49 protein-coding genes and 1 riboswitch (1 of these 50 running past the window's edge) are annotated in these 57,671 nt (G+C 45.7%); of the genes, 15 read left to right on the top strand and 34 right to left on the bottom strand.

The genetic code is table 11. The features are described 5' to 3' along the window. From K6T91_04000 to K6T91_03940, 13 genes are all read right to left on the bottom strand, one after another. Nucleotides 1–448, bottom strand: the beginning of a protein-coding gene (locus K6T91_04000; protein MCL6471954.1) for a pilus assembly PilX N-terminal domain-containing protein. It extends 998 nt beyond the left edge of the window; 448 of the gene's 1,446 nt are visible here — the first part of the coding sequence; it begins with the start codon at nt 446–448; its stop codon lies beyond the left edge, outside the window. A gap of 8 nt (nt 449–456) precedes the next feature. Then, complete coding sequence (locus K6T91_03995; GenBank protein MCL6471953.1) at nt 457–1,029, bottom strand: prepilin-type N-terminal cleavage/methylation domain-containing protein; 573 nt, start codon at nt 1,027–1,029, stop codon at nt 457–459. Nucleotides 1,030–1,031: 2 nt separating this feature from the next. After that, entirely contained in the window at nt 1,032–2,459 is a 1,428-nt protein-coding gene (locus tag K6T91_03990) for a fibronectin type III domain-containing protein (protein ID MCL6471952.1), read from the bottom strand. A gap of 96 nt (nt 2,460–2,555) precedes the next feature. Beyond that, on the bottom strand, nt 2,556–3,359 hold the full coding sequence (locus tag K6T91_03985) for a prepilin peptidase (protein MCL6471951.1): 804 nt from the start codon (nt 3,357–3,359) through the stop codon (nt 2,556–2,558). A 128-nt stretch (nt 3,360–3,487) separates the two neighbouring features. Further along, entirely contained in the window at nt 3,488–3,856 is a 369-nt protein-coding gene (locus K6T91_03980) for a prepilin-type N-terminal cleavage/methylation domain-containing protein (protein ID MCL6471950.1), read from the bottom strand. 111 nt (nt 3,857–3,967) lie between these two features. Next, a riboswitch (cyclic di-GMP riboswitch) is annotated at nt 3,968–4,042 on the bottom strand. A gap of 116 nt (nt 4,043–4,158) precedes the next feature. Further along, nucleotides 4,159–5,370, bottom strand: coding sequence for a type II secretion system F family protein (locus K6T91_03975; protein ID MCL6471949.1), 1,212 nt, complete (start codon nt 5,368–5,370; stop codon nt 4,159–4,161). 63 nt (nt 5,371–5,433) lie between these two features. Continuing rightward, a complete protein-coding gene (locus tag K6T91_03970; GenBank protein ID MCL6471948.1) occupies nt 5,434–6,474 on the bottom strand; it encodes a type IV pilus twitching motility protein PilT in 1,041 nt (346 codons plus the stop codon). 158 nt (nt 6,475–6,632) lie between these two features. Beyond that, on the bottom strand, nt 6,633–8,279 hold the full coding sequence (locus K6T91_03965) for a GspE/PulE family protein (GenBank protein ID MCL6471947.1): 1,647 nt from the start codon (nt 8,277–8,279) through the stop codon (nt 6,633–6,635). A 47-nt stretch (nt 8,280–8,326) separates the two neighbouring features. Further along, entirely contained in the window at nt 8,327–11,239 is a 2,913-nt protein-coding gene (tadA, locus tag K6T91_03960; GenBank protein MCL6471946.1) for a Flp pilus assembly complex ATPase component TadA, read from the bottom strand. Beyond that, nucleotides 11,232–12,113: a shikimate dehydrogenase gene (locus tag K6T91_03955; protein MCL6471945.1), complete on the bottom strand. Its 882-nt coding sequence runs from the start codon at nt 12,111–12,113 to the stop codon at nt 11,232–11,234. The genes tadA and K6T91_03955 overlap by 8 nt, the downstream gene beginning before the upstream one ends. A gap of 46 nt (nt 12,114–12,159) precedes the next feature. Further along, nucleotides 12,160–12,660: a YqeG family HAD IIIA-type phosphatase gene (locus tag K6T91_03950; protein MCL6471944.1), complete on the bottom strand. Its 501-nt coding sequence runs from the start codon at nt 12,658–12,660 to the stop codon at nt 12,160–12,162. A gap of 205 nt (nt 12,661–12,865) precedes the next feature. Continuing rightward, entirely contained in the window at nt 12,866–14,092 is a 1,227-nt protein-coding gene (locus tag K6T91_03945; protein MCL6471943.1) for a U32 family peptidase, read from the bottom strand. Between the two features lie 159 nt (nt 14,093–14,251). Next, a complete protein-coding gene (locus K6T91_03940) occupies nt 14,252–14,479 on the bottom strand; it encodes a NifU family protein (GenBank protein ID MCL6471942.1) in 228 nt (75 codons plus the stop codon). Nucleotides 14,480–14,770: 291 nt separating this feature from the next. On the opposite strand from K6T91_03940, the gene K6T91_03935 reads away from it, so the two are divergent. After that, nucleotides 14,771–17,227 (top strand): PBP1A family penicillin-binding protein, encoded by a 2,457-nt coding sequence (locus K6T91_03935; GenBank protein MCL6471941.1) that lies wholly within the window; start codon nt 14,771–14,773, stop codon nt 17,225–17,227. A gap of 35 nt (nt 17,228–17,262) precedes the next feature. On the opposite strand, the gene K6T91_03930 is transcribed toward K6T91_03935, so the two are convergent. From K6T91_03930 to K6T91_03905, 6 genes are all read right to left on the bottom strand, one after another. Then, on the bottom strand, nt 17,263–18,111 hold the full coding sequence (locus K6T91_03930; GenBank protein ID MCL6471940.1) for an aminotransferase class IV: 849 nt from the start codon (nt 18,109–18,111) through the stop codon (nt 17,263–17,265). Beyond that, nucleotides 18,112–19,542, bottom strand: a complete 1,431-nt coding sequence (pabB, locus tag K6T91_03925) for an aminodeoxychorismate synthase component I (protein MCL6471939.1) — start codon at nt 19,540–19,542, stop codon at nt 18,112–18,114. 445 nt (nt 19,543–19,987) lie between these two features. Next, complete coding sequence (gene hisG, locus K6T91_03920) at nt 19,988–20,860, bottom strand: ATP phosphoribosyltransferase (GenBank protein MCL6471938.1); 873 nt, start codon at nt 20,858–20,860, stop codon at nt 19,988–19,990. A 213-nt stretch (nt 20,861–21,073) separates the two neighbouring features. Then, nucleotides 21,074–23,914 carry an excinuclease ABC subunit UvrA gene (gene uvrA / locus K6T91_03915; GenBank protein MCL6471937.1) on the bottom strand — a complete coding sequence of 947 codons (2,841 nt, stop codon included), beginning with the start codon at nt 23,912–23,914 and terminating at the stop codon, nt 21,074–21,076. A gap of 153 nt (nt 23,915–24,067) precedes the next feature. Beyond that, the gene (locus tag K6T91_03910; protein ID MCL6471936.1) at nt 24,068–24,721 is read right to left on the bottom strand and encodes a hypothetical protein; all 654 of its coding nucleotides are present in this window, start codon (nt 24,719–24,721) and stop codon (nt 24,068–24,070) included. Between the two features lie 435 nt (nt 24,722–25,156). Beyond that, nucleotides 25,157–25,408 (bottom strand): hypothetical protein, encoded by a 252-nt coding sequence (locus K6T91_03905; protein ID MCL6471935.1) that lies wholly within the window; start codon nt 25,406–25,408, stop codon nt 25,157–25,159. Nucleotides 25,409–25,527: 119 nt separating this feature from the next. On the opposite strand from K6T91_03905, the gene K6T91_03900 reads away from it, so the two are divergent. Then, nucleotides 25,528–26,856 carry a replication-associated recombination protein A gene (locus K6T91_03900; GenBank protein ID MCL6471934.1) on the top strand — a complete coding sequence of 443 codons (1,329 nt, stop codon included), beginning with the start codon at nt 25,528–25,530 and terminating at the stop codon, nt 26,854–26,856. A 153-nt stretch (nt 26,857–27,009) separates the two neighbouring features. Here K6T91_03900 and K6T91_03895 read toward each other — a convergent pair whose 3' ends face one another. Then, nucleotides 27,010–27,330, bottom strand: a complete 321-nt coding sequence (locus K6T91_03895; protein MCL6471933.1) for a heavy metal-binding domain-containing protein — start codon at nt 27,328–27,330, stop codon at nt 27,010–27,012. Between the two features lie 266 nt (nt 27,331–27,596). On the opposite strand from K6T91_03895, the gene K6T91_03890 reads away from it, so the two are divergent. After that, the gene (locus tag K6T91_03890; GenBank protein ID MCL6471932.1) at nt 27,597–28,838 is read left to right on the top strand and encodes a class I SAM-dependent RNA methyltransferase; all 1,242 of its coding nucleotides are present in this window, start codon (nt 27,597–27,599) and stop codon (nt 28,836–28,838) included. 166 nt (nt 28,839–29,004) lie between these two features. Here K6T91_03890 and K6T91_03885 read toward each other — a convergent pair whose 3' ends face one another. Both K6T91_03885 and K6T91_03880 read right to left on the bottom strand, forming a co-directional pair. Then, nucleotides 29,005–29,907, bottom strand: a complete 903-nt coding sequence (locus K6T91_03885; protein ID MCL6471931.1) for a mechanosensitive ion channel family protein — start codon at nt 29,905–29,907, stop codon at nt 29,005–29,007. 281 nt (nt 29,908–30,188) lie between these two features. Then, entirely contained in the window at nt 30,189–31,010 is an 822-nt protein-coding gene (locus tag K6T91_03880) for a CAP domain-containing protein (protein ID MCL6471930.1), read from the bottom strand. 453 nt (nt 31,011–31,463) lie between these two features. On the opposite strand from K6T91_03880, the gene K6T91_03875 reads away from it, so the two are divergent. Together K6T91_03875 and K6T91_03870 are read left to right on the top strand one after the other, a co-directional pair. Then, nucleotides 31,464–32,510 (top strand): hypothetical protein, encoded by a 1,047-nt coding sequence (locus K6T91_03875; protein MCL6471929.1) that lies wholly within the window; start codon nt 31,464–31,466, stop codon nt 32,508–32,510. Between the two features lie 266 nt (nt 32,511–32,776). After that, nucleotides 32,777–34,738: a fibronectin type III domain-containing protein gene (locus K6T91_03870; protein ID MCL6471928.1), complete on the top strand. Its 1,962-nt coding sequence runs from the start codon at nt 32,777–32,779 to the stop codon at nt 34,736–34,738. A gap of 60 nt (nt 34,739–34,798) precedes the next feature. On the opposite strand, the gene K6T91_03865 is transcribed toward K6T91_03870, so the two are convergent. Together K6T91_03865 and K6T91_03860 are read right to left on the bottom strand one after the other, a co-directional pair. Next, complete coding sequence (locus K6T91_03865; GenBank protein ID MCL6471927.1) at nt 34,799–36,229, bottom strand: RtcB family protein; 1,431 nt, start codon at nt 36,227–36,229, stop codon at nt 34,799–34,801. After that, complete coding sequence (locus tag K6T91_03860; protein ID MCL6471926.1) at nt 36,222–36,632, bottom strand: archease; 411 nt, start codon at nt 36,630–36,632, stop codon at nt 36,222–36,224. The genes K6T91_03865 and K6T91_03860 overlap by 8 nt, the downstream gene beginning before the upstream one ends. Before the next feature lie 169 nt (nt 36,633–36,801). Here K6T91_03860 and hoxE point away from each other — a divergent pair, with 169 nt between their 5' ends. The 8 genes from hoxE (at nt 36,802) to K6T91_03820 (ending at nt 45,381) form a co-directional block, all read left to right on the top strand. Beyond that, on the top strand, nt 36,802–37,413 hold the full coding sequence (gene hoxE / locus K6T91_03855; protein MCL6471925.1) for a bidirectional hydrogenase complex protein HoxE: 612 nt from the start codon (nt 36,802–36,804) through the stop codon (nt 37,411–37,413). Beyond that, nucleotides 37,391–39,070: an NADH-quinone oxidoreductase subunit NuoF gene (gene nuoF / locus K6T91_03850; GenBank protein MCL6471924.1), complete on the top strand. Its 1,680-nt coding sequence runs from the start codon at nt 37,391–37,393 to the stop codon at nt 39,068–39,070. Before hoxE ends, nuoF begins: the two co-directional genes overlap by 23 nt. After that, complete coding sequence (hoxU, locus tag K6T91_03845) at nt 39,067–39,801, top strand: bidirectional hydrogenase complex protein HoxU (protein ID MCL6471923.1); 735 nt, start codon at nt 39,067–39,069, stop codon at nt 39,799–39,801. Before nuoF ends, hoxU begins: the two co-directional genes overlap by 4 nt. Further along, nucleotides 39,783–40,307, top strand: coding sequence for an NADP oxidoreductase (locus tag K6T91_03840; GenBank protein MCL6471922.1), 525 nt, complete (start codon nt 39,783–39,785; stop codon nt 40,305–40,307). Before hoxU ends, K6T91_03840 begins: the two co-directional genes overlap by 19 nt. A gap of 23 nt (nt 40,308–40,330) precedes the next feature. Beyond that, nucleotides 40,331–41,764, top strand: coding sequence for a Ni/Fe hydrogenase subunit alpha (locus K6T91_03835; protein ID MCL6471921.1), 1,434 nt, complete (start codon nt 40,331–40,333; stop codon nt 41,762–41,764). Further along, on the top strand, nt 41,665–42,243 hold the full coding sequence (locus K6T91_03830; protein MCL6471920.1) for a hydrogenase maturation protease: 579 nt from the start codon (nt 41,665–41,667) through the stop codon (nt 42,241–42,243). Before K6T91_03835 ends, K6T91_03830 begins: the two co-directional genes overlap by 100 nt. A gap of 249 nt (nt 42,244–42,492) precedes the next feature. Further along, on the top strand, nt 42,493–44,859 hold the full coding sequence (locus K6T91_03825) for a hypothetical protein (protein MCL6471919.1): 2,367 nt from the start codon (nt 42,493–42,495) through the stop codon (nt 44,857–44,859). A gap of 288 nt (nt 44,860–45,147) precedes the next feature. Then, nucleotides 45,148–45,381, top strand: a complete 234-nt coding sequence (locus K6T91_03820; GenBank protein MCL6471918.1) for a hypothetical protein — start codon at nt 45,148–45,150, stop codon at nt 45,379–45,381. 67 nt (nt 45,382–45,448) lie between these two features. Here K6T91_03820 and K6T91_03815 read toward each other — a convergent pair whose 3' ends face one another. Continuing rightward, the gene (locus K6T91_03815) at nt 45,449–46,129 is read right to left on the bottom strand and encodes a hypothetical protein (protein MCL6471917.1); all 681 of its coding nucleotides are present in this window, start codon (nt 46,127–46,129) and stop codon (nt 45,449–45,451) included. Between the two features lie 379 nt (nt 46,130–46,508). Between K6T91_03815 and K6T91_03810 the strand changes: the two genes are divergently transcribed. Beyond that, a complete protein-coding gene (locus K6T91_03810; protein ID MCL6471916.1) occupies nt 46,509–47,585 on the top strand; it encodes a radical SAM protein in 1,077 nt (358 codons plus the stop codon). On the opposite strand, the gene K6T91_03805 is transcribed toward K6T91_03810, so the two are convergent. Both K6T91_03805 and K6T91_03800 read right to left on the bottom strand, forming a co-directional pair. Continuing rightward, nucleotides 47,586–49,580, bottom strand: a complete 1,995-nt coding sequence (locus K6T91_03805; GenBank protein MCL6471915.1) for a SpoIIE family protein phosphatase — start codon at nt 49,578–49,580, stop codon at nt 47,586–47,588. A gap of 123 nt (nt 49,581–49,703) precedes the next feature. Further along, nucleotides 49,704–50,519, bottom strand: a complete 816-nt coding sequence (locus tag K6T91_03800; protein MCL6471914.1) for a hypothetical protein — start codon at nt 50,517–50,519, stop codon at nt 49,704–49,706. A gap of 76 nt (nt 50,520–50,595) precedes the next feature. Here K6T91_03800 and K6T91_03795 point away from each other — a divergent pair, with 76 nt between their 5' ends. Further along, on the top strand, nt 50,596–51,237 hold the full coding sequence (locus K6T91_03795) for a lysophospholipase (protein ID MCL6471913.1): 642 nt from the start codon (nt 50,596–50,598) through the stop codon (nt 51,235–51,237). Nucleotides 51,238–51,294: 57 nt separating this feature from the next. Here the strand turns inward: K6T91_03795 and K6T91_03790 are convergent, their stop codons facing one another. The 7 genes from K6T91_03790 to K6T91_03760 all read right to left on the bottom strand — a co-directional run bounded on the left by K6T91_03790 (nt 51,295) and on the right by K6T91_03760 (nt 57,667). After that, nucleotides 51,295–51,468 (bottom strand): hypothetical protein, encoded by a 174-nt coding sequence (locus tag K6T91_03790; GenBank protein MCL6471912.1) that lies wholly within the window; start codon nt 51,466–51,468, stop codon nt 51,295–51,297. Between the two features lie 132 nt (nt 51,469–51,600). Beyond that, nucleotides 51,601–52,869: an HD domain-containing protein gene (locus K6T91_03785; GenBank protein ID MCL6471911.1), complete on the bottom strand. Its 1,269-nt coding sequence runs from the start codon at nt 52,867–52,869 to the stop codon at nt 51,601–51,603. A 170-nt stretch (nt 52,870–53,039) separates the two neighbouring features. Further along, a complete protein-coding gene (gene mgtA, locus K6T91_03780; protein ID MCL6471910.1) occupies nt 53,040–55,577 on the bottom strand; it encodes a magnesium-translocating P-type ATPase in 2,538 nt (845 codons plus the stop codon). Between the two features lie 419 nt (nt 55,578–55,996). Next, complete coding sequence (locus K6T91_03775; protein MCL6471909.1) at nt 55,997–56,191, bottom strand: DUF6485 family protein; 195 nt, start codon at nt 56,189–56,191, stop codon at nt 55,997–55,999. 252 nt (nt 56,192–56,443) lie between these two features. Next, complete coding sequence (locus K6T91_03770) at nt 56,444–56,764, bottom strand: nucleotidyltransferase domain-containing protein (GenBank protein MCL6471908.1); 321 nt, start codon at nt 56,762–56,764, stop codon at nt 56,444–56,446. Then, a complete protein-coding gene (locus K6T91_03765) occupies nt 56,734–57,144 on the bottom strand; it encodes a HEPN domain-containing protein (protein MCL6471907.1) in 411 nt (136 codons plus the stop codon). The genes K6T91_03770 and K6T91_03765 overlap by 31 nt, the downstream gene beginning before the upstream one ends. Before the next feature lie 55 nt (nt 57,145–57,199). Beyond that, nucleotides 57,200–57,667, bottom strand: coding sequence for a restriction endonuclease (locus K6T91_03760; GenBank protein ID MCL6471906.1), 468 nt, complete (start codon nt 57,665–57,667; stop codon nt 57,200–57,202). Between the last annotated feature and the right edge of the window lie 4 nt (nt 57,668–57,671).

Below are 57,671 nucleotides of genomic sequence, written 5' to 3'. Positions count from 1 at the left end.
ATGCGGTACCGAGGATACCGTTGCCCCCTGATGCCAGGGACTTATTGCTGCCTGTAGCTATGTTCATATTCCACATCGAGAAATTAAATACTGTAACTTTAATTTTCCTGTGGGCATTCCCATAAGTTCCAGTCGATTCAACTGTCCAATACCAATTCTGACCCATGTCTTGAACTGCGTTAACCTCTGCAGTACCACCATTGACAGTTATGGTAAATGTTTTAGGATTCATTGAGTTGCCAAATTGTTCAAGTTGCCAGAGAGCCTTTTGAACACCCGCCTCTGCTATATGCAGCGCTTCTGTAGAATCCCGATCATGCGATGACGAAACGAGCTCGTTCTCAGAGATGGCCACAGCTGCAAACGCCAGCGTCGTCAGGATTAGCATGACCCCGAGCACTACAACCATCGCTATTCCTTTTTCATCCTTAAACAGAGAATCCCTCATTTATACCCCTATTGACTGTTACGAAGCGTTGCCTTTGTATAAAGCGTAAAAGCACCGGGTGGCCTGTTTGTATCAGTATCAATAATTAAGTTAATGCCCATTTTGCAGGTCTTGGTCTTTCTCGACGCCGTGTCGGTCGTCATGGCCATGCCGTATTGGTCGTAGTAGATAAAAAGCGGTTGGCTTAAAGCCACATTTCTGACCCCGAACGCCAACTCTTTTGGACTCCCGCCATCCTCCTGTCTATATAGACGATAGATCCCAGCTGCATCCTGTTCTACGTAGTACTTTACCTCTTCCCATATATTGTCATCATCCAGGTCAGCCCTAATATCGACCTCATAGTCATTCGCTGTTATGAAACTCTCGGTCATCCGCAAGTCTTTAGTCATCAGCATCTGGGCCAGCCTGCCGCTTCTTTGCGCATCTGCCTGCCCACCAGAGGAACTGTAGATGGTCTCAGCTCCGTCATATATCACATAAGCACCGCCAATTATTACGGCAAGCATCGCCATATAGATGACCAGTTCAACAAGCGACAATCCGTTTTCATCTCTTTTTGCCTCCAGTAAATAAAACATACTCATCCCCGTTTAGTAGTCACCGTCGTTACTATGCTCTGGTTCACCAGATTGCCCTGATAGTATGCCTTGATCTGGTACTGATAAGTTGCGTGACCCGACGGCAGGCTATCGGTATACTCATAAGCTGAACCTGATAAACTTGCACGTACAGTACCATTTCGCACCACGTCGATCCGATCTACTAAAATACCTGCCGGCACTCTATTCCACTCAAGCTCGACGCTCTTTTTGTTGCCCTCAATCTCACTTGTTAGGTTAAACTGTGTTATCCCGGTAACTATATTGCTATCAGGTGAAGTCCGACCTCCAGGACTTACCGCCACAACATAATATTGATAGGTCGACCATTCCGCCAACCCCACATCCGTAAAAGTGGTTACAGTAAAGGTTGATTCGGTTAACAGGTCAAAACTACCGGTTAGACCTGGCCCTTTACGATAAATCTTGTAGCGTGTGATTTTATCTAAACCATCGTACGAAGGATCCCAATTTAAAATAAACTTATCTCTATCTTGCGGCACTAGAACAAGATTTGTTGGTGCCAGCGGAGGATATCGGTCTATAACCCAGTAAATGCTTTTGGCATCCCTGTTTCCGTGTGCATCCCAAACTTCAACCGTTACCTCGTGCGTACCTTCCCCCCAGAGATAATCCCCTGTATCGGTATCGATAGTTTGCGGATTCCAATAACATATTGGTAAATTCTCAAACTGGTTTGTCGGGTTTATATCATAAAAGCCACCGTTTGGCGTCTTTAGCCCTACAAAGAAACGCATAGTAACAAGATCGCCGTTCGGGTCAGTGCCAACGGCTTTTAGGGGTATAATGCCACTATCAAACCAAGCTTTATATGGTGAGTTATCCGTGCCAAATACTGTACCATCAGGCGGCATTTTATTAGCATCCAAAACCCCATAATTTCCAAAAATAAAGTTGACAGTTGGCGGGTCTGTCTTCTTTTGCTTACTCTTTACATACGTGACTACACTTAGAGTCTGCGGCGTATTGTTTATAGTCCAGTGGATGGTCACATTGACCTGCTTATAGTCTTTGGATCCGTCAGAATCAGTATCATCCGCTCCGGTGCCATCAGCTAGGTCGTCTACCCACAGAACATCGTAGTTTATGGTATAGGTAATGCCGCCAACCGTACGCGACTCCTCTGCCGGAATAGAACCATTGGCATCACGGCCTATTATGCCCACGAGTTCATAATCTCTAGATCTGATTTCCTCTATAAGCTCATTAGCCAATTGGGTAGCCGAGGTAGAGAGCTTGCTGCTTGTCACCGCCCTAACACTTACGGTCAAAAGCCCAAGTAGCGCAATCAACACTAACGACATTATCGTCATCGCTATTAGTGCTTCTATAATGCCAAAAGCCCTCTCATCCCGCAGCTTTCCTAACATGCGGCTGATAACAGGCATACTATTCCCCTTTTCTATACTATTTGTATCGGTAAATACTGGGAGTTTCTTGATAGACTATTGGGCCATTAAGGTACGGGCATTAGACCATTCTGGCTATTGCAGCCCTGCCAGCGAAAGATATCCATGCCAGAGCTGAGGTCCGAAAAATATGGTTAGAATCGCGCCTGCGGCGAGGAATGGTCCAAACGGGATCATATCCTGCATACTTCTCTTTCCTAGCACAATGAGAGCGATTCCAATTAATGCGCCAAGAAAAAAACCTATGAAAAGCGCAACAAAGACGTATCCACCAAGGTAAAGACCCATAAAAGCTGCAAGTTTGATATCGCCGCCGCCCATCGCCTGTTTTTTAAATATGAGGGGTGCAAGCGCGGCAATCAGGTACAGGGAGCCTCCGCCAGCAAAAAATCCTGCTATAGCCCATAATGGCCTAATTCCAGCGATTACTGGCAAAGATGCTATTTTGAGCGGGCAAAGAATCAAGAATGCAAAGCTTACAAGCATAGATGGTAAAAGGATTTTGTCCGGGATAAGACGGATATTAAAATCGATAACCGAGAGCACAATCAGCACGGTCACAAAAAATATCCCAAGTACCATCCGGTTGGATACGCCATATTGCCAGTATATGCTAACCCACAAAATACCTGTTAAAAGCTCAACAACTGGATATCTAAGGCTTATTTTTTGACCACAGCTCCTGCACTTTCCTCGAAGGATAATATAGCTTAGTAGCGGTATGTTATCCCACGGCTTTATTTGCGACCCGCAGGTTGGACAATGAGAAGGCGGGTAAGCTATGGATTCACCTTTTGGTATCCGGTAGGCACATACGTTTAAAAAGCTACCAACAACTAAACCAAATATAAAAATTACAATCGAAAGAATGGTTTCCATATTAATAAGTATCGGTTAAACAATTAACAATTTAAGCGCTTTAAAGCTCAAAAAGGGCGGCTTAGCTGCCGCCCTTTTTTAATAGCCTAGAGGCTATTTTTAACAGCCGTTAGGCTAATTTTACCCTTTTACGGTGCCAGCACGTGCGGCCTTGTTGGATCATTCTCCCAGGTTGGGCAATGAGCTGTTCCTGATGAATCAATAGTATAAGGGTCTGCTTTGGTGCCATCGGTCTTTGGTTTTGGGCATTGAGGTACTGCCTTTAGATAGGTTGGAGACAGAGCGGCAACTGTTGTAGGCACACCACCATTATCAGCCCTATAAGTTGATGCAGCACCCTCGATGGTCCTTAAGTTTGCTTGGCAGGTCCTTTGATAGGCAGAATCCCTCGATGTATTAAACACCGGAATAGCAATGGCAACTAAGATGCCGATAATAAGGATTACGACCATTAACTCGATTAAGGTAAAGCCTTTGTCATTTCTAAGATGTCTCACTCTTCTTCACCTCCCATTAGAAGCAATCTATGTAGTCGGAACAAAAAGAAAAGGCGCGTCTTTTTTGCATATAGCCACTTGCCTGCGCCTGATAAAGTGGAGCTCGTCTAAAACGGCAACCCGGCCGACTCGAAGAGTCCCGTGGCTTTGCGTCCCCATCTCACGATGGGTTTGCCTCTTTCGTTTTTTGTACTATTTGTATCGGTAATTACTGGAAATACTTTAGGGTTAATTTGTTATGTTTTTCCATTACAATGGCTCTTGCGGATACGCCTTAATAAAACCAGTTATGGTGCCTAGTGCTACTTAATAAGGTTAATTACCTGGAACATCGGCATGTATAGACTGATAATGATACCGCCAACGATGCCGCCCATCATCATAATCATCATCGGCTCAATAATAGATGTTAACGCATCGACCATGCTTGATACCTCGTCGTCATAAAAATCGGCAATTTTTGAAAGCATTGAGTCGAGTGCGCCTGTCTCTTCACCCACCGATATCATCTGAACAACCATCGGAGGGAAGACCTTTTCTTGCGATAAGGGTTTTGCTATGGTTTCGCCCTCTTTAATGCTTACGCGTGCGTTTCTTACTGCACCAGCGATAACAGTGTTGCCTGAGCTATCTGCTACGATATCCAGGGCTTGAAGTATTGGTACACCGCTTGCCATAAGTGTGCCTAATGTTCGGGTAAACTTTGATACCGCCATCTTCCTTATAAGGCTGCCAAACACCGGTAACTTAAGCTTCATCCTATCGAGATTGCTCTTTCCGACAGGCGTTTTTGCATAGTATTTAAACCCATAGCCCGCACCAACAAGAGCAGGAATTATAATAAACCAAAAACTCCTGATAAAAGAACTTGCCCAAAGGAGCATCTTTGTTGGAAGCGGCAATTGACCACCCATGCTATCAAACATGTTTACAAAGACTGGCACGACAAAGGTTATAAGAACAATAGTTATCAAGATCGAAAAGGCAAACATTGCCGTCGGGTATGCCATCGCGGATTTTATCTTCGCTTTGATCGATGCTTCTTTCTCAAAGTGCTCGGCAACCCGGTGTAGCACGGTATCGAGCACACCGCCGGCTTCGCCTGCTTTTACCATGTTAATGTATATCGGCGGAAATGCGGAAGGATGTTTTGCCATTGCTTCTGATAGGGCTTTTCCTCTCTCTACGTCTTGCAATACCTCAGCGATTATCTTCTTTAGCGGCTTGCTCTCGGTTTGTTCCTCTAGGATACCTAAACACCTGGTAAGAGATAGGCCGGCGCTCACCATAGTAGCGAACTGGCGGCTGAAGATTATTACATCCTTGGCTTTTACTCTATTGGAAAAAGGCAGTGTTATTTCTTTTTGAGCAAGGCTTTTCTCTTTTAGCTCCACTACGACATAGCCCATCTGACGGAGCTTTGTCGCAACCATCGTTATACCATCGCCCTCTATCTGCCCATTTATTAACTGCCCCTTATTGTCTCTTACCTTATATACAAATGTTGTCGCCATTAAGACCCCCAGGTTTGCCCTGATCTCCTATTTAATAATTCGACAATCAAAAATCGTAAATCCCTAGGCTGTACGGCCCAAAAGCTGCTTGATCTCATTTGGATCACTTGCCTTAGTAACAGCCGTCTCAAACGATATCTTTCCGTATCTATAGAGGTCGGAGAGACACTGGTCCATTGTTATCATGCCGTTTTTCTGTCCTGTTTGTATCGCGTTATATAGCTGGTGAGTTTTCCCTTCGCGAATCATATTGCGAATACCCGGAGTTGGCAGCATGACCTCGTAAGCAATAACTCGTCCTGTCCCATCAATTGTTGGGAGAAGCTGCTGACAGATAATACCCTGGAGTGTGCCCGCAAGCTGTATCCTTACCTGTTGCTGCTGGTGCGGCGGGAATACATCAATAATCCTATCTATTGTCTGCGGAGCGTCTTGTGTGTGAAGCGTCGCAAAAACCAGGTGCCCTGTCTCAGCTGCAGTTAGGGCCGCCGAGATCGTCTCCAAGTCCCTCATCTCACCCACCAGAATTACATCCGGGTCTTGGCGAAGGACATATTTTAAAGCGTTTGCAAAGGATTTAGTGTCTGAGCCAACTTCTCTCTGATTTACTAGTGATTTTTTATGATTGTGTATGAACTCAATCGGATCCTCGATTGTAATTATGTGGTGCGATTTCGTTTCGTTTATGATGTTTATGAGCGATGCAAGCGTAGTTGATTTACCACTACCTGTGGGGCCGGTAACTAGGATCAGACCTCTTGGCTTCTTGGCCAGAATTTCAAGCGATTGAGGGAGCCCAAGTTCCTCTAACGTTCTTATTTGCATTGGAATTATCCTTAAAGCGGCCCCAACGTTTCCCCTCTGATAAAACACGTTTACCCTGAACCTTGCGTGGCCAGTAAGCGCATAGGAAAAGTCGCACTCGAGTTGTTGCTCGAGCCTGTCCTTGTGCTCCTGATCCATAATGCTGTATAACAGCGTTTTAGTATCCTCAGGGGTAAGCTTCGGATAATCAAGCGGAACAAGGTCACCGTGTAGCCTAATCATTGGGGGCGATCCAACTGTTATGTGAAGGTCGGATGCTCCCTTCTCAATTACCTGCATCAACAAATCATTAATATCCAGCAATTTTTAGCCTCCTGATAACTTCTTAAAGGGGTTTCCTTAAATATCGGAATTGATGTGGGATTGCTTAAGCCCTGTAAACTCTGTTGGTGATTTATCGATTTAAAAATCGATAACTGGAAATCGTAAATAGAAAACTAAACAATGACTCTCATTATCTCCTCAAGAGACGTGATGCCGAGCTTTACCTTTTCGTAGCCATCTTGTCTCAGGGTTTTCATACCTTCCACAATTGCAACACGCTTGATTTCTTCAACCGTTGCCCTCTTTACGCATAGTTCCTCAATCGCCTCACTAAAAGGCATTACTTCATATATTCCTATCCTGCCTTTATAGCCCGTGCCGTTGCATCTTGGGCAACCATTTGCCTTATAGAGCGTGATTTTTTCCCCGTCCCGGAGCGGAAAACCTATTCTCTGAAGCGCTTCAATGGAAGGCTCGTAAGGCTCCTTACAGTCCGGGCAAAGACGCCTGGCCAAACGCTGTGCTTGAACACACTCAAGAGCAGATGATGTCAAAAATGGTGCAATGCCCATCTCTGTGAGCCTGCTTATTGCGCTTGGTGCATCGTTGGTGTGAAGCGTGGAGAGGACCAGGTGGCCTGTTAGTGCTGCCTCTATCGCTATCTGAGCAGTCTCTTTGTCCCTTATCTCACCCACCATTACAATATCTGGCGATGCGCGAAGAACCGCTTTGAGCACCTTCGCAAAAGTCAAACCCGCCTTTGTATTAACGTTCACCTGATTGATGCCGGGCAACCTGTACTCTACCGGGTCTTCCACGGTGATTATATTTTTATTGCTGCTGTTTAGAATATTTAAAGCAGCGTATAGCGTTGTTGATTTTCCGCTTCCTGTAGGTCCAGTTACCAATACGGCGCCATAGGGTTTATTAAAAGAGGATTTGAATTTCGAAAGACTATCTGGCAAAAATCCAAGGTCGTCCAGGTTTAGAAGGATGCTTTCTTTTCTTAATATCCTTAGGACGACCCTTTCGCCATATATTGTGGGTAGCGTCGCCACACGGAAATCAACAACATTTCCAGCAACATTAAGGTCGCAGTGTCCATCTTGCGGCACTCTGGTTTCGGCAATATCTAGGTTGGCCATGACTTTTAGTCTCGAGATAATGCCCGCCTGGATATGTTTAGGTGATCGCATTACCTCTTTGAGAACGCCGTCCACCCTGTATCTTACGCGCAGGTCTTTCTCTTGAGGCTCGATATGGATGTCGCTAACTCTTTCATTTACCGCCTTGATGATAAGCGTATTTACCAGCTTTATTACAGGAGCTTCTTCTGAAACTGCCCGTATTTTTGACAAATCTGCCTGCCCATCTTCTGGGTCAAGACCGCTTATTTCCTCCTGGATTACTTCAGTTGCCTTATAGTAATGGTTGATAGCCGCCTCTATCTCGCTTTCGAGGGCGGCTACGGTTTTTATATCGCGGCCAGTTACCATATGAAGGTCGTCGGATATAAGCACATTTATAGGGTCTGCCATTGCAACAACCAGTTTCTGGTTCTCAAAATCTATAGGTATCGCTTGGTATCTCCTCGCAAAAGCCTCCGGCAACAGGGAAACCGCCTCAGGATTAATATTGTACTCGCTCAAGTCGACAATACTAAAATCTTTAATTCCTACGAGCTCACTAATGGCTGATGAGCTAACAAGGCCGCTGCTTACCAAAGCCTCTATCAAAGACATGTCACCATTTACCCGGGATTCTATAACAGCTAAGTCATCTTGCGATACTATCCCTTTCTTCACAAGCAATTCTGCCATTATCTGATCAGATTTCTCTGTTATCATATAATTAACCCCTGTTTAGGCTACATTGTAACCCTTGCTATTTCTTCGATTGAGGTAAGACCAGACCGTACTTTTTCTAGACCATCCTCACGCAACGTTCTCATCCCTTCGCTTATCGCGATTCTATTGATATCTTCAACTGTGAATTTGCCAACCAAAACCCTCTCTATACTTTCGGATACGCTCATGACTTCGTAAATTCCTATACGTCCTTGATAGCCAGTGTTTCCGCAGAACTTGCAGCCCCGCGCCCTATATAGCTCCACCGGTTCGGAACCATCGATTTTATAGCCCGCCTCTTTTAATTCCTCTTTTGTAGGCTTGTAAGATTCCTTGCATTTCGTGCAAAGCTTTCGCGCAAGCCTCTGGGCTACTATGCAATCAACTGCAGAAGACACCAGAAAAGGCTCTATCCCCATCTCTATCAACCTTGTGAGTGTTGCAGGGGCGGTGTTTGTGTGAAGCGTGGACAGGACAAGGTGGCCGGTAAGAGCCGATTCGATAGCTATTGTAGCCGTCTCTTCATCTCTTATCTCACCGATCATTATGATATCTGGGTCGTGGCGAAGGATCGATCTTAGCGCGCTTGCAAAAGTCAAGCCCGCTCTTGTGTTTACCTGTACCTGATTGATGCCTGGCAACCTGTATTCAACCGGATCTTCAACAGTAATCAGATTCTTCTCTGTTGCATTAAGTATATTCAGGACAGAATAGAGCGTTGTCGTTTTACCGCTTCCAGTTGGTCCGGTGATAAGTATAGCCCCATAAGGTTTGCTGAATGATGCTTTAAACTTTTCAAGCGAGTCGGGCAAGAATCCTAAATCATCAAGTGCAGGCATGCTGCTGCCTTTCTCCAATAGCCTTAACACTACTTGCTCTCCATGTATAGTAGGTAAGGTAGCTACACGGAAATCGACATTCTTTTTGTCGATTACCAGCCCAAAACGCCCGTCCTGAGGCAACCGGCGTTCGGCAATGTCTAGACCCGACATGATTTTGATCCTCTGGATAATGCTGGCTTGGACATGTTTTGGTGAGCGCATAACTTCCTGCAACACGCCGTCTATTCTGTACCTAACCCTTACTTCTTTCTCCTGAGGCTCGATAAAAATATCGCTGGCTCCTTCTCTGAAAGCTTCGGTTACTATCAAGGTCACCAGCTTTACTACCGGAGCGTCCTCAGAGTTTTCGTCAATTTCTAAGTGATCTGCCTTTTGGTCAAAGTCGCTATCTATATTTTCCAGTGCTTTCTGGACGGCGATATCACCAGTTCTATACCTGCTTATCGCTGTAAGAAGCTCACTCTCTGCTGCAACCACAGGAACAATCTCGTAGCCTGTCATAACACGCAGATCATCTATCGTGAAAATATCAGTCGGGTCGGCCATTGCAACAACCAGCTTGTTGTCCATGAAATCTATAGGTAAAAGCTTGTACCGCCCTATATGCTCGCTCGATACAAGTGATAATGCTTGCGGATTAATCTCATAGCTTGCCAGATCGACAAAATCGATATGTAGCTGTTTAGCTACGTTTCTTGCTACATCGGCTTCAGAAACTGTATTTAGGTCAAACGTCTCCAATGCATCTGCATTCTTGGTCATGCTCTTGGTTTCTTTACCCAGCTCAACGTCTTCAACAAGCACAACCTCATCTATACTATCTAAACTTATACTTAGGTCCTTTGTGCTATTGATATCTTCAACAGCAGCTGCTTTTTGCCCATCTGCTCGATCATGACTGAGAATATCCTCACTGCTTATATTAATGAGCGATTGTATATCGTTTCCTATGATGTTATGAAGCTCTTGCGTGGTACTTTCGTCTGATGTTAGTAGCGGGTGTTTTTGATCCTCAGTTTTGGTTGTCCCGCTCTCGTTTATCGGATCCTGTACATTATCAGGTATAATTACGTCGATATCTTTTTCTGCTGTTTCTAGTTCTATCTTCGCTTCTTCTTCTTCTGCTGCTGCTTCTGAATCTGCTGCTTCTACTATTTCTGCTTCTTCCTTTGTTTCCTCTTTTTCTTCTTCCAATTTAAGTGAAGGCGTCTTGACATTAAATTTTTCATCTATCCTATCTGCCCCTATCCAAAGTTCTTTATTACCCTCGCCATTTACTGTTAACTCTTCTTTGCCATCCAATGCTGTATCTTTAGCCGCAATACCGTCTGCCTCGCTTGGAAGTTTGCCTTCACTCAACGGTACCGTACTTATTGGTTCGTAGCCTATTTCTTCAATCTCGTCTTCCTTACCGGCGCCTGCATACTTATTTATGGCTTTTTGAAGCGCGCTATCTGTTGTAACAACCGGTACAACATAGTGCCCGGTCGCTATATTAAGCTCGTTTATAGCTGCAATATTGGTTTTTCCGGATATTGCAGCAATTATACGGCCTTCCTCAAATCCAACCGGAAGTAAGTGATAATGTCTAATCTCTTCCTTTGATATAAGCGATACCGCTTTTTCATCAATCTTGTATGAGCAAATATCGATAAATTCTATATTTAATTGCTTGGCTATCATTCTTGCTACTTTTTCCTCATAAATATCTTCTTTAGAGCTTTTCTTTTTCTGCGGTTCTTCACCTGGAGTTTGCCTGGCGCTCTTGGGGCTAAAGACGTCTTGCTCTAAAATATGGCGCTCCTCTGTTTTGGTTATGTAGCTATCTATACTGGCAACATTAACCAGCGGTGAGCTAGATTCGTCTAAATATGAGCTATCAATGGGTTGGTCATTGTTTGGGAAAGGAACGACGTTGTCGCCAGCATCTGCTTCTTGAGACACGCTCTGGCCATCATCCTTGCCACCATCTTCTGGGATGTATGTATTGATAACAACCTCAAGGTCGTCTTCTTTATTAAGATATTCCTCAGATGAACTATCGTTAGTATTAAATTTAAATGGGTCTTTCTTGTTCTTTCTCTTAAACATTTTCTGGCCGTTCTCCGCTTTTTAGCCCATGAATCAACGCCTGACGCATCTCATCAATCGGCGCGGAGACACCAGTCCATATCTCAAAAGCTTCGGCCGCTTGGTAAACAAGCATGCCAAGCCCGTTAATAGCGCGGGCTCCTTTATCTCTTGCTGCTTTTATTAGTGCGGTTTCTTGTGGCGTATAAATAAGGTCGTATATAAAATGCTCTGCATTTATGTACTTTAAAGGTACCGGCAGGAGACCTCCGCTTTCCTTCATGCCGACAGGCGTAGCATTTACGATTAGTTCTCCCTTTTTGAATATATCGGCCAGATTTTCTTCAAAAGTAAGAGTTTTTACCAAAATGTACCTGTTTGCATCAGTTATGCGGGTTTTTACGTCTTGGGCTTTCGTGGCGGACCTACCGATTACAGCGATCTCCCGAACGCCGGCCTGCGCCAGGGCAACCGCTACAGCTTTTGCTGCACCACCTGTACCTATAATAATCGCAGTTTTATTAGCGGGATCAAACCCCTCTTCCATTAGTGAATTTAAAAAGCCTGCGCTATCGGTGTTGTACCCAATAAAGTACCCATCCTCGTTGTTTATGGTGTTTACAGCACCTATCAGCCTGGCTTGCTCCGATAATCCATCCAGCATATTTAATACGGCCTCTTTATGTGGCATGGTAACGTTTACGCCCTTGATATTTAAAGCTTTTAAGCCCTCTATTGCATTTTTTAAGTCCTTTTGCTCCACCACAAACGGCACATATACGTAGTTCAGGCTACATATATTGAAAGCCCTGTTGTGCATCAAAGGCGATAATGTATAAGTTAGCGGATATCCAATTATCCCGGTTACCTTGGTTCTTCCGGTGATTCCGTTCATTTTATATCCTTTTGCCCAGCTACTGGGATTTTTCATCAACTTCAATTTACGGCTTTCGCTTCTGCCAACGCTTTATTATCCACCGTTCCAGATAGCGCAGAAGCTTTGTATGAATCCCATCATGATTACTCATCGGCATAACTAGAATCGTACGTAAGCCTGCAACATTTCCGCCTAAGATGTCGGTGAAGATTTGGTCGCCAACAACAACGGTCTCATGTTTTTCAGTGCCAAGTACATTAAGAGCACGTTTAAATGCACCCTTACGGGGCTTTGCAGCCCTGGCAACAAGCGGCAGCTCTACCTGCGATGCTACATTGCTTACCCTTTGCTTCCAGTTGTTTGATAGTATGCAGGCGCGAAAACCTTGTTCTTGCACTTTTATCAGCCAGCGCTTCAAATCATCGGTGACTGTTGAGCTATTGCGGGCAATGATAGTGTTATCGAGGTCAAGGATAATACCCTTAATCCCGTTTAATTTCAGACGAGTTAAATCGATATCAAATATCGAATCATAATAATGATCTGGTAAGAATCTTTTTAGCACCGCCACTCCCTACAGCAAATCCTTACGGCAATTTATATTATCCTATAGCTATTATCCTGTATTACGATTTTTTTAAAGCTCGTGCGGCCATAGAACAGCCGAAACGGTGTAGAAGGGATTTAACCCCTGTTGTCTTCGGCGCCGTTAATCGCCGTTAACTACTGACTATATAGCTTAATAACTATAGATTGCCATAGCCTAATTTCTACTTCGCGATTCTCCGTCTAAGAATCGCATATGATGGCCAGGGCTCGGGTGATGGTATCCCTACCTTGTAACCGGCATGAGAGACTTCTACCGGCTCAAGTATATTATCTTCGCCAAGGTTCACCATCATTGGAATCCTGTAATCTTTAACCAGGCCACTTGGGCTTAATATCTCAATCGGCTCATCTATGCTTAGCCTATTTCTTACAACTATCATGACCAGCCCATTGGCCTTATCATACCCATCTACAAGCCCTACAAAATCATGCGTTTTTTCGTAGCGCGCGTAGTCGAGTATCTCTTCTCCCTTGTTTCCAAGGAAAAAACCGGTTGAATACTTGCGGTGGCTTACCTTCTCTATCTCCTCAAACCATTCAGGGTCGGGCTTGTAATTATCAGGGTCTTCAAAATAGCGGTCGATGGCTTTACGATATATCTTAGTTATAGCAGCTACGTAATGCGTACTCTTCATTCGTCCCTCTATTTTAAGGCTTGTCAGGCCGCATTGCACAACCTCAGGGATATGACCTATTAACGCTAGGTCTTTAGAATTGAAAAAATATGTGCCTTTCTCATCTTCTTGCACCTCATAATACTGGCCCAGCCTCTTCTCCTCCATGAGATAGTACTTCCAACGGCAGGAATGGGCGCAATCCCCCCGGTTGCCATCTCTGCCAGCCAGAAATTTGCTCATAAGGCACCTTCCCGAGTAAGAAATACACATAGCTCCGTGAACAAAAATCTCGGTTTCTATGCTGCTATTTTTCGATATTTCAGCTATTTCTTTTGCCGAAAGTTCGCGCGCAAGAACCACCCTTGAAGCACCTTGGGCAGCCCAAAAATCGGCCGCTGCGGTATTGGTAACATTTGCCTGAGTGCTGATATGTATTTTTAACTCTGGAGCCACCTGCTTTACGAATGCAAGTACCCCGGGGTCCGCAATGATTACCGCATCAACGCCGGCACCTGCAAGGTCGGACACGTAGTGTCCTAGGCTGGCAAAATCGGTATCTCTGGCAAAAATATTCAGCGCGACATAAAGCTTCCTGCCTGCCTCGTGAGCAATCCTAGCGGCGATTTTTATATCATTTATTGAAAAATTTCCGGCTTTTGACCGCAGGCTGAAATCACGTCCGCCCACATAGACCGCATCGGCGCCGTAAGCTATTGCGTATTCAAGCCTTTCCATGTTGCCCGCCGGGGATAAAATCTCCGGCTTTTTCATACGCCTTAATCCACCTCACCCTGCCATCCTCCTTCACGAAGAGGAAAAAGGAAGATTAAAAAAACTGCTGTGGCATAGTTTTCCTAAACCACTAGCCGAGGCTAGAAGCCTCGGCCGGTAAATTAATTCTATTACAGCGATAATTATTTATCTTAGATTTTACAGCAGAACATTTTCTACCGCTTTTACCCCCGGAATCATTTCCTTCAGGGTCTGCTCGACATAATGGGTCAATGTCATCTGCGACATCGGACAGCCAGCACATGAACCCAACAACCTTACCTTAACGACTCCATCCTCGGTAACATCTACAAGTTCGATATCTCCACCATCCGCCTGAAGGGCGGGCTTTATGCGTCCAAGCGCTTCCTCAACCTTCTCGCGCAATTTGTTCACCTCCCGGGCTCACTTCTAATGTAATTATCTATGCTAGCATATAAATTTGCAAATAAGAACATAAACCCAACCAATGATCAGCCCCTTGCAAAAGATTTTTAAATTATATCCATCCTAGCCCCTGCCCATGCCTTCCAATCCTCAGTTTATGATATACTTATTCCTGACTCTCGGTTGGTTTTCCAGCTTGTCGAGAGTAATAACTGGCAAAATTCGCTTGCCTATGTCAAGCTAAGTTCTAGCAATGATCGCACTATAATTGCACTAGGGGGGGTTGATAGCTTGAGGGCTATCCTAGGGTTTTTCTTAAAGAGAAAAATCGTCGTTACAGTAATTGTCCTTATGATCCTGGCAGCGGGATCGGCAGTTGCTTTTATATATGAATCGGTACGCAACTTACCCGATATAGGTGACGTCAAAAGCGTTATCAAAAACGAGGCTACTTATATCTATGCAAAAGACGGGACTCTTATAACAAAGCTGTACGTCGATAACCGCACTATTGTTCCACTTAATAAAATATCTCCAACCCTGCAAAAAGCAGTGATATCAATTGAGGATCAACGCTTCTATGAGCACAGCGGAGTCGATTATATTCGCATTATAGGCGCTTTGCTAAGAGACATAAAAAGTGGAGAAGCCACACAGGGCGGCTCAACAATTACACAGCAATACGTCAAGAATGCGTACTTCAGTCCTGAGAAAACTATCCAGAGAAAAATCAGAGAGGCTTTCCTTGCAACAAAACTCGAACGCAACTACACCAAGGAGCAAATCCTCGAGAAGTATCTTAATACCATATATTTCGGGAACCAGGCATACGGTATTGAGGCAGCAAGCCAGACTTACTTCGGTATCCCGGCCAGCCAGCTAAATCTGGAGCAAAGCGCCCTGCTGGCCGCCCTGATTAGGGCTCCTGAGTCGTACAATCCATACAAAAACCCCGATGTTGCACTTAAGCGGCGTAACCTGGTCATCGATAACATGCTTTCGCTCGGTTATATAAAGCAAGCGGAGGCTGATAGGGCAAAAGCTAGCCCGATCGGTGTTGTACCGCGAAAAAGAAACTATACTGGTATCGCCCCATATTTTGCCGATTGGGTAAGACGAGATCTCATAGACAAGAAAATTATCGAAGACGAAAAGGACATTGCATCACGCGGCCTTAAAATATATACAACCCTTGATCCTAAAATACAAGAATATGCAGAGCTGGCCTGGAAGAAGTACCTGCCAAGGCCAGATGACCCTGAGGCCGCCCTGGTAGCCATCGATCCAAAAACAGGTGCTGTCAAAGCGATGGTCGGTGGCAGAGATTATAATAAGGATAACTATAATATTGCTGGCCAGGGAAATGGCCGTCAACCAGGATCTTCTTTTAAGCCGTTCACTCTTACCGCAGCTCTGCTAAGTGGCATATCACCTGATGACGGGTTTGATGCATCGTCACCGCAGGAGATAGATATTGGTGGTGGCAAACCGTGGATTGTACATAACTATTCAGGCGAATCTGGCTCCGGCTTTGTAAGCCTTCGCAGGGCAACTGCAGCTTCCATTAATGTTGTCTACGCGCAGCTCGCGATGCGAGTAGGTATGGATAAAGTAGTCGAAACGGCAAGGGCGCTAGGCCTTAAGAAGTGCGATTTAAGCGATAAAAACCCGGCTATAACTCTCGGTGGGCTTAAATACGGAGTTCAGCCGCTTGAGATGGCTTCAGCGTATGCAACGTTTGCCAATAACGGCGTTTATAATGAACCGTTCGGCGTGGAAAAAATCGAGTACAGCAACGGGCAGTTGGTCTACGAACACAAACCAGCGCCTAAGCAGGTAATTGACAAGGAAGTTGCATGTGTAGTCAACGATATCCTTCAGGGAGTTATCACAGGCGGGACCGGCACAAGAGCCAGAATAGGCCGCCCTGCAGCGGGCAAGACTGGTACAACTTCCGGTTACATAGATGCCTGGTTCTGCGGTTACACGCCGGACCTTGCCGCGGCTGTTTGGGTAGGCTACCGAACAGGCAATGGAAAGGATGCAAAGCCGATGACGAACGTGCATGGCATAAGAGTGGCAGGCGGCACCTTCCCAGCACAAATCTGGGCTTCTTTCATGAAGCGGGCTTTGGATGGCGTTAAGCCAAGCTATTTTGAAAAGGCCCCTAGACAGGCGCTAACTTGGGTTGAGGTATGCGATGAGACTAACTTAGCGCCTACAGAATGGTGCCCAAAGGTTAGTAAACATATGTATATACGTAAATATTTCAAACCAAAAGAGCTCAAGAGGTGTAAAAAACACCAGGCAATTCCCGTTCCCAGCCTTGCGGGATTATCGCAGGATGCGGCAATAAAACAGCTCACAGATCTTAAGCTTGGATTCAGTATTGTAAGTAAGCCGGGCGCTGCCGGAACCGTGGTCGACCAGAATCCGGCTGCAGGCACAGGTGTCAAAGAAGGGACTGTTATCGAAGTGGGAATAGGTGACGGCACTATTGCAAATCCTACGCCGGAACCACCACCGGCACAGGAAGAACAAAAACAAATCACGGTGCCCGATGTTATTAAAAAATCTTCTCAAAAAGCGACCGAAGAACTACTAAATGCTGGATTTACAGTGAGCAAAAAGTACTATGATTATGGTAAGTCCGTGGATTACGACTGCGTTGGATCGCAGAACCCTCCAGGCGGCACATTAGCCGCAAAGGGGTCAGAAGTCGTGATATGGCTCAATACGCATAAGTGATGCAGGGCTTTAGCCCTGCACAATCCGAAGCAGGTCTAAAGCCCTGCACCACTAGTTGCGGCCATGATTTCTTTGCTGACCAGCTCCATCATGTTCTTGGTGATCGGGCCGGGCTTACCATCTCCAACAGGCTTACCGTTTAACCTTGTGAGAGGCATAACTTGCATTAAAGTATTGGTTAGGAAAAGCTCTTCCATCCCCTGCAGCTCGCGCATGCTGATGCTTCGCTGAAGCACTAGATATCCAGCTTTACCTGCCGTCTTTATAACTAGGTTCCTCATAATGCCAGGCAGAAGCCCGTCTACAACAGGCGGGGTGTATATCTTATCTTCTCTAATAGCAAAAACATTTGTGTACGATCCTTCCGTGATGTTGCCCTGTTCGTTGAGAAGAATTGCTTCGTTGCAACCCGCCGCTTTAGCTCTTCTTCTGGCAAGAACCGATGGTAGATAGCTGGTCGATTTTATGCTCGCTATCGGGCTGTTTGAGATGCGATAGCTGGCTAGAACAATAGCTGACATGCCCTTTTCGTAAAATGCCTTGTCGTAGCCGTCATATTGTGTTGCTGTAATAACTACAGTTGGGTTGTTTGAGCCTACAGGACCTCGCGTTAAGGTCAGACGTACCCGCGCATCAACCAGCTTATTTGCATCCAGCGTTTTATTGCACGCGTCAGCTAGTCTCTCTTTGTCGGGCGCATTTTTTATCTCTAAAACTCTTGCGGAATCGGTTAATCTCTTTAGGTGATCCTCGAGCGCAAAAATATGCCCGCCATAGGCCCGCATTGTTTCAAAAAGCCCTTCTCCGTATAAAAAACTAGTGTCAAATGCGCTTACTGATGCATGTTTTTCATCAACAAATTCGCCGTTGATGTACACCTTCACCTAAAGCTCGTCCTCCCTTAAGCCAAGTGCGCTAAATAGCGCACGCGCTTTATCTAGCGTTTCGGCATATTCGGCATCGGCGTCCGAGTCCGCAACTATGCCCCCTCCTACTTGCAAATAAGCTCTATTTCCAAGAGCCGTTATCGTGCGGATAACAATACTTGTATCGAGAACTTTATTGGTGCTTATATATCCTATCGCGCCTGTGTATATATTTCTACGATGAGGCTCAAGCTCTTCTATTATCTCCATGGCCCTGATCTTTGGTGCGCCGCTTATCGAACCGCCGGGAAAGCTTGCTCTAAACAAATCCATTGGGCCTACTTCAGGCTTCAGCCTGCCGATCACGGTAGAGACAAGGTGATGTACAGCTTCATAACTTTCAACTACCATTAGTTCAGGGACACTTACGCTACCGTGCTCGCAAACCCTGCCCAAATCGTTCCTTTCTACATCAACAATCATAACATGCTCTGCTGCATCTTTCTCGCTCTTTGTTAGCTCTTCTATCGACAACTTATCTTTAACCGGGTTATCAAAGCGCGGCCTTGTACCCTTTATCGGCCTCGTCTCAACATAGCGGTCGTTCATGAACATAAACCGCTCTGGTGATGAGCTTAACACTGAGAAACCCCCATATCCTAAGAAAGCACCAAATGGGGCTGGATTTGCCAAGCGAAGCCTTTTGTAAAGCCCGTAATGGTCGATTGACAAGTCGACACTAAACCTCTGAGCTAGATTTACCTGAAATATTTCACCTTCGTTTATATATTGTCTCGCTTTCTCTATCATCTGCCTATACCGCCCAAGGGTGAAATTTGATTTTAAATTTGCGGCTACTTTGCCGCTGTGTAAGACCTGCCGTGCAGGAGAATTAACCGCCGGTCTTATCTTCGCAATAAGTTTGTTAAGTCTATGCCTTGCCTCCAGTTCGCTTGCCTTGTTGCTGTTTTGATTGTATGCGACCGCATAGGTTCTCTTGTCTTTGTGATCTATAACTATTGCTTCGGTGTAAAAACCAAGGTATAGGTCAGGGACTTTAAGGTCATCTACAGCGATATCCGGCATTATCTCAATCTGCCGATTCAAGTCGTATCCCAGATATCCAACCGCACCTCCTGTAAAAGGTAGCCATGAGAACTCATCGTTATCCAGCATACCAAACGCTGTTAAGACCTCGGCAACAACTTGGAAAGGGTCGGTTTTCTTTCGGGTTATCCTACCACTCGCAACAACTTCTGTAATGCCGTTTTTCGATCTGACGACTATTCGAGGTCTGCTTCCCATAATGGAGTACCTCCCATATCGTTCCATTTCCAGCGCACTATCCAGAAAAAACGGCATGGGCTCATCAAGCAGACCCTCAAAAGCAAGAGAAGGCTCCTGTATGTGCTCAATATCTCTGATGAATAATTCAGGTCGTGCCTGCAATTACGCTCCTCTGCTATAGCAGCTATTTTTACCGTAATCTTCCGAAATTAACTATAGTACTATAGTTATGAGTAATTGCGGTACTCTGCAGTACTAAAACACAGACATCGGTGCTTTGCTGCTTCAAAACATTGGCATTTTAAGCCAGGTAGAGCCAAAGCCATGCACTACTTTGCTTAGCCACTACTAGGCTTGGCTAAAACCCTGCACTATCTCCATGTCTTTCAATCGAAAGCCATAAAGCAACAATAGAAAGAAATACCAAAAAACGGGCACCCATTGGTTGGTTGGGTGCCCGCTAAAGAGGCTGACATACCAAACAGATTTTGTGTTAGTTTTACACTATTTAGCATTTTCTTGCAAGAGATAATTTAACGAAATTTAACGAAAAATTGTTTGCATGGTAAAAGCGTAGCTTAGATATGCCGCACTTGCCAAGCGAATGTCATCTCACTATTTTTGATATCGCAAGCTCGATGATGTCTTCCGCACCCTTGGCTTTTAGCTGAGGTATCAGGATATTTACACTTGCCTTCTCAACCACTGTCTCTATAGCAAAGTAATTGGAATTATAGAGCTTTGACACTGTTGGATTCTTAAGAGCCGGCAATACTGAAACGACGTCTTCAAGCTTGTCCTCAGGGACATTCATGCTGATGAGGACCTTACCGCGTGCCTCTATAACGCCTAGCAGAAGTGTTTTTACCTCTTCTATTGCCCGCCTCTTTTCCGGGTCTGCCCAGGCATCTTTGTTGGCCATAAGACGGGTCGTGGATTCCAGGATCGTACCTATAATCTTTAGCCTGTTGCGTCGCAGGGTCTCGCCCGTTTCTGTTAAGTCGACGACAACATCAACAAGTTCAGGTACTTTTGCCTCAGTTGCGCCATATGAGAACGATATTTTTACCGGAACCCCTATTTTCTCGAAGTATCTTCTTGTTACATTCGGAAGCTCAGTGCTTACACGGCTACCTGGCGGTATATCTCCCGGATCATTGATTGGTGAGGCCTCAGGCACCGCCACGACCAGGCGCATTACGCCTGCACCCGTCTTTGCGTATGGCATATCGGCTACTTCTACAACATCGGCAGCAGATTCCACTATCCAGTCATATCCGCCAATCCCTAGATCGAAATATCCCTCTTCAACATATTTAGGAATCTCCTGGGGCCTGAGTATTTTTACTTTGCTGATCCTGGGATCGTTAATTATGGGATTATATCCTCTCGAGTGTTTTTTTATCTCAAGATCCGCTTCCGCAAAAAGCATTAGCGTTTGCTCTTCCAGACTTCCTTTTGGTAGCGCAATACTTAGCATATAATCCTCCGGATTAGATCTCATGTGCCAAGGTCAATCAGTTAAAGCGCCAATGCCTTGGCACTTTATTGGCGCTTAAAGACCGCTTGTTATTGGCCTTTTGGCTGCTTTACTAATCGGCTATTTCCAATGGTTATTAAAGCTTTGCTATTTAATAGTTTAACACGTTAAAGTATAATAGTAAAGTTTAGGGAGTAAGTTTTGGGTTGTTCTTTAGCCTACCGCTACCTTACCTCGATTCAGCAGGCTTTTTAGGAACTGACCTGTGTAGGAAGCTTCGACCTCTGATATTGCCTCAGGCGGTCCTGCGGCTATGACCCACCCCCCGTCATCGCCGCCTTCTGGGCCAAGGTCAATTATCCAATCGGCGGTTTTTATTACATCAAGGTTGTGCTCGATTACCAACACGGTATTGCCCTGTGCGACCAATTTGTTTAAAACGTCCAAAAGCTTTTGGACATCTGCGAAGTGCAGGCCGGTTGTCGGCTCATCCAATATATAGAAAGTTTTGCCTGTTGCAACCTTGCAAAGTTCAGCCGCAAGCTTTACTCTTTGCGCCTCGCCTCCGGATAAGGTTGGCGCGGGCTGGCCAAGTTTTATGTATCCCAAGCCCACGTCGAAAAGCGTTTGAAGCTTTCGCTTTATTTTTGGCACATTTTCAAAAAAGGCAAGGGCCTCTTCGGCCGACATATCAAGGACATCTGCTATGCTTTTACCCTTATATTTTACTTCGAGAGTCTCGCTGTTGTATCGTGCTCCTTTGCAAACCTCGCATGGGATATATATATCGGGCAGAAAATGCATCTCTATCTTTATCGTGCCGTCACCGCTGCATGCCTCACAACGGCCACCCCTTACGTTGAAGCTGAACCGTCCGGGCTTGTATCCCCTGACCTGTGATTCAGGAACCTGGCTGAATAAAGCGCGTATATCGTCAAAGAGCTTTACGTAAGTAGCCGGGTTTGACCTTGGTGTGCGGCCAATTGGAGATTGGTCTATCTCTATTGCCTTGTCGATATACTCAAGACCTTCTATTTTTTCGTGCTTCCCCGGCAATTCCCTTGAGCGATAAAACCTCCTGGCCAACGCCTTTGAGAGGATATCGGTCACCAGGGTGCTCTTACCTGAGCCGGAAACGCCGGTTACGCATACAAAGAGCCCGATTGGTATATCTACGTCGATATTTTTTAAGTTATGCTCGCTCGCACCTTTGATGCGCAACCATGCATTTCCCGGCGCTCGCCTGTTCTTAGGAATATCTATGCTACGCTTCCCGCTTAAGTACTGACCTGTTATCGACTGCGGATTTGCCTTGATATCTTCGATTGTGCCGGTAGCAACGACTCGACCGCCGTGTTCCCCAGCCATCGGTCCGATATCTACAATATAGTCCGCTTCAACCATCGTCTCCTCATCGTGCTCGACGACTATTAGCGTGTTTCCAAGGTCTCGCAGTCGCTTAAGCGTTTGTATCAGCCTTTTGTTATCGCGTTGGTGCAGACCGATGCTCGGCTCATCCAGCACATAAAGCACTCCAACTAACCCTGAGCCTATTTGAGTTGCAAGGCGTATGCGCTGCGCTTCACCGCCTGATAGCGATGCCGATGACCTGTTAATCGTTAGATAGTCAAGCCCAACATCAATCAAGAACTTTAGGCGCTCGCGTACTTCTTTTAGGATACGGTGGGCTATCATCTGCTCTCGGTTGGAAAGAACAAGCTGATTTATAAAACTAAGTGCGTCTTTTGACGACATCTCGCTTAGCTCGTGTATGTTAAGCCCGCCTATTCTAACCGCCAAGCTTTCTGGCTTAAGCCGTGCCCCGTTGCAGGCCGGGCATGGCCTCATTGCCATGTATTGGGATATCTGCTCGCGCAGATACTCGCTATCGGATTCGCGATAACGGCGTGCAAGATTCTTTAAAACACCATCGAACGCAGTGTGGTAACTCCGTACCCGGCCGGTAAGGCTGCGATATCTAACATAAATCTGCCGGCCATCGGTACCAAGCAGCAATACCCTGCGTGCCTGCTCAGGCAAATCCTTCCACGGCGTATCCATGTCAATGTCGTATTCTTCGCATACCGCTCTAATTATCTTGGGATAAAAATCGACGCGCGTGTAATAAAACGGGTGAATTGCACCCTCATTTATGCTTAAGTTCTCATCCGGGATTACAAGCTCCGGATCGACAACCATCTTAGTGCCAAGACCAGAGCATTCACGGCATGCCCCATAAGGATTATTAAACGAGAACATTCTGGGCTCGAGGTCTTCAAAACTTATTCCACAATCGATACAGGCAAAGTGCGTGCTAAAATCCTGCCTTTCACCACCGATTACCTGGATAGACACGATACCTTCGCCTAGGTTTAATGCGGTCTCGACCGAGTCGGCAAGCCTGCGCTGCACCCCATCTTTCATGACTATCCTATCGACTACTACGTCAATGTCATGGCGCTCTTTCTTATCAAGCTTTATATCCTCTTCCAGGTTATACACTTTACCATCAACCTGAACCCTGGCAAAACCATCCTTGCGCAGCCGCTCAAAGAGCTCGCGGTACTCACCTTTGCGCCCACGAACAACTGGGGCGAGCACCTGCAGCTTGGTGCCACCCTCAAACCTCATCACTTGTTCGATTATCTGCTGCGATGTCTGCTGCGCTATTGGCTTGCCACAGTTCGGGCAATGCGGAATGCCTATCCTCGCATAAAGCAGACGCAGGTAGTCGTAGATCTCAGTGATAGTACCTACAGTTGACCTCGGATTTTTAGACGTTGATTTCTGGTCGATGCAGATAGCAGGAGATAGCCCATAGATGTGATCGACATCGGGCTTATCCATCTGGCCCAGAAATTGCCTGGCATATGCCGATAGCGATTCGACATATCGGCGCTGCCCCTCGGCATAGATTGTGTCTATCGCTAAAGACGACTTGCCTGAGCCACTCAAGCCCGTCATAACGATAAGCTTATTCCTTGGTAATTCAAGGTTGATATTCTTTAAATTGTGCTCTCGCGCACCGCGGATTATTATCTTGTCTTCGTGCATTTCATTTTCTCTTTCTTGTTTGATGTGCTCGTTCTTAATTATTTATCCTGTTCAATTATACCAGTAAGGGCAATGCCCAAGCGCCTAATTGGTAAGGATACGTATGTTCTATACAACAAACAATCAGTTAGATCAAACAGTCGGTATCATAAGTCAGATCTCTCTGACGGGCGGTTTTTCTTCCGGGAGGTTTTGGCCTTTTTGGTAAAACTCTGCGGCCTCGGCAATAACGCCCAGTTTTGGCATTTTGATATACAGTTTCTTGCTGTAGGGTCTCGTTTCGCTTTTTGTCAGGGAATTCTTGAAGGCCTCTTTGCCAGTTATTTTCTCCGGATACCGAATTTCCAGCTCTCCGGTTCTTGTGTTTATTACGGCCTCGGCCAACTTTTTGTATTTCTTATACCAACGCATCACGTAAATCTTGTTCCCGCCCTGTTCATTAACAGGATCCCCTATCGATGCCGATACGACAGCATCCATCACCTTCCAGTACATTGGCTCGGTCACATCAAAAACGCTAACCGGATGCAGGTCACGCTCGTCGGTTGGAGTCTCGGTGCTTTCGATAAAGATAATGCGTTCTGCGCTTTTGACCTCACTAAAAAACTGCGCCAGCTCTGAACTTGGCTTAATCTTCTGCGCTTCTTCATCTGGATCAACTGCCCTTTTCGCCTGTTCTTCAACTGGATTATTACCATGGACTATCCGGTATTTCCTGATTTCAAATCCATGTACTGCAAGGAAGCCTACTATAATAAGCAGCACCGCAGCAACAATGCTAACCGCAACTTTCTTTATTAATTTCATGCGCTTCCTTTGGTTAGATGATTGGCATTTACATTATTATAATACCCTGCTATCAGTTATCCATATAGGAAAGGACCCGCACCTTGGCGGGTCTTTCACAGGATTACCTTTTTATTCCTTCCGTTTGCCCTTCAGCTCTCTGTTGTTTATATTCCCGATTGAGAATTCCTTAAACATCCTTGCCATAAATTTTTCTATTAGCAATGGGTTAGTTCTGCAACCACAGGGCTATATCTAATTCAAACCTTTGGTTGCTGCACACTTAATAAGCTCAAGCATATTTTTTGGTACGAACATTCTCTCTTGCTGCGAATGCTTTAACTTTGTACCTCTTATATAGGTTATCTGCATCAAACCGGAATCTTCATGGATGAAAATCTCGGCCAGCCGCTCATCTCCGCTGTACCAGCGAAGAGTATAACCCTGGAGTCATCGTCAGGGCTTACCGAATCTTGTCACCGACGCCATTGCTGATTTTATCTCGTGAAATATCGCGTCGTCACGGTCATAAGCCTCGATAAATTTTCGCTTTACCATATCACCGCTATAAACCGACAACAGATCGGATTTTTCGATCACCCTGTTAAGCTCGGTCAACTCGGCAGGTGGCCGTAGAAACCAAATAAGCCCAAATGCCACCATTACCATAACTATTACTGCGAAGAATTGTTTCTGCCTAAGGTCCATATAATCCTCCGGATTAGGTCTTGATATCTAGACATGCAAAATGAATTCTATCTCCAAACCTGCGATACCTTCATTATATGTTCTGGTATTTTCGTAGCTTTAACACTACAATTTCAGGCATGGATACTTTGTTTTCCGTAAATGACATTTCGCATATTCCGCTTGCCGAGAGGATGCGCCCAAGAACCCTTAGTGAGTTTGTTGGGCAGAATGAACTATTGGGGGAAGATGGTTTGCTGCGCAAGATTATCTCAAGCGACATGCTGCCATCTATGATTCTTTGGGGGCCACCGGGCAGCGGCAAGACGACTATTGCCCGGATAATCGCCGCTATGACAAGCGCACACTTTGTTGAGTTCTCTGCAGTAACAAGCGGTATTTCTGACATACGAAAAGTAATTAAAGATGCAGCTGACAGAAGAAAGCTTGAGGCAAAACAAACCATTCTATTTGTTGACGAAATACACCGCTTCAACAAGGTGCAGCAGGATGCCTTCCTACCGCATATCGAAGCCGGCACCATCGTGTTGATAGGCGCTACTACTGAAAACCCGGGCTTTGAAGTCAATGCTCCTATCCTTTCACGATCCCGTCTTTTCAGGCTTGAGCAGTTAACCGATGAAGATATCACAGAGATACTAAAAAGAGCGATCAGAGACAAAGAACGAGGGCTAGGCAAACTTGGGATTGAAATCGAAGACAGCGCCCTTACCCACATAGCAAAGAATGCGAACGGCGATGCCCGGGTCGCTCTCACTGCCCTTGAGATCGCGGCAAACAGCCTTGCAAAAGATACGGCTGAAGGTGATGGTAACATAATAACTCTGAAGATAGCCGAGAGTGTCATCAATAAAAAACAGCTTCAATACGACCGAGCAGGAGACGCGCACTATGACACTATAAGTGCTTTTATAAAAAGCATGCGGGGAAGCGATCCTGACGCAGCTGTATACTACCTGGCCAGGATGCTTGAGAGCGGTGAGGATCCGAAATTTATCGCACGCCGTCTGGTCATCTTTGCGTCAGAAGATATCGGAAACGCTGATCCGCATGCCCTTATGCTTGCCACGGCAACGGTAGACGCACTAAACTTCGTTGGACTTCCTGAGGCTAAAATTACGCTTTCACAGTGTACGACTTACCTAGCAAGTGCGCCAAAATCAAATGCTGCTAAGACAGCCATATTTGATGCTACTGCAGATGTGCAGAAAAAGCGGGTTGAGCCGATACCAAATCATTTAAGAAACGCTCCAACTTCCATAGCAAAAAAACTTGGCCATGGCAAAGCATACAAATACCCACACAATTACGCTGGAAACTATGTCGAAGAGACATACCTACCTGAGGGCTTAAAAGGCAAGATATACTACCGCCCAACCGATAATGGATACGAGAAGAACATTAAAGAGCGACTCAACCGGCTGCGCAAGAATAAAAATAATCAATAATAAGCAATAAAATGCAGTGCAGGGCTTTAGCACTGCCTGGTAGCCTTAAAAAGATGCACTATGATTTTTAGTTTAGTAGCCCTAAAGGGCTTGCCCGGTCCCTTTGTTTTGCTTAGAATAAACTCTGCCGAAGGGCTGCCTACTTTAGTTACACTACTTTAGCTTGACGGCAGTGCCACTAGCGCTGACCATAAGCATGCCCTGTGTCTGGCCCAGCACCTCATAGTCAAGATCGACTCCGATCACTGCATCGGCCCCTATACTTGCAGCTTTCTCGGACATCTCATTAATCGCTATCTCTCTTGCATTATTTAGCTCGCGCTCATACGCTGCTGAGCGTCCGCCCACTATATCCCTTATCGATGCGAAGACATCTCTAAATATATTCGCTCCCATGATGGCCTCGCCGGCAACTATCCCAAGATACTCGGATACTTCCCGCCCTTGAACAGACGGCGTTGTAGTAATAATCATAGGCATTTCCTCCTGACAGCTTTGACCCACTTAACACTAACGATATACTGAATTCTAAATCAGAATTCTAATTGGAACTAGAATTAAGTATATCAGACTCTAAAACTATTGCTTTATTCTTTCCTTTATTTGGGGATAAATCAATGAGGTGATAAAACATTTACAAACAAACGCAAGATAATAAATATAAAGAGGGATCTTTCCTACCTAGAATCGCCATCATAAAGGCCGGTCCACCCATATACGGTGGATACACTCTCGGACGCATGCCCCAAGAAACAGCGCCAGAATCTGGTAAGCGACGGTCAAAGGTAGTTTTTATCCGGGGTGCAATACCGGATGAGAAGGTCCAGGTGAGCTTATATGAGGAGAAAAAGGACTACTATCTCGCAGATGTTATCGCCGTTATTGACCCATCCCCGGATAGGATAGAACCAAACCCACGCTGTATAGGCTGCCAGCTTGACTATATCGCATACGAGCGGCAGGTCGCGATAAAAGAAGAAGTCCTCCTGGACTCGCTGCGGCGAGTCGGCGGTATTGAGACAAAACTTTCTGACCCCATAATCTTAAAGAACAATATCTGGAACTACAGATACAGGGCTCAACTTAAGCTGGGTGATGGTAAGATCGGTTTCTACAAGGAGCGAACAAACGAGATAGCCGATACCGACTACTCACCTCTTCTGATTAACGAGTTAAACGATGTTTTAAGGAAGGTCCATAAGGCGGTCCATGGCAACCCGGACAAGTTCCAAACCATCGCCGAGCTTCACCTCTCTTACGGCAACGGATCTTTTGCTCTCCTTAAGGTAAAACCCAAAACTAAAGCGCATGAGGGATTCTGGAATGAACTTGCCGTTATGTTGCTTGATACAGGTCTTGAAGGCGTAATTATTGAAACCCAAGGGACCGCTCCTGCAGGCCGTTTAAAGTATGGCAGAGATTCGCTCGTCCTTTACCTGGACGAAATCACCTATACAATCTCGCCGGCTAGCTTCTTCCAGGCCAACTGGAGACTAAACCAAATCATGGTAAGCTTCGTCAAAGAAACTTTGCGTCCGCTGCAAGGAAAGAGAGTTCTCGATTTATATTCGGGCGCAGGAAATTTCGCACTTCCTTTGGCAACCGAGGCAAAAGAAGTCATCGCAATCGAGAATCAGAAATCGGCGGTCGAAGATGGGGAGCGAAATCTTCGGCTCAACCATATCAGAAACGTCAGGTTCTTTAACATGCCTGTTGAGAACTATAACATGAGCAACTATGGGCCGTTTGATATAGTAATCCTTGACCCGCCGCGGAGCGGCCTTGCAGATAAGGTTACCGGGGGTCTGCTTAAAGCAAAGCCAGAACAAATCGTCTATGTATCGTGCAACCCATCAACTCTTGCCCGCGACCTAAAGAAGCTATCCGCAGGATACTATATCGACTCAATTATGCTGGTTGATTTATTTCCGCAGACTTATCATATAGAGACGCTTACCTTCCTAAAAAGGATTAAAGGATAAGGGAAATGCTATGGGTATTTAACCCGCATCCCTTCTATTATTTACCCTATAAGCACCCTAAAAATTTCCCTACGATTTACTGAGAGTTTACCAACTATGTTGCCTTAACTGAAACGTTAACTTCATCCTTAACTGGAAACAATCTCAAATATCAGGTAAGGTTTTATCAGGTAAGGTCTTTGATTTCCGACCCGATTTCATAGCTCTTAGCCTTGCCCAGCTCGCGAAGGTAAACCGTGCGTACCGGATAAGGTATCTCTATACCGGCGTTATCGAGAGCTTCTTTAACTGCTTTATGCGCCTCCGACTTTATCTGCAGGAAACCATCCTCTTGCCAGTCGACCCATACCCGTACCTGAAGCATGACCGAGCTGTCGGCAAACCCTGTAACAAGAACCTCGGGGGCCGGCTCTAAAACCGCACCCTTTATATTGCGCACGGCATCAAGACAAACCCGCATAGCAGTTCCAATATCGGCTGCATACGAGATACCAACGTTTACATCAACCCGCCTTTTGGGCAACGCAGTGAGGTTAATGATGTTGCTGGTTGACAGAGCATTGTTTGGGATATAAATAAGCCGGCCATCATATGTTTCGATCTGTGTGTCTCTTATCCTTATATTTGTAACCGTCCCTTCCACATCACCGATGACAACATTATCCCCTATTGTGAACGGGCGCTGTATCAAGAGGATTATCCCGGACAGAAAGTTCCCAAGGATGTCTTTCATCGCAAAACCAACTGCAAAACCGGCCACACCAAGCCCTGTAAACAGCGCAGAGAGGTTTGTGCTTACAAAACTAAGCGCCACTATGATACCAACTGATAGCGTCCCGATGTAGGCGATTTGAGCCACCAGGATATCGACGTGCCCGTCGGTACTCGTCCTTGCCATCGCCTTTCTTACAACCCTTCTCACTGTGCGTGCAACAATTATGAAAACAATTAATACAACGAGCACCTCTATCAATATTGGTAGCCACTCAATGAAATCGCTGTATAATTTGGCAAAACCTTTAGGCACAGTTACCATTTTCTCGCCTGCGGTCACTAAATCTTCTTTCAAATCATCTCTCCTTTTACATAGCGACGCTAGCAGCTTAAGATACACGCTGCTGCCTACATTCTATTAGACGCTCTCATGAGATGCAAACGACTCTATTACTATGAGCTCTATTACTATGAGCTCTATTACTATGAGCTCGATCGATGGGTCGAGGTATTTTAGGAAGCACAGTTGTGACAATAAGCGCGCTTGCTGCCATCCACAGTAATAGCTGGCTTATCTTAACTTTTTGATAAATATAATTTCTCAAACGCACACTTTTTGCGACTATAGCCGCTATCTTACCAGGCAGCGAACCTGAGCGGTGACAGGCACCGGGAAAGCAAGGCGATGAGTTCTCTTATCTGCTGCAATACTCTTCTATGCATATCTTCAGAAGCCGGATCGGGTGGTTGGATTGTCTTAACAGGCTCAACAAGATTTGGGTTGCCCTGATGTGTCCTGGGTGCCTCCTGCATTCGGGATGTTTGTTGCTCTATCACATTAGACCCAGGCTTTTTTGGGTTGCATGGCTTTGTCTCTACCGGCTCCGGCGCTTTTCTACCTGGTGTAGCCGGCGTGGGTTTGATCGGAGCCGGTTGCTTAACGGTTTGCGTTATTTTTGACTGCTTTGATTGTGGTTGCACGGATTTAGATATTTCAGCTGGTTGCGATTTAGCAAGTTGGTCATGTGTAGGCTTATATGACTGGCCTGCAACGTCTTTTGATCCCAATATCAGAACCCAATAATGTTTATAGGTCGACTGTGCGTTATATGCATAACCCACACCCATCGCCCTGTAATTTAAGTTAAGCATGTTGGCATTATGCCCCTGCGACGTTGACCACGCTTGAACAACTGCCACTGCGCTAGTTTGCCCTGCGGCAATATTCTCAGCGGCTGCACCTTCATAGCCAGCAATTCTTACACTAAACGTAGCGCCATCAGGAGAAGTGTGTGAAAAATAATCACGGTTTGCCATGTCCTGGGCAAACTCCTGTGCCCTGCGCTCAAGATCGGCATCTCTTTTAAGAACCGCTCTGCCATTCTTCTGGCGATATGTATTGACCTCTGCAAAAAGCCCATCTTGCTGCCTCGATGTGCCCAATACCGCAGCCGGCATTGATAGGATGAAAAAGAAAGTTAGGGCCAGTAAAATTACAGATGCTCTTTTACTTCTTTTGCTAACATACAACATATCGCACCGTCCTTCCTTAAGCTCTAAAGGTAAATCCGAAACGAACTTCACCATACCTTAATACTCTTAATCGCCGGTTTCAAGCTACAATGGGTTGCTTACCAAGCAAAACAGCTTCTGTTAACAAATCTATATATGTGCAAGCGCTCTCTATATCCTTAACTGCACCAGACAGAATATTGTTTCTACGCCAATTGTTTTATTTCGATTTAAACAAACTAAAAAGCAGATCATCTGCTTTAAATTAGAAGGCAAAATGGCTTATATTTACAACGCAAATTATCATTGCTGCCAATGTTCATATGTGCTAATATCCAGCTACCAAGCGTGAGATTATGTGACCAGCAGCGTCGACTAAAAAGTTGAACAGGAGGCAACATGCGGATCTATCACGATGACACTGCTTACCCAAATTCAAGTAAGAAGCACGGTAAAGTTCCCCAAAACGCATATAGTATAGTCTTCTTGCACATAGTGTCTTTTGTTCTCGCATTAGCTTTAGTTGCAGGCTGTAGCGGAAAAGCAGTGCCTCTAAAAGCAAAACCATATAAGTCTAAACCCGAAGAGATAAAGATAGGTTTTAGTCCAACTTGGCTTGGGCTTAATAAAAAGACAGATGATATATTTATCCTTAATAGCCAAATCAATCAGATTGTTTTAAAAAACCGGAAGAATAATAACCAAACCTATGCCTTCCAGCTCGATGAGGGGTTGAGCGGCATAGCTTATGCCGAAAGCGCCAATACCATTTTTGCCTGTTCAAAAAATTCTAATATGCTATATTCAATCGATATAGCAAGAAAAAAACTCAATCCAATCCTTAAGATGCAAAAATCGGCAAAGAAACTCCTGGTAGATTCTAAAGGAAGCATAATCTTTGCGCTTTCAGAAAATGCAAACACCGTTATCGCAATAAATCCGCCGTCCAAAACATATATTGGCGAAGTAAAGTTGGGCTCCTCTATTTCTGATATTGCATATAGCGCTAAAAACAAAACCCTTTACCTTACCATGCCTAAGGAAAATAAAATTGCAGCTGTAAGGCTTAATAACGGCTCTTTTGGAAAACCAGCCTTTGAAGAAATAGAAAACCCTGCAATAGTAAGGGCCGACGATGTCAACTCCAAAGTATACGTCACCTGCAAAAAGAACGGGATTATCACCATCCTAAACGGCATATCCCTTAAAAGGGAAAAGAAGATTGATACCGGCAGAAAGATAGACCAGTTGATTGTAGATGAAACCAGATACCGCCTAATAGCTTCAGAAAACAAGCAAAGTATAGCCACAATAGTAGACCTTAAGGCAGGAAAAGCAGTTGAAGCGTTTGCTGTTGATATAAACGGCTATGCTCAATATGATTCTACAAACCGCGATCTTTGGGTGCCCGATAGCCACGGTAGTGTGCTAATCTACAAGTTTTAGTTGGGCATGCAACTATAACTAACTGTAACTAACGCATTAATATTCATCTGACTATTGCAAACCAGGCGCTTTTTTGCTAAGTTATGCCATATAATGTTAGATACTGGTATTACCTTTATTCCTTGCTTGAAGTACTATGATTGCAAGGCAATCCTCACATAATGGAAAATGCGTAAGTTAAGCTATTTGTAACTTACGAATAGCTAATCCATAGAGGAAAAGGGTAATATCCGCAAATGACGCCAGCTGCTTAGGGAGTGGTCATAATGTTAAAACGGCGTAAATTTGTAACTCTTTTACTTATAGCAGCAATGGTATTTAGCTCCATACCGAGCTTTCCTTTTTCACCGAATATACCCACCCCGGCATATGCAGCAACCACTGGCGCCAGGATTTATGTCTTAGGGGGCAACGACGCCTCTAACCTTCTAAGCACAGTAGAAATGTATAACCCTGAAACCAATAGCTGGACGACAATGCCTCCTCTGAGCGAACCGAGAGGCTCAGCCAGTAGTGTTACGCTAAACAACATTATTTACGTTATTAGCGGTAAAAACAAAACAGGCGGTACTGCAACAACCGATGTCACTAGCACCATCCTTGCCTACAATACAGATGATGGGTCAAGCACGATCATTGGTAGAATAAACACCGCCCGCTACAGGGCAGGTTCTGCGCTTCTCAACAATAAAATATATGTTATCGGGGGTACAACAACAAGCGGAAAACCCGGATCAAATGCGCTTTATTCGATTGAAGAATACGACTTAGATACCAATGTAAGTATCAATAAAGCAGACCTCCCGGCATCACGAGATTTGCCGGCCGTTGCCCAGGTTGGAGGTAAAATATATATAATGGGCGGTTATGACAGCAGCGGTAAGGCAACTAATGACTGCTGGGAATATGACCCTGCCTCAAACACTTTCGTCTCAAAAAGCCCTATGCAGACGGCCGCGGCAGGTAAAGCAACCGTATTAAACGGAAAGATATATGTCGTAACTGCAATATCGCAAATTCAGGAATACGATCCTGCAACCGATACCTGGAAATCGCTTGGTTTTCTGCCAACAACGAGGTCCGGACCAGCCGTTGAAGCAGTCAACGGTTATCTATATGTTGTTGGAGGAGACGAAAACATCCCCCCACTGACGTACTACAATATAAATGAAGCTGCAAACCTGGAATCCACTCCTCTTGTATGGGAGACTAAAACACCTATGCCGACTGCTCGAACAAGGGTAGTTTCAGGCGTTGTTATACATGATAACCAGCCGCCAACAGCACCTGCCAACCTTACGGCCACAGCAATCTCCTCTACACAGGTAAGCTTGACCTGGGATGCTTCTGTAGATAATGTGTCTGTTGCGGGATATAGGATAGAGCGTTCAACCGATGGAGCAAACTTTACAGAGATTGGCACATCTACGACTAACTCATATCAGGATAACTCAACCACCTCGGCTATAACCTACTATTATAGGGTGCGCGCTTACGATGCCTTTGAAAATTTATCTGGCTATTCAAATATTGCGAACGTTACCACACCCGATGAGCAGGCACCTACAGTGCCCACAGGGTTGTCCGCTACCGTTAATTCCGCTAATGAAATCAATCTATCATGGGCAATCTCAACAGATAACGTTGGTGTTATTGGATATAAGATCGAAAGGAGCACAGATGAAGCAGATTTCGTTGAGATAGGATCCTCTGTAACACCTTCATATAAGGATTTAACAGTCCTGCCTGGCCATGCTTACTACTACCGCGTGCGTGCATATGATGCAGCCGGCAATATGTCGGGTTACTCAAACGCCATATCTGTTGCAACTCCAAGCGGGACAAGATTTGAAGAACCAAGCACATCAATCGTTTATACGGGGACTTGGTCGTTGGCAAGCAGCCAGAACGCCTCCGGCAGTGCCTATAAATATTCAACTGACTATACCAAACCAGCCACCGCAACGTTTACCTTTACCGGCAATTCGGTTACCTGGTATTCGGCTGTTGCACCAAACTGCGGCATCGCAAAGGTATACCTTGATGGCGTCTTTGACCGTGAGGTTGATCTTTACTCACCAACCATTAAGTTCCAGAGTCCTGTTTACGTAAAAGAAAACCTCCCATATGGGACTCACACTGTAAAGGTTGAGGTAACATCAAAGAAGAACGCCAGTTCAACAGGCAACATTGTTGTGGTAGATTGTTTTGAAGTTAATCTTAAATAAGGACTTAAATGCGCAGCAATATATGTATTCGATATGCATTATAATATAGGCCGATGAAGTTTATCCCTTAACGACGCCTATGGGTTTAAGTCGCACAACCTTTTTGGCTATACCTGTCTCAGCGGTAATATTTGCCACCTCATCTATGTTTTTATAGGCAACCGGAGCCTCTTCGGCTAAACCTACATTGCTTGTAGAGAATACGGCGATTCCTTCTTTTTCTAGCTCCGTTCTTAACTCTTCTCCCCTAACTATACGTTTGGCTTTGTGCCTACTCAATGCCCTACCGGCGCCATGTGCCGCAGAGCCAAACGTCTCTTCTTCGGCCTTCTTTGTTCCCAGCATCAGGTATGAAGCAGTTCCCATGCTTCCCGGGATAATAACGGGCTGACCGATATCTCTATAAACCGGCGGTATATTTGAGTTACCGGGGCCAAAAGCCCTTGTAGCTCCCTTCCTATGGACAATTAAATTACCCTCTACTTTTGCAATGTTATGGGCTACATCGTAAATCAAGTATATCTGCTCCTTGGGAATCCTTAAGGTTCTATTGAAAGCCCGCCTTGTCTTCTCCATAATTATCTGCCTATTTGCCCAGGCAAAATTTGCAGCTGCGGCCATTGCCTTAAAGTAATCCTGTCCTTCTTCCGAGTTAAAAGGTGCCGAAACCAGCTCAGGGTCGGGAACTTTTATATTATATTTCTTCATTGCCGCGCGCATTATCTCGATATAATCGGATGCTACCTGATGGCCCAGACCCCGAGAACCGGTGTGAATCATCACAAAAACTTCATCTTGTTGGATGTTCAGCTTATCCGCCACCTCTTTATCAAAAATGTCTGTTACACGCTGAATCTCTAAAAAGTGGTTTCCTGAACCCAGGGTTCCAAGCTGGTCCCTGCCCCTCTTCTTTGCCCTATCGCTTACTTTGCCAGAATCGGCGATCCTCAGCCTGCCGTTTTCTTCTATATTTTCTAGATCTTTTACAGTCCCAAAACCTTTCTGTGCTGCGTATTCGGCACCCCCTTCCAAGAATTTATCAAGCTCCTCAAATGATATTTTTACGGCGCTTTTGCTTGCAAGCCCTGCTGGTACAGTCTTAAAAATCTCTTCCATCAGGTCTATTTTTCTGGCGTTTAATTCTTCCACCGTTAAGCCCGTTTTAAGCAGCCTTACCCCGCAGTTGATATCATAGCCAACACCTCCCGGTGAAATTACTCCCCTTGTCTTATCAACCGCCACCACCCCGCCTATAGGAAATCCATAGCCCTCATGGATATCCGCCATTGCCACAACGTATTTATAAACGCCATCAAGAGTCGCTGTGTTGATTAGCTGCTCTATTGCTCTTTCCTCAAGCAACTTTTCTATAAAACCAGGAGTCGAATAAAACCTAGCAGGAACTTTCATGTCGGGTCTAAACGTTTTAGGAATCTCATACAGATAATTTCCTATTTGCTTTAAATCCTGTTTTTGGACTGTATTAGACATCGAATACTACCCTTGCCTCATATCCTTCCGGAGTTTTCTCAAAAGAAGACCTGTATGTCGCACCTTTTATCTGCTCCACAAATTCGCCTTCGAATCCGTAAACTTTCGCTTTCAGGGATGTCTCTGTCAGCTCCTCGAACTCTGCTTTTGTAAATATCTTTCTCTCTGTCTCAGTCAGGTACAGTATCTCGTTCAAGAATTTGATTAGCAGGTTTAAATATCCATCGCCTTTTATCTCTACACTATAAGCCTGTTCCTTTGCTAAAGGCTCAGCTTCAATTTTAGTTTCGCCACTTAAGTAAGCAGCGACACCCTGCATCATTGCTTCAAATACCTCTTTCTCGGTCTTACCGACCGCCTTGATTAATAGGTCAGACGGATGTTCTAAAAACTCGAATTTCATAAGAAATTCATTTCCCACCTTGAGAAATTTAAAAAGGGTAAATATTACCCTGCATTAACAGAGTGCGAAAAGTTTTTCATCTGCGCATTCCGGTAATAATTCATGTCCCGTTCGGGTAATGAAAGCCATATCTATCATATACAAGATAGTTGAAAGGACGGTGCCCTTGATGGCTCTGGAGAAGCCATCCCCACCTCCAGGTGACCGGAGGTGGAAGATGGTCGAGAGAACAATGCGAAGCTATGGATACGAACCCTATGCCCTCATACAGACACTCCATACTGCTCAAGAGACGTTTGGATATCTTGACGAGGATATCATGAAGTACGTGGCCACGTCGCTGCGTGTACCATTAAGTGAGGTTTATGGTGTCGCAACTTTTTACCACTTCTTCACGCTAAAACCCCAGGGCGAGCATACCTGCATCGTGTGCACCGGAACCGCGTGCTATATCAAAGGTGCTGATGACCTTCTGAGAGCTGTTGAGGATATCACCGGAGCAAAGCCGGGCGAGACAAGCGCAGACAACAAAGTGTCCGTTGTTACCGCCAGGTGTATCGGCTCTTGTGGCCTTGCCCCAATCGCCATTTTTGATGGCGAAGTGGTCGGCAAAATAAGCACTGATGAGCTAAAAAGACGCGTGAAAGAGTGGACTTCTATAGCAGAAGATACCGGCGGTAAGCCACCAAGGGGTACTCCAACTATGCCAGAGGAAGGTCCCGCAGCCCAAAATCCTATCATAGAGGGGGTGACCATCGGTGACACGCGAAGAGCTTCGTAAGATAAGAAAGACCGAACAAGAGCGCAAACAAAAGTACAGGCACACGGTAAATGTCTGCATGGCCTCCGGTTGCGTGTCGCTTCGCAGTGACAAGGTTAAAGAGGCGCTGGAAAAAGAGGTCTCTGAGCGTGGAATTGAAGATGAAGTGCTCATCAAAAGAGTCGGCTGTGTCGGCCTTTGTTCGAAAGGGCCAATCGTTATTGCAGAGACAACACGGGTGCTATACCAGGGCGTCAGTCCGGATAAGGCTAAAACTATTATCAAAAACCTGGACAAAGCACCGACTAAGGAACTGAAGCGCTCGATGGAAACGCCGTTTTTCAAACGGCAGCATAAAATCGTTCTCGAACATTCCGGCAACATAGACCCAGAGCGCATAGAAGACTATATCGCCGTCGGCGGCTACGAGCCAATGCTCAACGCATTAATCGAGATGACCCCTGCTGAGATTATAGACCAGGTAGCGCGGAGCGGCCTGCGCGGACGTGGCGGTGCCGGCTACCCGACTGGCTTAAAATGGAGCACTGTTGCCAAAGCGCAAAGCAACGGAGATAAATACGTTATCTGCAACGCCGATGAAGGAGACCCTGGAGCATATATGGACCGAAGTATCATGGAGAGTAATCCGCATCAGATAATCGAGGGGATGGTTATCGGCGCTTATGCAATTGGCGCCAACCATGGTTTCATCTATGTGAGAGCCGAGTACCCACTGGCCATAGAGCGACTCAGAACTGCGATAAAACAGGCGGAGAAGAAAGGGCTTCTTGGACAAAACATCGGCGGCACACGATTCAGCTTTGACATCCAGCTGCGCTACGGTGCAGGCGCTTATGTGACTGGTGAGGAGACGGCGCTTATATCCTCAATCGAGGGTCACCGGGGCGTACCCCATCCACGACCTCCCTACCCCTCTGAGCGTGGACTTTGGGGAAAACCCACTCTTATAAATAACGTCGAGACTTTTGCTAACATAGCCCCTATCATACGAAACGGCGGTGACTGGTTCGCGAGCATCGGCACTGAAAAGAGCAAAGGCACCAAGGTATTTGCCCTAGTTGGTAAGGTTAATAATGTGGGTCTTATCGAGGTGCCGCTCGGTATGACGCTTCGCGAGATCATCTATGATCTTGGAGGCGGCATCCCTGAAGGGCGTAATCTAAAAGCGGTGCAGACCGGTGGCCCATCCGGCGGCACTATTCCGGAAGAGTATATCGACCTGCCGGTCGACTACGAATCGCTGGTGAAAGTCGGCTCTATCATGGGCTCCGGCGGCATGATCGTCATGGATGAGACCTCCTGCATGGTCGATGTAGCCAAGTACTTCATGAGTTTTAGCAAATCCGAGTCGTGCGGCAAGTGCATTCCCTGCCGCGTTGGCACCGTCCAGATGCACGGCATCTTAGAGAGAATAACCAATGGCGCGGCGACAATGAATGACCTCATATTGCTGGAAAACCTCTCCGACATGGTGCGCAGTACAAGCCTGTGCGGTCTCGGCCAATCAGCTCCAAACCCAGTCTTAAGCACACTCCGCTACTTCAAAGACGAATACATAGCGCATATTAAGGAAAAGAAATGTCCTGCCGGCGTATGCCAGTTACAATATGCCAAAGGGGGCGGCGAGCATGAGGAAATCCTGGAGGTGCGAGAATGAGGCCAGAAGTCCGTGTCAAAACCCTTAAGATAGATGGCCTTGATGTAGCTGGTCGTGAAGACCAAACATTACTCGATGTGGCCCGTGAGAATAACATCCGCATACCAACCTTATGCCAGCTTGATGGGCTGACCAACTATGGGGGGTGCCGCATGTGCCTTGTTGAGATAAAAGGCGTGCCTAAACTTCTCACATCGTGCACCACCTATATCTGGGAGGGTATGGAGGTCACAACCAATTCTGAGAGGCTGCTTAACTACCGCAAGATGACGCTTGAGCTTTTCTTCGCCGAGCGCAACCATATATGTGCGATTTGTGTGGCAAACCGCAACTGTGAGTTGCAAAGCCTAGCGCTTGAACTTGGAGTCGACCATATCCGCTATCCTTACCTATACCAGGGTTTAGAGATCGACTCGTCACACGATAAATTTATCATTGACCATAACCGCTGTATCCTGTGTACCCGCTGCATACGCGCATGCGCAGAAGTCGAAGGGGCTAACACCTTAGGCCTGATGGGACGCGGCATTGGCGATAAGATAATCACCGACCTTAACCAACCCTGGGGCGAATCTCCGACCTGCACGAGCTGCGGCAAGTGCGTAAACGTCTGCCCTGTTGGAGCCATCTATGAGAGGGGTATGTCCATCGGCGAAGCACGCAAAGAGCATAAGTTCTTGCCTTACCTACGGATCATGAGGAGTGAAGGTTTATGGCAAAATCGCGTGTAGCAACTGTGTGGCTCGATGGATGTTCGGGTTGTCACATGTCTATATTCGACATGGATGAGCGCCTTCTTGATCTGGCTGATAAGATAGAGCTTGTTTACAGTCCCCTTGTCGACGCCAAGGAGTATCCTGAAAACGTCGATATAGTACTGGTCGAGGGTGCGGTTGGCGACGAAGAACAGCGCGAGCTTGCCCACAAAATACGCAAGCGCACAAAAACTTTTATATCGCTCGGCGACTGTGCGGTAACCAGCAATATCCTGGCATACCGCAACACATTTAGGGTTGCCGATGTCATAAACCGCGTGTTTGTCGAAACGGCGGAGGGTGGCACATCGCAACCTAGCAAGGATATCCCAACGCTTCTACCTTATGCTGTACCTGTCCACGAAATCGTCGGCGTGGATATCTATATTCCAGGATGCCCGCCCCCGGCAGATTTGATCTACTACGTTCTGGCCGAACTCCTGGAGGAACGTCAGCCCGAATTCAAGAATCGCTTTGGATAGGAGGAGCTTGAGTAGGAGGAGACATGGCGCAACATAATATCGAAGTATCTCCGGTGACCCGCATTGAGGGACACGCCAAGATAACCATACATCTAGATATCGATGGACAGGTTAAAGATGCCCGCCTGCATGTTACCCAGCTTCGCGGTTTTGAGAAGCTCTGCGAGGGGCGGCCCTTCTATGAGCTTCCCTTTATCATGCAGCGCATCTGCGGAATATGTCCAATAAGCCACGCAATTGCTTCGTCAAAGGCATGCGATCAAATCTTATCCGTAAAAGTACCTGAAACGGGCGCTAAACTTAGAAGGCTTGCTAACCTTGCTCAAATCATCCAGTCACATGCGCTTAGCGTATTCTACCTCTCCTCCCCCGACCTTCTCTTGGGGATGAATATGGAGCCGTCAAAACGCAACCTACACGGGGTTGCAGAAGCCAACCCTCAACTTGCCCGAGACGGTATCTACCTCCGTAAATTTGGCCAGCAGATCATCGCCCTCATATCAAGCACGGGCAAGCGCGTCCATCCTGGCTGGATGGTTCCTGGAGGAGTGAGCACACCGCTTACGGGTGAGGCTCTTGCACAGATAAAGGCGATGATTCCTGAGGCAATTATGGCGATACAGCGCTCACTTAGCTGGTATAAACAATCAATGGAGGACTACCGCGATGAGATCCGTACGTTCGCAAACTTCCCCACCCTCTTCATGGGCATCGTGGGACCGGACGGTGAGCTTGAGTTCACCGACGGCCTCGTGCGCATCATCGACTCCTCTGGCAAGATCATAGCTGATGGTATTGACCCTTCTAGCTATATGGACTATATCAATGAGAGTGCAGAATCCTGGACTTATATGAAGTTTCCCGCCTACAAGAAAAAAGATTACCCGGACAACATCCTGCGGGTCGGGCCGCTGGCGCGTCTTAACATTATCGATAAAGTAAATGCGCCGCTTGCATCCCAGGAATGGGCAGAATTTCGAGAACTTGAACGAGGAGTCATCTTCAGCTCGTTTCACTATCACTATGCAAGACTTATTGAAATCCTGTTCTGCGTTGAGAAGGTACAAGATCTCTTAAATGACCCTCATATCCTTGGTGCGCGCATACGGGCAAAAGCCGAGCCCAACTGCTCAGAAGGAATCGGTGCGGCAGAAGCCCCGCGCGGCACGCTCATCCATCACTACAAAATCGACGATAACGGTCTTGTTACTTGGGCCAACCTCACTATTGCGACGGGCTTTAACAACTATGCAATGAACCAGGGCGTTCTCCAAGTAGCCAAGCACTATATAAAAGGCCCCGAGATACCCGAGGGAGCCTTAAACCGTCTGGAGGCAGTGGTGCGTGCATTCGACCCGTGTCTAAGCTGCGCAAGTCATGCTATTGGACAGATGCCGTTGGAGGTACGACTCGTCGGGCCGGATGGGTCTATCCTCAGCGAAGTGAGGCGAGACTGATAGCACACATACTCGTTATCGGATACGGAAACCCGCTGCGTGGCGATGACGGCGCAGGCCTATTTGTAGCTCGGCAGTTAAGTAAGCTAAGCGAGCTTAGTGCGCATGATAACATAAAAATCCTGTCACTTCATCAGCTAACACCCGAACTGGCCGACGATATCAGCAAGGCCAAACTTGTTATCTTCATCGATGCGAGCTGGAATCAACCGCCGGGGCATCTCTCTTGTAAGATGGTTATGCCAGGCCCATCCATCACTGGAATTACCACCCACCATCTCGAACCATCCGGCTTACTCACCTTCACCCAAGGGCTTTACGGAGTGTTTCCTGATACAGTAATTATTATTACCATAGGCGGCAATTCGTTTGGCTTTGTTGAGGATTTATCACCCTCGGTTGCTGCAGCTTTGCCCAAACTTGAGAAGGTTTTAGTCGCATACTTGTTACATATGACACATAAACTTAATAAGCGTTGAGATTATGCTGAGAATATGAACACATCCCTCACCTAAACGCTCTATATTTTCCCAACTGAAAATCTCATCCTATAGCCATTAATTTAAATTCTAGGGTATGTCGCAAGATAAAGTAACTCCTAGTTACTTTAAAATCGTTTATATATCAACCGACATATGTATTATTAATATTAAGTTTTCCATGCATCTTTTCGATTTATATCTTATTGGAACTTACTTTAGTTTGTAGCAGAAAGGAGGTGTACACGCATGAGAGCTCGCAAATTATTACCATTTCCTACCAGGCTGGTAATCATCATTGCTGCGGTGATCGCTTTTTCCGCATTTTCAATCATAGTTGCACTTGCCAGCAGCTCTGGCCCGACGTTTAGCAGCTTCACGCCTGCACCTGGCACCGAAGCAACCGTAACAATGGGTACGCTTAGAATTTCTCTAGAAGCATCTGATCCGGAGAAAATAGACCAATCGTCTATCCAGGTAAAGATAAATGGACACAGTATCCCATCCAGCGACATCACGGTAAGCTTTCAGGAGATTGGTTACTGGGGATTAGATGAAGACGGATATGAGACATGGATAGTTACCGGCTACGATTACACAAAAGCAAAAATAGAGGCAAGATATCCTGTGACTTATAACAGCCTAACCGACACAGGAAACGCTGTTTGGGTATCGGCTGCCAACCAGATCGGAAACGTATCCTCTGCCGAGTGGAATTTTAACTACAACAAGAAGCCAGTAATAAACATTCTCTCTCCATTGGATGGCTCAACTGTAAATACTACCATGCCCAATGTGTCAGCCAGAATATCGGATAACGGCACAATCGATACCTCAGCTACAACTCTTGCCATCGATGGAAATGCGGTCAACTTCACGTTTGATGCAGGTACTGGAGTCGTCTCATATACTCCATCTTTGCCGTTAAGCGCTGGCAGACACGATATATGCTTAAATACGAGAGATACTGCGGAAAACACCGCCTCTGCATCCTGGCACTTCAGTATACCGCAGAGCAACGCCGTATTCTCCTTGGCTATACCCGCTGATGGCTCCACGGTAAACTCGTCCAGTCCTACCATAAGCATCCAGGTAGATGACGAAGTAACCCTTGACGGAAGTACCGCTACCATGGTAATCGACGGCATAAGCATGAAAGCCTCGTTTACACGCGGGACAGCGATGGTCAACGGGCAAACGGTTTCTGATTATACCAAAGGCACGATATCTTATACGCCGTTGTCTCTCAGCAACGGAACTCACACTGTCGTTGCCTCTATCCGTAATACCAACGGTGTGCCGTCTTCTTTTGCCTGGTCCTTTAACGTAGCGGCTCCCCCACAAATCACAGAGCTGACCCCGGCTCCCGAGTCAGTCGCCAGCAGTGACATGCCGACAGTCTCTGCCAAAATTGAGACCTTTAGCTTTGTCTCCAGCGTTAAAATGCATCTGAATGGAGTCGAGGTCGTACCTATATATAACGAGGTGACTAAAGTGGTGAGCTTTACTCCTTTGTCGCCTCTCCCGTCCGACTTCGATCAAACAGTAACCCTAACAGTTACTGACGCTTTCGGCTTATCTTCTACTGCAACCTGGCATTTCAGAACGAGAAACTGTACTGCCTGCCATACAAACTTTCCGTCTACCCACCCAATGACAAACTGCAACGCCTGTCATGGTGGCGGTGAGCCAATCGAAGACTGCCGGGAATGCCATGAGTATCAGTGGTACCCTGAGGATCACAACGTCTCCAAGTACTCCTGCGAATACTGTCACAACTCAACTTACAGCTACAAGATCCCGGTTCACCCTGCAGATAATGCGGCATATCATAACACAACCTCTTCGATGGAGCTTTGCAGCGAGTGCCATATGACATCTTTAGTTCAGGAGCATGGCAGAAGGATTGATCCATCAACCGGTAAAAATCTGGATTGCTACACCTGTCATGCAAACACCAGAACTGAAGTGCGATTGGCTATAGAAAGTAAAAACAAAGATTGTGGTGCTTGCCATGCCAGTTCGTCCAGCCACGAGACTGTGCACGCCACCAACGCTCTTGACAGCAAATGCACTACCTGCCATAAGAACAACTTATTCCAGGAGCACTTAAATAACCCGACTACGCAAACGAAAAAATTGACCTGCGATAGTTGTCACAGCAGTACCAGGCCCGAAGTTATAAGCGCCATTTCATCGGGCGATAAACACTGCGTATCATGTCATAGCCAGGCACACAACATAAGTTTGTCGGCGGCTATGCCATCTGACATCCCACTTTATAGCGGATTCAGATGGACGGTGCCTCTTGAGGCTCTATTATGGGCAGGAGAATCGTGGGTGCCCGACGACTTCGCATCCGGAGGCAAAGTACTTATCTCAAGCCGCAGAATCGATGTGACGGGCGATCAGGTCTGGAATTTCTACAAGAACGAGATGGCCGCCAGAGGCTGGACGTTGGCATCAAGTGAACCGGCTGCCGGATCTAACTTCTACTCTGTAGCCTTTACAAAGCAAGCCCAAAAGGCAATCATCTGGTTCTACGGCGGGGAGGATCACAAAACAACTTCACCGGTTTTAGCCAGCGGCTATCGAGTAGAAATATTGTATAAATAACGTTTCCTTGGAAAATCATTAGCGTAAAAGGGCCGGCGGCTTGCCGGCCCTAAGTCTGTTTATAATACGGCAAACCAATAAACTCTCTGCTTGCTTTCTGCCCGACCTGGGCGTATAGAGGGATAACACAGGCAAGGCGAAATCATAAAAAATCTTCACGTCCAAGACGCCCTAAACTGCTTCTTTAACTCCAATCACGTTTTATATACGTTTCATCACGGCATCCGCGGGTAGAACAAAACTTGTAATACACGTAGCAACCCCCATAATCGGAAGGAGGTTAAAACAGTGGCTTATCCATCAATTGTCTCAGCCCTAGAGGGAGTAGAATTTCCTATTAATAAGAAAGACCTTATCGAGCAAATCGGCGACCGCGAAGTTGAAATTGTCACCGGACAAACGCTCTCGATGAGGGAACTCTTAAACGTTTGCACAAAAGAAAACTACCAGAATCCACATGACGTTGTCGGCTGTCCAGAAATCGTACAGAAGATCGAAAGCACAAAACAAATGGCAGCCTAATAAGAGGCATCAGCCATTATTTCAGGCGGTCCCGCTGGTTTCGGGGGACCGCCATACTAACCTATAGTTACTGTGCCGTTGGACCCTCCAGGGCTGTTTCAGCTTTAGATGCCACCGCCCCCTCAAATTTACGATACACATAGGCATTGGCAATAAAAACAAGCGGGAACACAATAAGCAAACCAAGGCCAAGCGGTATTGCGCCAAGTATAATAAAGCCAAGAAGCGCCAGGTCAAGTAGGAATACTTTGCCTGCTATACCCTTTGTAAGCTCCCAGCTCCTCTGCAAAGATCCGATAATTGCATCTGTACCGCGCGCATTTTTATCAACAATGTAATAACCGAAGAACTGCAATCTAACAAAGAGATAAATACCCGGAATAATAAGAAAAATGGTACCGATACCTACGGCAAGACTAAATAAGAAATTACTGACAAGAAAAATTAAATACAATGGATAAGCTGCAAAGAAATCGCCAAGTTCAGCTTTCTCGCCTTTTATAGATTTAAGCGCTACGTTTATAGCTCCCATACCAATAAATGCGCCTGCGAGAAACGAGAAGATACTTACCTGAACCCTGAAGCCACCAGCAGAGCCAGGTCCGCTTATCGCATTATCAATTGAACTCGCTATCACGGAAATAATAAACGATATTAACGCAAGGCCAACGAAAAGACCGGGGCTCCCTTTAAACGTCTCCCAACTATCGCGCAGTACATCCCCAACAGAAAAATCTTTCGCTGCCATTCACTGCCCCTTTCCTAAACAACCGAATATTGCCCTAATAAAGTAATGTATACCCACTTAACCCATTCTGAAACTACATCTAATATAAGATAATATACGTCTTTATATGTCCTGCCTCTCTTTGCCGGCGCATGGGAGCCAGACATCCTCTTCCCTTATTGCTTTGATCCCAAGTTTTTTAACATTAAATGTGCTGGTAGAATGATTATTTGCGATGGGCAGCGAATCTAAAAGTTGCTATGTTGCACAATTCTATATATCCTAAGTCCTATTCCAACGTAGTTATGCGCAAATGCACACCCAATCTAGGCCCAATACAAGGCACTTTTGCGTGCGCATCGTTGGTTTTAGTTGACTTTTACGGAAGGAAGGCTTGTTAATGGAGTTAAAACCCAAATGGATAGCATTAGAAGTAACAAGAAGGTGCAACCTGAGGTGCGTCCACTGCCGGTCTGGATCCGAGATGGAAGTAAAAGGGCATCCCGATTTCTCTACCGAAGAGGCCTTTAGGATTTTAGACGATATAGCCAGCTATACCAATTCGGTTGTTGTACTTTCCGGCGGTGAACCCATGCTTCGGGAGGATATTTTTGACATAGCCAGGTATGGCGCTGATAGAGGCTTGCGAATGGCTCTTGCAACCAATGGCGTTTTTGTTACGGAGGATGCCTGCAAAAAAATAAAAGAATCCGGTATAGAGATAATATCCCTTAGCCTTGATGGACCAACCGCAGAGGTACACGACAACTTCAGGGGCCAAGACGGTGCATTTGCAAGCGCAGTAAGGGCCGCACAATTGCTTAAACAACACAATATCGAATTTGTTATTAATTCGTCTTTTACAAAAAGAAACCAGAAAGAAATCCCGGCTACATATAGGCTAGCAAAGGAGCTCGGTGCTACGGCTTGGTACATGTTTATGGTAATACCCACAGGCCGAGGCGAGGATTTAATGAGCGAACTAATTTCAGGCGATGATTATGAAGAAGTTCTTGAATGGCATTATCAAATGGAAAAAGACGAAGATGAATTAATTGTTAGGCCGGCCTGTGCGCCACATTATTACAGGATAGTGATCGAGAAAGCCAAAGCTGGCAAGTCTAAGCCAAAAACAAGACCATTAAAATTTGCCCCAAGTAATTCCAGAGGTTGCGTTGTCGGCAAAGTAATATGTGTTATAGATGTAGATGAAAATGTGCTTCCATGCAGTTATTTCCCTAAAGCCGCAGGCAACCTGCGAGAGCAATCACTGAAGAATATCTGGGAGAATTCTGAACTTTTTAAAGAACTAAGAAACCTCGGTGAATATAAGGGCAAATGCGGTGAATGCAAATATATTACCGTTTGCGGTGGCTGCAGAGCCAGGGCTTATTCAATTCACGGTGATTATTTGAGAGAAGATTCGTTTTGCAGTTACATACCAAAAAAGCCGGTGCTCGTTCGCCGCTGCTCTTAACTAGTGCGTGGCATCTCTGAGGGACACTGCAAGAATAGCAAGGTCATCAAGCAACGTCCCACTGGTAAATTCAATAACGGAGTTAAAGATCGCAGCCGGGTATCCCTTTGCGTTTGGAAGCGTAATTTTTTGAACAACATCTCGTAGACGCTCCAGGCCAAAAAATTCCTGATCACGCCGCGCCTCGATAACTCCATCGGTATAAAGAAGAAGCACATCTCCTGGTGTAAGAGCTTCACCTTCATCAAAGTAATCGAGTCCGGCAAACGCTCCAATAATTGGAGACCTAGTTTCGAGAAATAAAGTTTCGGATGTGCTTCTTCTAATAATAGGTGGGGGATGGCCCGCACTGCAATAGTTAAGCCTTCCCGAGTTTATATCGAGAATCCCAAAAAACAGGGTGATAAACAATCCAGCAGGCGACGATCTTATAACAACCTCATTTGTCTTTGAAACAACCGATGCCGGCGAAATACTCTCATACGCATATACCTTGATTGTATTTTTAACCAGAGATGTTAATGTCGCCGCTTGCAGCCCTTTGCCCGACACATCGCCGATTAGAATTCCAACCCTGTCATGCTCCAGTTCAAATAGGTCATAGAAATCTCCCCCAACCTTGGAGACGCCAGTTGCTGAATGGTAAAAATGGCCGCTATCAATGCCCTCTATCTCCGGCGGCAGTATCAACAATGCCTCTTGCAAAGTATCGGCAATATTTCGCTCAGTCGTGTAAAGACGGGCATTCTCAAGAGCAAGCGAAAGTGCTGTTGCAAGTTTACCGGCAAAATCTATCTCCTCATCAGTAAAAGTAACCGGCTTAGAATAGTTGAAGGATAATGCTCCAATTGCTTCACCCCGGAGCAATATCGGCACAACCATGAACGCCCGAACCCCATGTTTTTCCATCATCCCTCGCTTGACTCGTTTATCGGTATAAATATCGTCGACATGCACCGGTCTGCCTGTCTCAATAGCAATCCGCGTTATTACCGACTCCTCTACCCGGATTTTTGACCCAACCGCTATATTAGGCAATCCGTAGACATACCTGGTTACCCAGAAGCCTTCCTCAAGTAAAGCTATTCCAGCGGTCTCAGACCCTAGGGCTTTAGCGGATTCGCTGACCACTCTCTGCATTATCGCATCAAAATTTAGCGTTGAGTTTATGGCGGCATTGATTCTATTTAGGGCATCACTGAGGTCCTTTGCTCTTTTTAACCTCATTTCTGCCCTTTTGCGCTCAGTTACATCGTGGGCAACTAATTGCACAGATGGCTCACCCCTGTATTTGATAGGTATTGATATCGACTCGGCTTCAATAAGCCGGCCATCAGGAAGTTTGTACTTTTCCTCAACCATTCCTACTGAAATGCCCTGTTGGGCTAGAAGAATGCGCTCTTTGACTGCTACCCGGTAATCAGGATGAACATACCCCAGAATAGGTTTGCCGATAATATCCTGAGGCCTTTCTGCTCCCAGCATTCTTGCCCCTGCAGGGTTGATGAAAACAAATCGCCAGTCTGTATGAATGGCGATCATATCAGGTGAATTCTCTACTAAACGGTTGTAGCGTTCTTCACTCTCCTCCAGCAACCATTCAGTAGCTTTTTGCCAGGTAATATCCATAAACAATTGGATTACATTCACAACAGCGCCCGTTTTATCGCGAAACGGCATAGCTGTAATCGAGAGCATTACTTTAGTTCCATCCGGGCGCTCAGCAACGAGCTCTTCGTTTGATACCTGCCTTCCGGCTACCGCCCTCGTAAAGGGTAGTTCCGTTTCTGGAAGAGCCTTACCGTTTTCCCCGGTTATTTTAAATATTGGATCATTATAGGATCGCCCGATAATGAATTCACGTTTGATGCCCAGAATAGCCGCTGCCGAACTATTGGCAAACACTACTTGGCCATTTGCGTCAAAGACAATAACACCTTCTTTGATCGTATCGATTATGTAGCTCAAGTGTTCTCTTCCAACAACTTCGCTCAACTCGCCCTCCGTATGGTCATCTTCTTTGATTTCCCTTGCCGAGAAAAAATATCCAGTAAGGCAAAAGATACGGGTAATTAAATTTCAATTATGGTTGTGTTTTAAAAATTACCTCGTTTAAAACTACCTCTGGCATGATGGGCACCAGTAATAATGGGTTGTACCTCGCTTCACCGCAGCAACTTCACCACCGCATTCAGGACAAGTCCTGCCTTTCTTTCGCCAGGCCAGCATATGACCAGGTATGCCGCTTTCTATCTCGGCTACCCCATCCTTTAGAACAGTGGGAATGATCTCATAGAGCTTTTCAATCTCAGCATCTGTAAGCGTGGCCACACGCCGGTCTGGCCTCAGTCTTGCCCGGCGCAATATCTCATCTGAGTAGATATTGCCGATACCTGCTATTTTTTCTTGGTCTGTTAGAAAATCCTTGAGAGTTTTACCTGCAGATTCTGAGATGACCTTCCTGAAGCGCTCGAAAGTAAAATCTGGGCTTAGCGGCTCAACCCCAATGCGGGCAAGCACCCCAATCTGGCTAAAATCCTCCCTCTCCACCAGAAAAACCCGTCCCATATTTCTAGAGTCAACAAAAAGAAGGACTGAACCATCCTCAAAACTAAATTTAAGCCTGCTATCACGGCGCGTTTTTTCATCCGCTTCCGATTCGGATCTGAAATAGTTAAGCCAACCTGTAAGCATAAAATGAAAAACTATGGATTTTCCATTTGTTAAAGGGGCTATCAGAAACTTTCCTTTGCGAATTATATCCTTGAACGAAGCACCGACAACCCCACTTCTAAACTCTTCTTCGGAAATATTTTGAAGAACCCTTGTCTTTTTACCTGGCCGTCGGACAACCTCAAATGAAACTATCTTCTTTCCTAAAACACTGGCTTTAAGAGATCGCCTTACAACCTCGACTTCAGGGAGTTCTGGCATCCCAATTCACCAACCTAAAATAAGGGATAAATAAACTCGTAGTTTATTTATCCTACTTTGTACCAATAACACTGAAATGATTGAAGAAATAGTGTTCACCAATAAAAAGGGATACAAACTTGTAGGGAATCTCTACTCTCCCTTAAAACCGGGGCCATTTCCGGTTGTCGTCTTTGCGCATAGTTTTTTTGATAGGGGAAAACACAGCACAAGAAGCGTGCCAATCGCGGAAAAGCTTGTGGACGAAAAAATCGCTTCTTTTCTTTTCGATTTCACAGGGTACGGCGAAAGTGAGGGGACAAGAAAAGAGTCCACTATCTTTCAGCAATTCGATGATTTAAAACAGGCGGTGAATGCCCTGAGGCTAGAAGAAGACATCACGCTTGAGAAAATTGGGCTTCATGGTGTCAGTACTGGCTGCTTATCCTGTCTTTACTACAGCCTTGAGCGTAAAGTTTCGGCAATGGTTTTAAGGTCTGCAAGAACCAATGGTTTTTTCCCTAACCTTTATAAACATGCACCAGAAATTAAAACACCAACGCTATTTATCCATGGTTCTCGAGATAAGCTTATACCCTACACCGAAAGATTTATTAAGGCCATGACCGCACCGGCTAAATTAGAAATAATAGAGGGAGCTGACCACCGGTTTCTCGATATTGTGTTGTTTGAGCAGGCTCTAATCCTTACAGTTGATTGGTTTAAAAAACACCTCTAATAGTAAAAAAGGGTGTTTGGCTGTGCGTGAAGGCCTTCACCAGCTGGTTTGCGCTGGCTAATACGAGCCAACTAGCCATCGATAGATAACATAAAACCAGCCAAAAAAACCATGAAGAATCGCCCAACCAATTGAATGATTAAAACCCCAGGAAATCTGGACAGCAATTGCAACGCCAATTGCCGTAAATATGCTAATGCCAGTGCTCGATGCCGCACCTCTCGTACCCATTTATCTTGAAACCTTTCTCTCGATTTCCGCAGGCGCCCTCTCTTGAGTTCCCGTGTAAGAATAAGATTAAACCAGAGAAATATGATATGACTGCTCTATATAATCGGTGCTGATACGCTTATTATGTCTATCTTAAGCGCATTTCATCATGGTACCTTCAAATTTCTGGTATTTTCTTAGCGCCGATTCTTGGGCATTAACGCGTATATGATTTATCTCATCAAAGTGATCAAACAATATTGAAACAATATTGTTATCCAGTGCCGAATTTGCGACCATTTTTTGCAAGATCTGAAGAGCACGTTTCTCAGGCATACCTTCCCTGTAGGGTCTGTTCTCAGTTATCGCAGTGAACACATCTGCAACGGCCATAATCCTTGACCCCTCGGGGAAAGACTCGCCTTTTAAATGAAAAGGATAACCTTTACCATCCAGGCGCTCATGGTGAAGAGCGGCCCAGGTATTAATTGTCTCAAACCCTTTTACAGTTTTGAGGATGCGGTAGGTAAGATACGGGTGTCTCTTAATAACCCTAAACTCATCCTTTGTTAGGAGAGCGGGTTTTTCTAGAATCTTTGCGGGAACTGCGAGCTTGCCTAAATCGTGAAGATAACCGGCTATTCTCATCATTTTGCGCTCATTGAGTGAGTACCCAGCCAATCGCGCCAGCTCTTCTGCGCTGGCTGCTATCCCACTTGAGTGGGTTGCGGTAAACCTACTTCTAAAGTCGATTATGTGAGCAAACAATTCTGCCAGGCTTTGTGCAACATCAAGCGTAATTGTTTTGGTTGGCAGACTTGTATCGGAAGGTAAAATAGACTCCGATATCTTTAACGTGACATCAAACCAAAAGCTCTCTTTACGGGCCAGCTCCATGAAAGCATCAACCGCCTCCGGCATGAACATCTTTCCTGAACGCTCCCTAATCTTATTGCATATGCGCTCAGTTTGGGCAAGTATCTCCTCATCTTTCTCAATAGATACAGCAATTCGATCGGCTAAGTGCAGAATATGACTTCCAATCGGGACACGTAAGCCGTTAAATTCAACACCTTCTCCGTTGTTCCAGGGGACGTGATGCATCCGAACAATTTCCGCTACTTCGGAAAAAGGTTGGAACATCTTCAGCAAGCGATAGCCTGAATCAGCATGTTCGTGGGGACACCTAAGCTCAAAATGCAGCGAATCTAATCTTTCTTTAAGAGAGAGCGCGCCAATATCGTGCACTGCTCCTGCTAAGAGCAGCTTGCTTTGCTCCTCTTTTGATAAGCCTAAGGTATCTCCGATGCAATAAGCAATATAGGCAACTTGCCTATGGTGGTTGTTAATGGCTCTATCTACAAGGTCAACAGCATCAGAGATGCACATAGTTACGTCTAAAAGATTGATTCCTTGCTCCATCACTTTTCCCTCTCCAGTACAGGTTATAAACAGCACATAATTTTATATCGGTTAAACAGGGGGTTTCCTCAAATACTCCAGTTACTCCACTTACGCTTGATGGGCTTAGATTCGGGGGTTGCATTTATAGTATTTAAAGCTTCTAAGAGGTTAAAGCATATGTTCATCCGCTAAAATACAACTCTCCTGTAAAAAATCCTTTTTGCCACCTCTGCCCCAATGACGTAAAGAACGAGAATTACGCCCAAAACTGGGAAAAACACTGGGGGCAGCGGTGTAAATGAGAAAAGCTTTACCAACGGTGTAAACGGTATAAGGATTGTCAGCCCTATGATTATTAAAGTGGCGCCCAGCAGGTACTTGCTTGGCCTGCTTCTAAAAAACGCCCTTTGGGTTCGCACGACAAGCACAATAAGCGCCGCTGAGACAACAGATTCAACAAACCAGCCGGTTCTAAATTCTGCTACCCCAGCTCGTAAAATAAATACCAGTACTCCAAATGTCAGATAATCAAACACTGAACTAAGCGGCCCAAAAACCAGCATGAAGCTGCGTATAAATTTAATGTCCCAGCGGTGGGGCTTATCAATCAACTCGTGGTCAACACTATCGGTTGAGATGGTCATCTCCGGAAAATCAGTCAGGAGATTGGTCAGCAGGATCTGTGTGGGCAGCATGGGTAAGAACGGCAGGAAAAGAGATGCCCCCGCCATACTAAACATGTTTCCAAAGTTAGCGCTGGTTGCCATAAATACATATTTCAGCGTATTGGCAAAGGTCGCTCGCCCTTCTTTCACACCGTGGCCGAGAACTCTTAGGTCTTTTTCAAGCAGTACAATCTCTGCCGCCTCTTTGGCAACATCAGCGCCGCTGTCGACCGAAACGCCAACATCGGCTGCGTGAAGCGCAGGGCCATCATTTATCCCATCGCCCAGATACCCAACTACATTACCAGACCTCCTTAGCGCAATAAGAATGCGCTCCTTTTGATTTGGTTCGATCTCAGCAAAAACATTTACACGGTTTACCTGCCCTAGCAGAGCGTCGTTGCTCATCTTGTGAAGCTCATCTCCTGTTATAATTCGCGGAGTTTCCAATCCTATCTGGCTGCACAAACTTGAAGCAACCAGACGGTTATCTCCGGTAATAACCTTTAGAGAAACCCCAAGGTTCTTCAAATCATCCAGAGTTTCGGCGATCCCGGCTTTAGGAGGGTCAAAGAGAACAAGGTAACCTAAAAATACCATATTAGTTTCATGCCCTTTAGTAATAACCGAATCAGAGCCGACGTCACGGTATGCAACCCCAAGGACACGGAAACCTTTTGCGCTGAGATCATAAAATTTCTGTTCAACCTGTGACTTTACTACAGCAATATCAACTACTTCGCCTGTGTAGGTCTCTGCTTTTGAACAAACGTCGAGTATGTTTGCCACCGCTCCTTTTGTAATCATCAAATGCATATCGTCCTTTGAAACCAGCACGCTTAAGCGCTTGCGAACAAAATCGTATGGCACCTCATCCAGCTTCTGATAGCCGGAAATATCGGGCTGCCTGTATGTCCTGATTGCTTCATCAATAGGATCAAGAAAGCTGCTCTCAAAGGCCGCGTTTAAGTAAGAATAAAGAAAAACCTTTTCACTTTCCTTGCCGCCGGTGTCGATAGCCGAATGTACACGCACTACACCCTCGGTTAAAGTTCCGGTCTTGTCCGAACAAAGAACGTTCATGCTGCCGAAGTTTTCAATAGAAGCAAGGCGCTTTACAATAACTTTTTCCCCGGCCATCCGTCTTGCTCCGTGCGCAAGATTAACGGTAATAATAGCAGGTAGAAGCTGTGGGGTTAATCCGACGGCTAAAGCAAGAGAAAAGAGGAAGGAATCCAATACAGGACGGTTTAAAAACACATTAATCGCAAAAATAATAACCACAAGAATGAGCGTTACTTCCAGAAGAAAATACCCGAAACGCCTTACGCCACGTTCAAACTCGGTTTCCAGGGGTTTTAGTCTAAGCCGCTCAGATATTTTGCCAAACTCTGTCTCTTTGCCAGTGCGGACAACAACCGCCTTTGCGCTGCCGCTGACCACATGCGTCCCCATAAAAAGAACATTTGTTAACCTGCCTAAGGGAGTATCCTGCGGCAATATACCGGGCGATTTTTCTACCGGATAGGTTTCACCGGTTAACGTGGCCTCATTTGCAAATAAATCGCGCGATTCTAAGATTAAACAGTCCCCCGGAATGCTATCCCCCGCCTTTAAGGCAACAATGTCCCCCGGCACTACTTCATCGATTGGAACCTGCCTCTCAGCACCATCCCGCAGGACATCTGCCTTTATCTCTACAATCGTAAGCAGTTTCTCAACCGCATCCCTAGCTCCCCTCTCCTGCCAAAACCCTAAAAACCCGCTTATAAGGATAATTACCAGAATTATAAGGGATGTCGTACGGTCTCCAAGAAAGAACGCTACTCCCGAGGCAAAGATAAGGATGAGGATAATCGGGCTTTTAAATTGAGATAGAAAAAGCGCAAGCGAGGTGGGCCTTCTTTTCGCCCTGAGAACGTTGGGGCCGTAAAAGGCAAGCCGTTTTGCAGCCTCATCGCTGGATAGTCCGCCTGGGCCTGATTTAAGCTCCTCAAGAAGAATTGAAGGGGGTTTATTCCAAAACGCTTCAGTCTTTTTCACCTGGTCAGCCAGCCTCATCTTTATATCATATCATTCTGCGAGATAGTAAAAGGCAACGACCTGCCAGTTGGGCACCCGCTATTAGGAATGTATCTGCTATCAAGAATGTATCTGCTAATATGGGCCCGGATTGCCATTCGAATGTCCCGCATCTCCTTTACCAGATTCTCGCAGCTGGAAGCAAGCGTGCGGTACTGTTCACCAGATTGACTCTTTGCTTTATTCTTTGGCAATATCTGCCCTGCCGCCCGCTATTGTTACAATGGCTATGCCAATAAACGTAATAATAGATATCAAGACCGCTGCTAAAGGCCACCCGATAGGCATCTCCTTACCTTTCCTCGGTCCAGCCAGATTTATATACAGATACAAAGTACCCAGACCGCAGCTTTAGAAACATTCAGATGGCCTGGCTGCAATATCTAGGGCATACTTACCTAACGCGAATTTATCTCTATAAATTTTCTTATGGAACGGTCATAAGTCCGTTCCACTTCCGGCGGGAAGAAGCAAGCTGGTAGCTCGCGAGACCTCTGGTGGTAGGTTAAGCAGGCGCAACACTTCCCTTTGCGCGAGCATGGCTCATAGGTACAGCTGCATTTTTGCTTGTTTGCATTAATATTGCATTCCATTTATGACACACCTAACTAATCTTTTTTCACGGTGACAGGCACCGCTCAAATCTCTAACCAGCGTATATAGAGAATAATCAACAAAAAAGTGTGTGATTGTGAACCCTGCAGGCTATAGCCTCTAAAGGCTTTTTAATTTTTGGCTATTTAATTTTTAGCTACTTAATATTTCACAATCGCACACTTTTTAAGCAAGAATAAGGTATATTGCCTGGTAGATAAACTGCCCAGTGCCTGTCACCGTTGGTTAGGTTAGGCAGCTTTTATTCGTATGCCGTTCTTTAACGCATCGACAATCACGCCGCGTGTTTTTGATAGCCTCTCAAACTCGGCATGCGTATATGGTAGCGCCTCCAGGAAGTATGGCAGTGTCCAGTGTCGACTTATAGATATAAGTCGGCGCGGGAAGGAAATGTCGGCGAATTTATCATCAATAATTATAAGGTCGACATCGCTGGTCTCAAGAGCATCGCCTCTTGCCCTTGACCCAAAAAGTATTGCCTCCTCGGCTCCAATTTTCTTAAGAAATTCTCTTATCTGCTCTACGATATCTTGAGATTGTCTTGTATCCAATCCAAGACCTCCTTAGATTTCTCAATCGCCTCGCTTGCGATTGCCTCATCATAAAGATCGGATGGCTTGCCGACGGCAGCATCTACATAACGAGTAACCGTATAGTGTGGATTTAAGAATTGGAGGTGCTCGCTTATGGCTGGAGGAATATCCCAGCCTAACCCACGAGCTAGCTCCATTAGGTTATGTGACTTAGGGATAGGTTTTCTTAGTGCAATTAGATAGGCTGCCTTAAGCGCCTTTTCGGACGATTGCCTGGCGAGCCATACTGCATAGTTATAGCGCGCACTCCTAAATAAATCTTGTGCACTATCAAGATCATATCTGGCATCATCAAGCCATAGCTTAGCTTCTTCTCTCATATATACCTCAACTGCCATACGCTTAAATTATTCTAGCACACGTAAAAATGCTATTCTATATTTATATCCTGCCTTATTCCTCAACAAAGTAGTCTGAATCAATCTTTTTTATCTCGTATGATGCAATTGGGGATACCCCAACATTAAACTCTATCATAAGATTTGCAAGAGTTTGCCCGTCTATTAGGACGATTTTGCTATCAATCTGTGCTACATATTCTTTGGCTTCTTTTGAAAAGGCAGATGTTGTGATGAAAATTCCTTTCTTTGCTCGGTGGCCTTGCAACGCCCCTGCAAATTTTTGCACTTCCGGGCGGCCAACAGCCCCGTCCCATCGCTTTGCTTGGATATAGATGATATCAAGACCAAGCCTATCTTCTTTTATGATACCATCAATTCCACCATCACCTGTTTTTCCAACTGCCTTTCCCGCATCTTCCCTAGTGCCACCGTATCCCATTTTTACAAGTGCGTATTCCGGCCCAAATCGGCCACCGATTCCGAAGCATTCCGGCCACCTATTCCGAAGCAAATCGGCCACCTAT

Source organism: Bacillota bacterium (assembly GCA_023511485.1).
Classification (GTDB): domain Bacteria; phylum Actinomycetota; class Aquicultoria; order Aquicultorales; family Aquicultoraceae; genus CADDYS01.
The sequence above is the reverse complement of the archived record's forward strand: the minus strand, read 5'-3'. Positions and strand labels throughout refer to the sequence as shown.

Bases quoted from the DNA above. Each gene is read 5' to 3' on its own strand.
- mgtA (MCL6471910.1), bottom strand. From the start codon at position 55,577: ATGAGGCTGGCTGACCAGGTGAAAAAGACTGAAGCGTTTTGGAATAAA.
- K6T91_03860 (MCL6471926.1), bottom strand. From the start codon at position 36,632: ATGAAATTCGAGTTTTTAGAACATCCGTCTGACCTATTAATCAAGGCG.
- K6T91_03890 (MCL6471932.1), top strand. From the start codon at position 27,597: ATGCCCCAAGAAACAGCGCCAGAATCTGGTAAGCGACGGTCAAAGGTA.
- K6T91_03970 (MCL6471948.1), bottom strand. From the start codon at position 6,474: ATGCAGGTAATTGAGAAGGGAGCATCCGACCTTCACATAACAGTTGGA.
- uvrA (MCL6471937.1), bottom strand. From the start codon at position 23,914: ATGCACGAAGACAAGATAATAATCCGCGGTGCGCGAGAGCACAATTTA.
- K6T91_03765 (MCL6471907.1), bottom strand. From the start codon at position 57,144: ATGGCAGTTGAGGTATATATGAGAGAAGAAGCTAAGCTATGGCTTGAT.
- hisG (MCL6471938.1), bottom strand. From the start codon at position 20,860: ATGCTAAGTATTGCGCTACCAAAAGGAAGTCTGGAAGAGCAAACGCTA.
- K6T91_03965 (MCL6471947.1), bottom strand. From the start codon at position 8,279: ATGGCAGAATTGCTTGTGAAGAAAGGGATAGTATCGCAAGATGACTTA.
- K6T91_03815 (MCL6471917.1), bottom strand. From the start codon at position 46,129: ATGGCAGCGAAAGATTTTTCTGTTGGGGATGTACTGCGCGATAGTTGG.
- K6T91_03785 (MCL6471911.1), bottom strand. From the start codon at position 52,869: ATGGAGCAAGGAATCAATCTTTTAGACGTAACTATGTGCATCTCTGAT.
- K6T91_03775 (MCL6471909.1), bottom strand. From the start codon at position 56,191: ATGGAATGCAATATTAATGCAAACAAGCAAAAATGCAGCTGTACCTAT.
- K6T91_03975 (MCL6471949.1), bottom strand. From the start codon at position 5,370: ATGGCGACAACATTTGTATATAAGGTAAGAGACAATAAGGGGCAGTTA.
- K6T91_03895 (MCL6471933.1), bottom strand. From the start codon at position 27,330: ATGATTATTACTACAACGCCGTCTGTTCAAGGGCGGGAAGTATCCGAG.
- K6T91_03900 (MCL6471934.1), top strand. From the start codon at position 25,528: ATGGATACTTTGTTTTCCGTAAATGACATTTCGCATATTCCGCTTGCC.
- K6T91_03955 (MCL6471945.1), bottom strand. From the start codon at position 12,113: ATGAACGGAATCACCGGAAGAACCAAGGTAACCGGGATAATTGGATAT.
- K6T91_03825 (MCL6471919.1), top strand. From the start codon at position 42,493: ATGAGAGCTCGCAAATTATTACCATTTCCTACCAGGCTGGTAATCATC.
- K6T91_03990 (MCL6471952.1), bottom strand. From the start codon at position 2,459: ATGCCTGTTATCAGCCGCATGTTAGGAAAGCTGCGGGATGAGAGGGCT.
- K6T91_03790 (MCL6471912.1), bottom strand. From the start codon at position 51,468: ATGGGTACGAGAGGTGCGGCATCGAGCACTGGCATTAGCATATTTACG.
- K6T91_03795 (MCL6471913.1), top strand. From the start codon at position 50,596: ATGATTGAAGAAATAGTGTTCACCAATAAAAAGGGATACAAACTTGTA.
- K6T91_03995 (MCL6471953.1), bottom strand. From the start codon at position 1,029: ATGTTTTATTTACTGGAGGCAAAAAGAGATGAAAACGGATTGTCGCTT.
- K6T91_03840 (MCL6471922.1), top strand. From the start codon at position 39,783: ATGGCAAAATCGCGTGTAGCAACTGTGTGGCTCGATGGATGTTCGGGT.
- K6T91_03985 (MCL6471951.1), bottom strand. From the start codon at position 3,359: ATGGAAACCATTCTTTCGATTGTAATTTTTATATTTGGTTTAGTTGTT.
- K6T91_03910 (MCL6471936.1), bottom strand. From the start codon at position 24,721: ATGAAATTAATAAAGAAAGTTGCGGTTAGCATTGTTGCTGCGGTGCTG.
- K6T91_03835 (MCL6471921.1), top strand. From the start codon at position 40,331: ATGGCGCAACATAATATCGAAGTATCTCCGGTGACCCGCATTGAGGGA.
- hoxE (MCL6471925.1), top strand. From the start codon at position 36,802: ATGGCTCTGGAGAAGCCATCCCCACCTCCAGGTGACCGGAGGTGGAAG.
- K6T91_03810 (MCL6471916.1), top strand. From the start codon at position 46,509: ATGGAGTTAAAACCCAAATGGATAGCATTAGAAGTAACAAGAAGGTGC.
- tadA (MCL6471946.1), bottom strand. From the start codon at position 11,239: ATGTTTAAGAGAAAGAACAAGAAAGACCCATTTAAATTTAATACTAAC.
- K6T91_03945 (MCL6471943.1), bottom strand. From the start codon at position 14,092: ATGAAAAAGCCGGAGATTTTATCCCCGGCGGGCAACATGGAAAGGCTT.
- K6T91_03905 (MCL6471935.1), bottom strand. From the start codon at position 25,408: ATGGACCTTAGGCAGAAACAATTCTTCGCAGTAATAGTTATGGTAATG.
- K6T91_03875 (MCL6471929.1), top strand. From the start codon at position 31,464: ATGCGGATCTATCACGATGACACTGCTTACCCAAATTCAAGTAAGAAG.
- hoxU (MCL6471923.1), top strand. From the start codon at position 39,067: ATGAGGCCAGAAGTCCGTGTCAAAACCCTTAAGATAGATGGCCTTGAT.
- K6T91_03800 (MCL6471914.1), bottom strand. From the start codon at position 50,519: ATGCCAGAACTCCCTGAAGTCGAGGTTGTAAGGCGATCTCTTAAAGCC.
- K6T91_03865 (MCL6471927.1), bottom strand. From the start codon at position 36,229: ATGTCTAATACAGTCCAAAAACAGGATTTAAAGCAAATAGGAAATTAT.
- K6T91_03880 (MCL6471930.1), bottom strand. From the start codon at position 31,010: ATGCCGGCTGCGGTATTGGGCACATCGAGGCAGCAAGATGGGCTTTTT.
- K6T91_03870 (MCL6471928.1), top strand. From the start codon at position 32,777: ATGTTAAAACGGCGTAAATTTGTAACTCTTTTACTTATAGCAGCAATG.